The sequence below is a fragment of the Bacteroides sp. AF25-38AC genome (assembly GCF_003602995.1).
GTDB classification, from domain to species: Bacteria; Bacteroidota; Bacteroidia; order Bacteroidales; family Bacteroidaceae; genus Bacteroides; species Bacteroides uniformis.
This window is the reverse complement of the sequence record NZ_QTMD01000002.1, coordinates 230,686-288,356: the sequence shown is the minus strand read 5'-3', so window position 1 is coordinate 288,356 and position 57,671 is coordinate 230,686. Positions and strand designations below refer to the sequence as shown.

The 57,671-nt window shown below is 47.4% G+C and carries 45 protein-coding genes, 3 pseudogenes and 1 riboswitch (1 of these 49 running past the window's edge); of the genes and pseudogenes, 26 read left to right on the top strand and 22 right to left on the bottom strand.

The features are described 5' to 3' along the window. Positions 1-2: 2 nt before the first annotated feature. The 9 genes from DWY55_RS02725 (at position 3) to rodA (ending at position 13,340) form a co-directional block, all read left to right on the top strand. Positions 3-1,496 carry an ATP-binding protein gene (locus DWY55_RS02725; RefSeq protein WP_005828554.1) on the top strand — a complete coding sequence of 498 codons (1,494 nt, stop codon included), beginning with the start codon at positions 3-5 and terminating at the stop codon, positions 1,494-1,496. A 104-nt stretch (positions 1,497-1,600) separates the two neighbouring features. Next, a complete protein-coding gene (abc-f, locus tag DWY55_RS02720; protein WP_008665967.1) occupies positions 1,601-3,562 on the top strand; it encodes a ribosomal protection-like ABC-F family protein in 1,962 nt (653 codons plus the stop codon). A 20-nt stretch (positions 3,563-3,582) separates the two neighbouring features. Further along, entirely contained in the window at positions 3,583-5,619 is a 2,037-nt protein-coding gene (locus DWY55_RS02715) for a M13 family metallopeptidase (protein WP_009037259.1), read from the top strand. 160 nt (positions 5,620-5,779) lie between these two features. Then, complete coding sequence (gene purH, locus DWY55_RS02710; RefSeq protein WP_005828546.1) at positions 5,780-7,303, top strand: bifunctional phosphoribosylaminoimidazolecarboxamide formyltransferase/IMP cyclohydrolase; 1,524 nt, start codon at positions 5,780-5,782, stop codon at positions 7,301-7,303. 122 nt (positions 7,304-7,425) lie between these two features. Then, positions 7,426-8,448, top strand: a complete 1,023-nt coding sequence (locus tag DWY55_RS02705; RefSeq protein WP_005828544.1) for a rod shape-determining protein — start codon at positions 7,426-7,428, stop codon at positions 8,446-8,448. Beyond that, complete coding sequence (mreC, locus tag DWY55_RS02700; protein ID WP_005828542.1) at positions 8,448-9,293, top strand: rod shape-determining protein MreC; 846 nt, start codon at positions 8,448-8,450, stop codon at positions 9,291-9,293. Before DWY55_RS02705 ends, mreC begins: the two co-directional genes overlap by 1 nt. A 106-nt stretch (positions 9,294-9,399) precedes the next feature. Continuing rightward, positions 9,400-9,903 carry a rod shape-determining protein MreD gene (gene mreD, locus DWY55_RS02695; protein ID WP_005828540.1) on the top strand — a complete coding sequence of 168 codons (504 nt, stop codon included), beginning with the start codon at positions 9,400-9,402 and terminating at the stop codon, positions 9,901-9,903. Between the two features lie 19 nt (positions 9,904-9,922). Continuing rightward, entirely contained in the window at positions 9,923-11,791 is a 1,869-nt protein-coding gene (mrdA, locus tag DWY55_RS02690; RefSeq protein WP_034525656.1) for a penicillin-binding protein 2, read from the top strand. A 91-nt stretch (positions 11,792-11,882) separates the two neighbouring features. Next, positions 11,883-13,340, top strand: coding sequence for a rod shape-determining protein RodA (gene rodA, locus DWY55_RS02685; protein ID WP_009037257.1), 1,458 nt, complete (start codon positions 11,883-11,885; stop codon positions 13,338-13,340). Between the two features lie 317 nt (positions 13,341-13,657). Here rodA and DWY55_RS02680 read toward each other — a convergent pair whose 3' ends face one another. The 5 genes from DWY55_RS02680 to DWY55_RS02660 all read right to left on the bottom strand — a co-directional run bounded on the left by DWY55_RS02680 (position 13,658) and on the right by DWY55_RS02660 (position 19,715). Continuing rightward, positions 13,658-14,143 carry a gliding motility lipoprotein GldH gene (locus DWY55_RS02680; protein WP_009037256.1) on the bottom strand — a complete coding sequence of 162 codons (486 nt, stop codon included), beginning with the start codon at positions 14,141-14,143 and terminating at the stop codon, positions 13,658-13,660. After that, positions 14,121-15,497 carry a regulatory iron-sulfur-containing complex subunit RicT gene (ricT, locus tag DWY55_RS02675; protein WP_181981456.1) on the bottom strand — a complete coding sequence of 459 codons (1,377 nt, stop codon included), beginning with the start codon at positions 15,495-15,497 and terminating at the stop codon, positions 14,121-14,123. Before ricT ends, DWY55_RS02680 begins: the two co-directional genes overlap by 23 nt. A 65-nt stretch (positions 15,498-15,562) precedes the next feature. Next, positions 15,563-16,690 carry a DNA polymerase III subunit delta' gene (gene holB, locus DWY55_RS02670; RefSeq protein ID WP_117589691.1) on the bottom strand — a complete coding sequence of 376 codons (1,128 nt, stop codon included), beginning with the start codon at positions 16,688-16,690 and terminating at the stop codon, positions 15,563-15,565. Positions 16,691-16,762: 72 nt separating this feature from the next. After that, positions 16,763-17,716: a methylenetetrahydrofolate reductase [NAD(P)H] gene (metF, locus tag DWY55_RS02665; RefSeq protein WP_005834956.1), complete on the bottom strand. Its 954-nt coding sequence runs from the start codon at positions 17,714-17,716 to the stop codon at positions 16,763-16,765. A 91-nt stretch (positions 17,717-17,807) separates the two neighbouring features. Beyond that, on the bottom strand, positions 17,808-19,715 hold the full coding sequence (locus DWY55_RS02660; protein WP_035450273.1) for a fimbrillin family protein: 1,908 nt from the start codon (positions 19,713-19,715) through the stop codon (positions 17,808-17,810). Positions 19,716-20,054: 339 nt separating this feature from the next. On the opposite strand from DWY55_RS02660, the gene metA reads away from it, so the two are divergent. From metA to DWY55_RS02645, 3 genes are read left to right on the top strand one after another with little or no spacing between them, the layout of a single operon-like run. Next, on the top strand, positions 20,055-20,972 hold the full coding sequence (gene metA / locus DWY55_RS02655; protein WP_005828529.1) for a homoserine O-succinyltransferase: 918 nt from the start codon (positions 20,055-20,057) through the stop codon (positions 20,970-20,972). 18 nt (positions 20,973-20,990) lie between these two features. Then, complete coding sequence (locus DWY55_RS02650; protein ID WP_120178007.1) at positions 20,991-22,856, top strand: peptidase U32 family protein; 1,866 nt, start codon at positions 20,991-20,993, stop codon at positions 22,854-22,856. Positions 22,857-22,897: 41 nt separating this feature from the next. Next, the gene (locus DWY55_RS02645) at positions 22,898-23,953 is read left to right on the top strand and encodes a hypothetical protein (protein WP_005828525.1); all 1,056 of its coding nucleotides are present in this window, start codon (positions 22,898-22,900) and stop codon (positions 23,951-23,953) included. 5 nt (positions 23,954-23,958) lie between these two features. On the opposite strand, the gene DWY55_RS02640 is transcribed toward DWY55_RS02645, so the two are convergent. The 5 genes from DWY55_RS02640 to radA form a co-directional block, all read right to left on the bottom strand. Next, the gene (locus DWY55_RS02640; protein ID WP_117878727.1) at positions 23,959-26,415 is read right to left on the bottom strand and encodes a TonB-dependent receptor; all 2,457 of its coding nucleotides are present in this window, start codon (positions 26,413-26,415) and stop codon (positions 23,959-23,961) included. Between the two features lie 264 nt (positions 26,416-26,679). After that, positions 26,680-27,291, bottom strand: coding sequence for a helix-turn-helix transcriptional regulator (locus DWY55_RS02635; protein WP_005828517.1), 612 nt, complete (start codon positions 27,289-27,291; stop codon positions 26,680-26,682). A gap of 89 nt (positions 27,292-27,380) precedes the next feature. Beyond that, a complete protein-coding gene (locus DWY55_RS02630) occupies positions 27,381-31,376 on the bottom strand; it encodes a two-component regulator propeller domain-containing protein (protein WP_120178006.1) in 3,996 nt (1,331 codons plus the stop codon). 106 nt (positions 31,377-31,482) lie between these two features. After that, positions 31,483-33,105: an NAD(P)/FAD-dependent oxidoreductase gene (locus DWY55_RS02625; RefSeq protein WP_005828513.1), complete on the bottom strand. Its 1,623-nt coding sequence runs from the start codon at positions 33,103-33,105 to the stop codon at positions 31,483-31,485. A gap of 5 nt (positions 33,106-33,110) precedes the next feature. Further along, a complete protein-coding gene (gene radA / locus DWY55_RS02620) occupies positions 33,111-34,478 on the bottom strand; it encodes a DNA repair protein RadA (protein WP_044467715.1) in 1,368 nt (455 codons plus the stop codon). A 121-nt stretch (positions 34,479-34,599) separates the two neighbouring features. Here radA and DWY55_RS02615 point away from each other — a divergent pair, with 121 nt between their 5' ends. Next, positions 34,600-35,142 carry a beta-class carbonic anhydrase gene (locus tag DWY55_RS02615; protein ID WP_005834976.1) on the top strand — a complete coding sequence of 181 codons (543 nt, stop codon included), beginning with the start codon at positions 34,600-34,602 and terminating at the stop codon, positions 35,140-35,142. Between the two features lie 10 nt (positions 35,143-35,152). Here the strand turns inward: DWY55_RS02615 and DWY55_RS02610 are convergent, their stop codons facing one another. Next, a complete protein-coding gene (locus DWY55_RS02610; protein ID WP_005834979.1) occupies positions 35,153-36,190 on the bottom strand; it encodes an asparaginase in 1,038 nt (345 codons plus the stop codon). Positions 36,191-36,638: 448 nt separating this feature from the next. Between DWY55_RS02610 and thrA the strand changes: the two genes are divergently transcribed. The 3 genes from thrA (at position 36,639) to thrC (ending at position 41,724) form a co-directional block, all read left to right on the top strand. After that, a complete protein-coding gene (thrA, locus tag DWY55_RS02600; protein WP_117681354.1) occupies positions 36,639-39,071 on the top strand; it encodes a bifunctional aspartate kinase/homoserine dehydrogenase I in 2,433 nt (810 codons plus the stop codon). A gap of 21 nt (positions 39,072-39,092) precedes the next feature. After that, a complete protein-coding gene (locus tag DWY55_RS02595; RefSeq protein ID WP_120178005.1) occupies positions 39,093-40,352 on the top strand; it encodes a cofactor-independent phosphoglycerate mutase in 1,260 nt (419 codons plus the stop codon). Positions 40,353-40,422: 70 nt separating this feature from the next. After that, the gene (gene thrC, locus DWY55_RS02590; protein WP_016274204.1) at positions 40,423-41,724 is read left to right on the top strand and encodes a threonine synthase; all 1,302 of its coding nucleotides are present in this window, start codon (positions 40,423-40,425) and stop codon (positions 41,722-41,724) included. 485 nt (positions 41,725-42,209) lie between these two features. Here thrC and DWY55_RS02585 read toward each other — a convergent pair whose 3' ends face one another. Together DWY55_RS02585 and DWY55_RS02580 are read right to left on the bottom strand one after the other, a co-directional pair. Next, a complete protein-coding gene (locus DWY55_RS02585; protein ID WP_005834986.1) occupies positions 42,210-42,533 on the bottom strand; it encodes a type II toxin-antitoxin system RelE/ParE family toxin in 324 nt (107 codons plus the stop codon). Continuing rightward, positions 42,518-42,685 (bottom strand): hypothetical protein, encoded by a 168-nt coding sequence (locus DWY55_RS02580; RefSeq protein ID WP_016274202.1) that lies wholly within the window; start codon positions 42,683-42,685, stop codon positions 42,518-42,520. The genes DWY55_RS02585 and DWY55_RS02580 overlap by 16 nt, the downstream gene beginning before the upstream one ends. Before the next feature lie 69 nt (positions 42,686-42,754). Between DWY55_RS02580 and DWY55_RS02575 the strand changes: the two genes are divergently transcribed. Beyond that, positions 42,755-43,663 (top strand): DMT family transporter, encoded by a 909-nt coding sequence (locus tag DWY55_RS02575; RefSeq protein WP_120178011.1) that lies wholly within the window; start codon positions 42,755-42,757, stop codon positions 43,661-43,663. Here DWY55_RS02575 and DWY55_RS02570 read toward each other — a convergent pair. The 3 genes from DWY55_RS02570 to DWY55_RS02560 are packed head-to-tail and all read right to left on the bottom strand — an operon-like array spanning position 43,623 to position 47,270. Next, positions 43,623-44,300 carry a thiamine diphosphokinase gene (locus DWY55_RS02570; protein WP_120178004.1) on the bottom strand — a complete coding sequence of 226 codons (678 nt, stop codon included), beginning with the start codon at positions 44,298-44,300 and terminating at the stop codon, positions 43,623-43,625. The two genes, DWY55_RS02575 and DWY55_RS02570, sit on opposite strands and share 41 nt — an antisense overlap. A 7-nt stretch (positions 44,301-44,307) precedes the next feature. After that, positions 44,308-44,958 (bottom strand): nicotinamide riboside transporter PnuC, encoded by a 651-nt coding sequence (gene pnuC / locus DWY55_RS02565; RefSeq protein WP_120178003.1) that lies wholly within the window; start codon positions 44,956-44,958, stop codon positions 44,308-44,310. Then, positions 44,958-47,270, bottom strand: coding sequence for a TonB-dependent receptor (locus DWY55_RS02560; RefSeq protein WP_120178002.1), 2,313 nt, complete (start codon positions 47,268-47,270; stop codon positions 44,958-44,960). Before DWY55_RS02560 ends, pnuC begins: the two co-directional genes overlap by 1 nt. Before the next feature lie 33 nt (positions 47,271-47,303). After that, a riboswitch (TPP riboswitch) is annotated at positions 47,304-47,400 on the bottom strand. A gap of 100 nt (positions 47,401-47,500) precedes the next feature. Between DWY55_RS02560 and DWY55_RS02555 the strand changes: the two genes are divergently transcribed. Next, entirely contained in the window at positions 47,501-48,370 is an 870-nt protein-coding gene (locus tag DWY55_RS02555) for a mechanosensitive ion channel family protein (protein WP_016274197.1), read from the top strand. A gap of 126 nt (positions 48,371-48,496) precedes the next feature. Here DWY55_RS02555 and DWY55_RS02550 read toward each other — a convergent pair whose 3' ends face one another. Further along, complete coding sequence (locus tag DWY55_RS02550; protein WP_005828479.1) at positions 48,497-48,739, bottom strand: hypothetical protein; 243 nt, start codon at positions 48,737-48,739, stop codon at positions 48,497-48,499. A 128-nt stretch (positions 48,740-48,867) separates the two neighbouring features. Here DWY55_RS02550 and DWY55_RS02545 point away from each other — a divergent pair, with 128 nt between their 5' ends. Further along, entirely contained in the window at positions 48,868-49,410 is a 543-nt protein-coding gene (locus tag DWY55_RS02545; protein WP_005828477.1) for a hypothetical protein, read from the top strand. A gap of 48 nt (positions 49,411-49,458) precedes the next feature. On the opposite strand, the pseudogene DWY55_RS22255 reads toward DWY55_RS02545, so the two are convergent. Next, positions 49,459-49,750 (bottom strand): annotated as a pseudogene (locus tag DWY55_RS22255) (pyridoxamine 5'-phosphate oxidase family protein). A 103-nt stretch (positions 49,751-49,853) separates the two neighbouring features. On the opposite strand from DWY55_RS22255, the gene DWY55_RS02535 reads away from it, so the two are divergent. The 6 genes and pseudogenes from DWY55_RS02535 (at position 49,854) to DWY55_RS02505 (ending at position 55,116) form a co-directional block, all read left to right on the top strand. Next, a complete protein-coding gene (locus tag DWY55_RS02535) occupies positions 49,854-50,303 on the top strand; it encodes a hypothetical protein (RefSeq protein ID WP_117878733.1) in 450 nt (149 codons plus the stop codon). A 234-nt stretch (positions 50,304-50,537) separates the two neighbouring features. Then, positions 50,538-50,747, top strand: coding sequence for a winged helix-turn-helix domain-containing protein (locus DWY55_RS02530; RefSeq protein WP_005828467.1), 210 nt, complete (start codon positions 50,538-50,540; stop codon positions 50,745-50,747). A 636-nt stretch (positions 50,748-51,383) separates the two neighbouring features. Next, on the top strand, positions 51,384-52,760 hold the full coding sequence (locus DWY55_RS02520) for an MATE family efflux transporter (protein ID WP_005835018.1): 1,377 nt from the start codon (positions 51,384-51,386) through the stop codon (positions 52,758-52,760). A 139-nt stretch (positions 52,761-52,899) separates the two neighbouring features. After that, a complete protein-coding gene (locus tag DWY55_RS02515) occupies positions 52,900-53,739 on the top strand; it encodes a GyrI-like domain-containing protein (protein ID WP_005828457.1) in 840 nt (279 codons plus the stop codon). Between the two features lie 8 nt (positions 53,740-53,747). Further along, a complete protein-coding gene (locus DWY55_RS02510; protein ID WP_005828455.1) occupies positions 53,748-54,521 on the top strand; it encodes an N-acetyltransferase in 774 nt (257 codons plus the stop codon). 4 nt (positions 54,522-54,525) lie between these two features. Further along, positions 54,526-55,116 (top strand): annotated as a pseudogene (locus DWY55_RS02505) (RteC domain-containing protein). 75 nt (positions 55,117-55,191) lie between these two features. On the opposite strand, the pseudogene DWY55_RS02500 reads toward DWY55_RS02505, so the two are convergent. The 3 genes and pseudogenes from DWY55_RS02500 to DWY55_RS02490 all read right to left on the bottom strand — a co-directional run. Further along, positions 55,192-55,425, bottom strand: a pseudogene (locus tag DWY55_RS02500) (Arm DNA-binding domain-containing protein); the annotation flags it as partial. A 461-nt stretch (positions 55,426-55,886) separates the two neighbouring features. Then, positions 55,887-56,180 (bottom strand): helix-turn-helix domain-containing protein, encoded by a 294-nt coding sequence (locus DWY55_RS02495; protein ID WP_118419554.1) that lies wholly within the window; start codon positions 56,178-56,180, stop codon positions 55,887-55,889. After that, positions 56,155-56,454, bottom strand: coding sequence for a helix-turn-helix domain-containing protein (locus DWY55_RS02490; protein ID WP_040312769.1), 300 nt, complete (start codon positions 56,452-56,454; stop codon positions 56,155-56,157). The genes DWY55_RS02495 and DWY55_RS02490 overlap by 26 nt, the downstream gene beginning before the upstream one ends. A gap of 321 nt (positions 56,455-56,775) precedes the next feature. Between DWY55_RS02490 and DWY55_RS02485 the strand changes: the two genes are divergently transcribed. After that, positions 56,776-57,081: a helix-turn-helix transcriptional regulator gene (locus DWY55_RS02485; protein WP_007561006.1), complete on the top strand. Its 306-nt coding sequence runs from the start codon at positions 56,776-56,778 to the stop codon at positions 57,079-57,081. A gap of 58 nt (positions 57,082-57,139) precedes the next feature. On the opposite strand, the gene DWY55_RS02480 is transcribed toward DWY55_RS02485, so the two are convergent. Beyond that, positions 57,140-57,671, bottom strand: the 3' portion of a protein-coding gene (locus DWY55_RS02480; RefSeq protein WP_118419553.1) for a PRTRC system ThiF family protein. It continues 251 nt past the right edge of the window; 532 of the gene's 783 nt are visible here — the last part of the coding sequence; the start codon falls outside the window, past its right edge; the stop codon is at positions 57,140-57,142.

Sequence of the window (57,671 nt, the reverse complement as noted above, 5' to 3'; positions counted from 1 at the left end):
TGATGAATCCGAATGTTCCTCAAGAAGTACGTATAATAAATGCCATCTCCGAGCAGTTGTTCAACTCATGGCCCGTCAGCATTATTATGATTGATTTGGAAGATTGTATCTGGCGTCTGAATCAGCAGGTGATGAATGAACTCCATTTGAATGAGTATGTGATAGGGCGGCGTATCACTGACTTATTGGAAGTGGTATGTGATAAAAAGAATGTGTTAGAAGACCTTTTGCTGCAACTTCGGGAGAGGGATGTGCGGATTATTCCCTTAGATATCAATTGCTTTATACGTGAATTGAAGAGTGGTATCAGTTTTCTGATACAAGGTGCTATGGTGGGAATTCATGAAGATGGACAATTGGTGAGGATTGTACTCTATTTCAGGAATGTGTTGGAAGAACGGACACAGAAGCATTTGCTGAATATTGCGCTGAGCCGCACCCAGATATTTCAATGGTCTTTCGACATGGAACATAATCTGATGATTATAGAACCGCGTTATTTTGAATATTTGGGGATTCCTACGCGTGACTATACGCTGACGCCTGAGGAATTCGCATTTCTGATTCATCCGGACGACCGGAAGGGAGTGTTTGATGCTTTGGCTTTACAGTTGCATGGTAATTTGTACGAACGCCCAGTGGAATACCGTCTACGGAGGGGAGACGGCAAGTGGGAGTGGTTTGAGGCGCAATCTACCTATGTGGGGCAATTGACGGATTTGCCGTTCCGTATCATCGGTATTTGCATGAGTACGCAGAAATACAAGGATACGGAGAATAAATTGAACGAGGCTTTGCAGAAAGCGCAACGTAGCGATGAGTTGAAGAGCGTATTTCTTGCTAATATGAGCCACGAGATACGTACGCCACTAAATGCCATTGTGGGCTTCTCTACACTACTGGCTTGTGGGGATGCCGACTTGTCGCGGCAGGAGATTATGGAATTTACGTCTTTGATTGAAAAGAACAGCCAGTTGTTAATGGTGTTGATTTCAGATATTCTGGATTTGTCCAAGATAGAATCGAACACGATGGAATTCCATTTTGAGAAGGTTTCTTTAAATGGCATATTGGAAAGCATTTACAGTGCGCAGAAGATGAATCTTCGGAAAGGAGTGGAGTTACTGCTAGACCTTCCGGACCGGGCGGCAGTTATCTATACAGATCCTACGCGTTTGGGGCAAGTTGTCAACAATCTTATCAATAATGCGGTGAAGTTCACTGCTGAAGGACGCATAACCATAGGGTATAGGCTGAAGGACTTTGCTACATTGGAAGTCTTTGTGGAAGATACGGGAACTGGCATGTCGGAAGAAGTTCTGGCGCACATTTTTGAACGTTTCTATAAGGGAGATGCTTTTGTGCAGGGCACGGGATTGGGATTGGCCATTTGCAGGACTATCGTTGAAAGGTTTCATGGAAAAATAGAAGTGGCTTCAACTCTTGGCAAGGGGAGCCGCTTTGCAATTGTCCTTCCGCAGGAAATGCGGGAGTAGTGTTCTCTTTCTTGGATATTTGATGTAATTATGTGAGCGTATGATATTGTATAACGTTGAAAATCGCTACCTTTGCAGTCTTGAACGATAAATTCATTGACACTATGATATCTGTAGAAGGACTGAAGGTAGAATTTAATGCCACTCCTCTGTTCGAAGACGTCTCTTATGTTATCAATAAGAAAGACCGTATAGCTCTTGTCGGCAAGAATGGTGCCGGTAAGTCCACCATGCTCAAGATATTGGCTGGCATTCAGCAGCCCACTGCCGGCATTGTTGCCGTTCCTCGCGAATGTACTATCGGGTATTTGCCCCAAGTGATGATACTCAGTGACAAGCGCACCGTAATGCAGGAGGCTGAACTTGCCTTCGAGCATATTTTTGAGATGCAGGCGGGCATCGAACGCATGAATCGGCAACTTGCCGAACGTACCGATTACGACAGCGAGGATTACCAGAAACTGATTGACCGCTTCACTCACGAAAACGAACGTTTTCTGATGATGGGCGGCACCAACTACCGTGCCGAAATAGAGCGCACGCTCCAAGGGCTGGGCTTCAGCCGCGAGGACTTTGACCGCTCTACAAGCGAGTTTTCCGGTGGTTGGCGTATGCGTATAGAGCTTGCCAAGCTGTTGCTTCGCCGTCCGGATGTGTTGCTGCTCGACGAGCCTACCAACCACCTTGACATCGAGAGTATCCAGTGGTTGGAGAACTTCCTTTCCACCCGTGCCAATGCGGTGGTGCTTGTCAGCCACGACCGCGCCTTTTTGAACAATGTCACTACGCGTACCATCGAAATAACTTGTGGACGCATTTACGACTATAAAGTGAAATACGATGAGTTCGTGGTGCTTCGCAAGGAGCGCCGGGAGCAGCAACTACGTGCTTACGAGAATCAGCAGAAGCAGATACAAGATACGGAAGATTTCATCGAACGTTTCCGGTACAAAGCTACCAAGGCTGTGCAAGTGCAGAGCCGCATCAAGCAGCTCGAAAAGATAGAGCGCATCGAAGTGGATGAGGAAGACAACTCCTCTTTGCGCCTGAAGTTTGTTTGCAGTAGCCGTAGCGGTAATTATCCCGTTATCTGCGAGGATATGGAGAAATCCTACGGTGGGCACGTTGTTTTCCACGATGTGAATTTGACTATCAACCGAGGAGAGAAGGTTGCTTTTGTCGGTAAGAACGGCGAAGGTAAGTCTACGCTTGTAAAGTGTATTATGGGTGAGATTACGGATTATACCGGTAAGCTTACACTGGGACATAATGTGCAGATTGGATATTTTGCCCAGAACCAGGCACAGCTTTTGGATGAGAGCCTGACTGTATTCGATACGATTGACCGCGTGGCCGTAGGGGATATCCGCCTCAAAATCCGTGATATTCTAGGTGCTTTCATGTTCGGCGGTGAGGCTTCGGATAAAAAGGTGAAGGTGCTCAGCGGTGGAGAGCGTACCCGGCTTGCCATGATAAAACTGCTGTTGGAGCCGGTGAATTTCCTGATTCTCGACGAACCTACGAATCATCTTGACATGCGTTCCAAAGATGTGTTGAAGGAGGCTATCCGCGATTTTGACGGAACGGTGATAATAGTCAGCCATGACCGTGATTTTCTGGACGGACTTGCGACTAAAGTGTACGAGTTTGGTGGCGGACTGGTGAAGGAACATCTGGGAGGAATTTATGATTTCCTGCAAAAGAAGCAGATAGAGAGCCTGAATGAGTTACAGAAATCCCCTTCACTTTCCGCTTCGCCCACTGCCGGTAAGGCGGCATCGGGAAATGTTGGTGCAGAACCGGTTCAACCCTCGGCAGCCAAACTCTCTTATGAGGAGCAGAAGGAGCTTAATAAGAAGCTCAAGAAACTGGAACGTCGCGTTGCCGATTGTGAAGCGGAGATAGAGCAGACGGAGGCTGCCATTGCCATTCTTGAGGCCAGGATGGCCACACCGGAAGGTGCTTCGGACATGTCGCTTTATGAGCAGCACCAAAAACTGAAAGAGCAGCTTGACCGCGTGATGGAAGAGTGGGACGCGGCTACTGTAGAGTTGGAGAATCACTAACTATTATATTTTATATGTTTATGAAAGCAAATCATTTGTTACCCATTGCAGCATTCTGTCTGATGACGGCTTCCTGCAACACCGGCAAGCAGCAGGCTGAACTTACAGCAGGCATCCAGCTCGCCAATCTTGACACAACGGCTCTACCCGGAACTGACTTTTACCAATACGCATGTGGCGGTTGGATGAAGAACAATCCGATTCCTGCTGAATACTCACAGTACGGTTCTTTTACTATCCTTGCAGAAAACAACCGCAAGCAGATTCAAGGACTGATTGAAGAACTTGCCGCCACCCAGCACGAAGCCGGCAGCGTGGCACAAAAAATCGGTGACTTGTACAAAATCGTAATGGACAGCGTGAAGCTGAACAAAGATGGTGTAGCTCCCATCAAGGCTGAACTCGACCAGCTGGCTGCTTTGAAGGACAAGAAAGAGCTTTATGCCTTGCTGGGCGATATGCAGAAGAAAGGCATCATCGCCTACAACGTGCTGTATGTTGGCGCTGACGAAATGAACAGTAGCATGAATGCTGTACAGACCTATCAGACCGGGCTGAGCATGGGCGAACGTGAATACTATCTGGAGAATGATGAGGCTACCGCCAAAATTCGTGATGCTTTCCGTACACATGTACAGAAGATGTATCAGTTGGCTGGTTTCGACGAGGCTACTGCCAAGAAAGGTATGGAGGTGGTGATGGATGTGGAAACACGTCTTGCCAAGGCTTTCCGCTCTCGTACGGAGTTGCGTGACCCGCATGCCAATTATAACAAGATGAGCATGGAAGAGTTGAAGAAGAATTATCCTACTTTCGATTGGGATGCTTATTTGTCTGCCATGGGCTTGAAGGATGTGAAGGAAATCATCGTAGGCCAGCCCGCTTCACTGAAAGCTGCTGCCGATATTCTGGATACGCTGCCCATTGAACAGCAGAGCCTTTATCTGCAATGGAAATTGATTGATTCTGCCGCAAGCTTGTTGAACGATGCTATGGCAGAACAGAACTTCGACTTCTACAGCCGCACCATGAGCGGTACACAAGAAATGCAGCCTCGCTGGAAGAGAGCGGTAAGCACTGTAAGCGGCGCGCTGGGCGAAGCTGTAGGTCAGATGTACGTGGAGAAATATTTCCCTGCTGCTGCCAAGGAGCGTATGGTGACTTTGGTGAAGAACTTGCAGGAAAGTCTGGGCGAACGTATCCAGAATCTTGCCTGGATGGGTGATTCCACTAAGGTGAAAGCTCTGGAGAAACTGGCTACCTTCCATGTGAAGATTGGTTATCCCGACACTTGGAAAGACTACTCCACACTGGAAATCAAAAACGACTCTTACTGGGCAAACATGGAACGTGCCAACGAGTGGAGCCATGCCGAAATGATAGCCAAGGCCGGCAAGCCGGTGGATAAGGACGAATGGCTGATGACTCCGCAGACCGTCAACGCTTACTATAACCCGACCACCAACGAAATCTGTTTCCCCGCCGGTATCCTGCAATATCCTTTCTTCGATATGAATGCGGATGATGCCTTCAACTATGGTGCCATCGGTGTGGTAATCGGTCATGAGATGACTCACGGATTCGACGACCAGGGTCGCCAGTACGACAAGGACGGTAACCTGAAAGACTGGTGGACTGCTGAAGATGCCAAGAACTTTGACGAGCGTGCTCAGGTGATGGTGAACTTCTTCGATAGCATCGAGGTTGCTCCGGGCGTATATGCCAACGGACGCATGACATTGGGTGAGAATATTGCCGACCACGGTGGTCTGCAGGTTTCTTATCAGGCATTCAAGAAAGCTACGGCTGCCAATCCGCTGCCGGTGCTGGATGGTCTTACTCCCGAACAACGTTTCTTCCTGGCATACGCAGGTGTATGGGCCAATGATATCCGTCCCGAAGAAGTGCTGAACCGCACGAAGAGTGATGTGCACTCATTGGGCGAATGGCGCGTAAACGGTGCATTGCCGCAAATCGGTGCTTGGTATGAGGCATTCAACGTGACAGAAAAAGACCCGATGTTCTTGCCGGTAGAAAAACGTGTATCTATTTGGTAAACCAACAAAATAGCCCTTAAAAAAAGGCGGCAGACTGGAAACAGATGCCGCCTTTTTTAATTATACCTAATTTATTGTGTATGAATGTATGTATGAATAAACAAAATTTGTAACTTTGCGCATCAAATACTAATATACGCATACTTTAATACGCAAATCCATGTCTGAAACAAAAAGAATCAAAACAGCTCTGGTATCTGTTTACCATAAGGAAGGTTTGGACGAAATCATTACCAAACTGCATGAAGAAGGTGTAGAGTTCCTCTCAACCGGTGGAACCCGTCAGTTTATAGAATCCCTGGGTTATCCCTGCAAGGCAGTGGAAGACCTCACTACATACCCTTCCATCCTGGGCGGACGCGTGAAGACTTTGCATCCGAAGGTTTTTGGAGGTATTCTTTGCCGCCGCGGATTGGAGCAAGACATGCAACAGATTGAAAAATATGAAATCCCCGAAATAGACCTCGTCATTGTTGACCTCTATCCGTTTGAGGCTACCGTTGCCAGTGGTGCCGAAGAACCTGCCATCATCGAAAAGATTGACATAGGCGGTATCTCCCTAATTCGTGCCGCAGCCAAGAACTATAACGACGTGGTTATCATCGCTTCGCAAGCACAATATCAGCCGTTCCGCGACATGCTGATGGAACACGGAGCCACTACTACCATCGAAGAACGCCGTTGGTTTGCCAAAGAGGCTTTCGGAGTGTCTTCACACTATGATTCTGCCATCTTCAACTATTTCGATGGCGAGGAAGGTTCCGCTTTCCGTTGCTCTGCCAACAGCCAGAAGACTTTACGCTATGGCGAGAATCCGCATCAGAAAGGTTATTTCTATGGCAATCTGGATGCTATGTTCGACCAGATTCACGGTAAGGAAATCTCTTATAACAACCTGCTCGACATCAATGCTGCCGTTGACTTGATTGACGAATTCAAGGATACGACTTTCGCTATCCTGAAGCATAATAATGCTTGTGGACTGGCTTCACGTCCCACTGTGCTCGAAGCATGGAACGATGCGCTTGCCGGTGACCCGGTATCCGCTTTTGGTGGTGTGCTCATCACTAATGCCGTGATTGACAAGGCTGCTGCCGAAGAAATCAATAAAATTTTCTTTGAGGTGATTATCGCTCCCGATTATGATGTGGATGCGTTGGAAATCCTCGGTCAGAAGAAGAACCGTATTATCCTGGTCCGCAAGCCGGCAGCTCTGCCTAAGAAGCAGTTCCGTTCTTTGCTGAATGGCGTATTGGTTCAGGACCGCGACCTTAAGGTGGAAACTCCTGAAGAATTGAAGACTGTAACTACGAAGGCTCCCACTGCACAGGAAATTGAGGATATGCTCTTTGCAAACAAGATTGTGAAGAACAGTAAGTCGAATGCCATTGTGCTGGCAAAAGGAAAGCAGTTGTTGGCAAGTGGTGTAGGTCAGACCAGCCGTGTGGATGCTTTGAAGCAGGCTATCGAGAAAGCCAAAAACTTCGGTTTCGACTTGAATGGCGCTGTAATGGCAAGTGACGCATTCTTCCCTTTCCCCGACTGCGTGGAAATTGCCGGCAATGAAGGCGTAACAGCCGTCATCCAGCCGGGTGGAAGCATCAAGGATGAACTCTCGTTTGAATATTGCAACGAGCATGGCATCGCCATGGTGACTACGGGATTCCGTCACTTTAAACACTAATTCGGATTTACGATTTGACGATTTACGATTTACGATTGAAGTTACATCGTAAGTCTGAATCTCAAATTGTAAACAAGAGGAATATCAATCGTAAATCGTAAATAGTTAAATCGTAAATATTAATGGGATTATTCTCCTTTACACAAGAAATAGCGATGGACCTTGGCACAGCCAATACCATCATCACCACGAATGGCAAGATTGTGGTGGATGAGCCTTCGGTGGTGGCTTTGGACCGTCGTACCGATAAGATGATTGCCGTGGGTGACAAGGCAAAGATGATGCACGAAAAGACCCACGAAAACATACGTACCATCCGTCCGTTGCGCGATGGTGTGATTGCCGACTTCTATGCCTGCGAGCAGATGATACGTGGACTTATCAAGATGGTGAACAACCGTAACCGTCTTTTCTCTCCGTCACTCCGCATGGTGATTGGTGTTCCTTCGGGCAGTACCGAAGTGGAGCTGCGTGCCGTGCGCGACTCTGCCGAGCATGCCGGCGGGCGCGACGTTTATTTGATTTTCGAGCCGATGGCTGCTGCCATCGGTATCGGTATCGATGTAGAGGCTCCCGAAGGCAACATGATTGTTGACATAGGTGGTGGTTCTACGGAAATTGCCGTTATCTCTTTGGGAGGTATCGTAAGTAACAACTCCATCCGCATTGCCGGTGACGACTTGACTGCCGATATTCAGGAATACATGAGCCGCCAGCACAACGTGAAGGTCAGCGAGCGTATGGCTGAGCGTATTAAGATTAATGTGGGTGCTGCCTTGACGGAACTCGGTGAGGATGCTCCTGAAGACTATATCGTTCATGGTCCGAACCGCATCACGGCATTGCCCATGGAAGTGCCGGTATGCTATCAGGAAGTGGCGCATTGCTTGGAGAAGTCTATCTCTAAGATTGAGACAGCCATCTTGAGCGCATTGGAAAATACGCCTCCCGAATTGTATGCCGACATCGTTCACAACGGTATCTATCTTGCCGGTGGCGGTGCATTGCTTCGTGGACTGGATAAGCGTCTGACTGATAAAATAAACATACCGTTCCACATTGCGGAAGACCCCTTGCATGCCGTTGCCAAAGGTACGGGCGTGGCATTGAAGAACGTTGACCGCTTCTCATTCTTGATGCGGTAATGCGAAATTTATTAAACTTTCTCATTAAATATAATTACTGGTTCCTCTTTCTTCTGTTAGAGGTTGCCAGTTTTATTTTATTATTTCGCTTTAATCATTACCAGCAGAGTGTGTATTTCACCTCTGCCAATGGCGTGGCGGGGAAGGTTTATGAAATATCGGGTGGCATCACTTCCTATTTCCACTTGAAGACGGCCAACGAAGACCTGCTCGACCGCAACATGTGGCTGGAGCAGCGGCTTTCGTTTCTGGAAAATGTCTTGAAGGAGAAAGGATTGGACTCCGCCAGGTTGTACAGCATGGAACGGCTTGCTCCTACGGAGTATCAGATATTCAAGGCGAATGTCATAAAGAACAGCTTGAACAAGGCTGACAATTATATCACTTTAGACCGTGGAACAACAGAAGGTATCCGTCCTGAGATGGGAGTTGTAGATGCCAATGGCGTGGTGGGTATTGTGTATAAGACCTCTCCCCATTACTCGTTGGTCATTCCGTTGCTGAACAGCAAGTCAAGCATCAGCTGTAAGATTGTGGGCAGTGATTATTTCGGTTATTTGAAGTGGGAGGGAGGTAATTCCCGTTTTGCCTATCTGAAGGATTTGCCCCGGCATGCCGAATTCAATCTGGGAGATACAGTAGTGACCAGCGGCTATTCCACCGTGTTTCCAGAAGGTGTCATGGTGGGGACGGTGGATGACATGTCTGACTCGCACGACGGGCTTTCGTATCTGTTGAAGATAAAGCTGGCTACGGACTTTGGAAAGGTGAGCAATGTGCGCGTCATTTCCCGCAACGGGCAGGATGAACAAAAGGCATTGGAGTCGAGGGCAGACGAGAAGTGACTAAGAAATTAGGGATTAGGGGTTAAGGATTAGGGATTAATCATCTTTATATCTTATAACTTATACACTCAATAACTTGTAACTCGTAACTTATAACTCATTAGCGTTGTTAATTAATTATCTGCATAAAATAGGATGGTTCATAGGCTTGGTACTGTTGCAGGTGCTGATATTGAACAATGTGCATATTGCAGGATATGCCACTCCATTTCTGTATATCTACTTGATACTGAAGTTTGAGTCGGACACTCCCCGCAATGCGTTGATGTTGTGGGCATTCTTTTTAGGGCTGGCTGTCGACGTCTTTTCCGACACACCGGGGATGAACGCTGCCGCTACGGTGTTGCTGGCTTTCTTGCGCCCCACTTTCCTGCGGCTGTTCGTGCCTCGTGACACGCTGGATACACTGGTTCCGGCCATCCGTACAATGGGGATTCTTCCTTTCCTGAAATATCTGGTTGTGAGTGTGCTGATACATCACGGCTTGTTGCTTACCCTCGAATTCTTCTCTTTTGCCCATATTGGTACGCTGTTGTTGAGAATTGCGGCAAGTACCCTGCTTACTGTGACCTGCATTATGGCTGTTGAGGGAATAAGAAAGAAAGGATAAAGGGATTAAGGATTAGGAATTGATGAAAGACTATACACTGGAAAAGCGGAAATATGTAATTGGAGCGGCGGCTATTGTCATCGTTCTTATTTACGTGTTCCGGCTGTTCGACCTGCAAATCATGACTGATGACTACAAGAAGAACGCGGACAGCAACGCTTTTCTGAACAAGATACAATATCCATCACGGGGGGCTATCTACGACCGTAACGGTAAGTTGCTCGTGTTTAACCAGCCTGCCTATGATATTACGTTTGTGCCTCGGGAGGTGACGCAGCTGGATACACTCGACCTTTGCAGTGCCTTGAACATTACCCGTGAGCAGTTTGACAAACGGATGAAGGACGTCAAGAACCGCTGGATGAACCCCGGTTATTCCAAATACACCCATCAGGTGTTCATGACGCAGCTTTCTGCCGAAGAGTGCGGTGTGTTTCAGGAGAAGCTGTTCAAATTTCCAGGTTTCTATATTCAGCGGCGTACTATCCGTCAATATACCTATAACTCTGCCGGCCATTTGCTGGGAGACATCGGCGAAGTGTCCAAGAAAGACATTGAGAACGATGACTATTATATTCGCGGAGACTATATAGGCAAGCAAGGCATCGAGAAATCCTATGAAAAGTATCTGCGTGGAGAGAAGGGGGTGGAGATTCTGCTTCGTGACGCTCACGGGCGCATCCAGGGACACTACATGGACGGACAGTTGGACCGTTCCTCCGTACCCGGCAAGAACCTGACGTTGGGCATCGACATTGACCTTCAGATGTTGGGAGAACGACTGCTTCAACACAAAATCGGTGCCATTGTGGCCATCGAACCGGCTACGGGTGAGATACTATGTATGGTTTCCTCGCCTACCTTTGACCCTCATCTGATGATAGGGCGCCAGCGGGGAAAGAACCACCGCCTGCTGCAGATGGACAAGCGGAAGCCTTTGTTGAACCGTGCCATCATGGGAGCTTATCCGCCGGGCTCCACCTTCAAGACGGCGCAGGCGCTGACCTTCCTTCAGGAAGGGATTATCCACGAAGATTATCCGACTTTCCCTTGTGCGCATGGTTTCAATCATAAAGGCCTTCATGTGGGATGTCACGGACATGGTTCGCCTCTGTCGCTGATTCCTGCCATCGCTACCTCTTGTAATTCCTATTTCTGTTGGGGATTGTATCGCATGTTCGGTGATAAAAAATACGGTTCGCCGCAGAATGCCATTACCGTATGGAAAGACCACATGGTATCGCAGGGCTTCGGCTATCGGCTCGGTACCGACCTCCCCGGCGAACAGCGTGGACTGATACCGAATGCAAAGTTCTACGACAAGCCCTATCGGGGTTCGTGGAACGGTCTGACGGTGATTAGTATCTCCATCGGGCAGGGAGAGATTCTCGCCACCCCGTTGCAGATAGCCAATCTGGGTGCCACCATTGCCAACCGGGGGCATTTCATTACTCCGCACATCGTGAAGGAGATAGAAGACAATGAACTGGACAGCATCTATCGCAATCCCCGTTATCCCACCATCGACCGCGAATATTATGAAATGGTGGTGAAAGGCATGCGTGCCGCTGTAGACGGAAGTACGGGTAGCGCCACTTGCCGCATGGCGGGAGCCATCCTGCCGGGTGTGGAGGTCTGCGGAAAGACGGGCACGGCACAGAACCGCGGCAAGGACCATTCTGTCTTTATGGGCTTTGCCCCGATGGACAACCCTAAGATAGCCATTGCCGTCTATGTGGAGAACGGTGGTTTCGGTGCCACGTATGGCGTACCTATCGGTGCCATGATGATGGACCAGTATCTGCATGGAAAGCTGTCGCCCGAGAATGAGATACGGGCGGAAGAATTCAGTAACCGGGTGATACTTTACGGAGATGAGGAGAGATGATGATGAGGGGTTGGGGATTAAGGATTAGGGGGTAGGGATGAACGGTGAGTGACTTCAATAGTAAATAGTAAATCGTAAAATCGTAAATAAATTGGTGACAAGGAGAGATAGCATATGGAAATCATTGGACTGGGTGACGATTGTCGTTTACCTGCTGCTGATTGTATTCGGCTGGTTCAGTGTCTGTGGGGCGAGTTATGATTATGGTGACCGTGACTTTCTGGACTTCTCTACGCGTGCCGGCAAGCAGTTTGTCTGGATTATATGTTCCTTCGGGCTGGGGTTTGTGCTGCTGATGCTGGATGATTCCCTCTATGACATGTTCTCCTACCTTATATATATAGGGCTGATGCTGTTGCTGATTGTCACGATATTCATTGCGCCCGACACGAAAGGGTCGCGGTCGTGGCTCATCCTGGGGCCGGTCAGTTTGCAGCCGGCGGAGTTTGCCAAGTTTGCCACGGCGCTGGCGCTTGCCAAGTATATGAGTGCCTACTCGTTTACGATGAAGAATTGGAAAAGCTCCCTTATGTTGGCTTTCCTGATTCTCTTCCCCATGTTGCTGATTATCCTACAGCGGGAGACGGGTTCGGCATTGGTGTACTCTGCATTTTTCCTGATGCTTTATCGGGAGGGAATGCCGGGCGTGGTACTGTTCTCGGGTATATGTGCAGTGGCCTACTTTGTGGTGGGCATCCGTTTTGATGCGGTGATGATTGCCGATACACCGACGCCTATCGGAGAATTTGCCGTACTGCTGATGGTACTGCTCTTTGCCGGAGGTATGGTGTGGGTTTATAAAAAGCGCTGGGAACCCACACGGAATATTATCGGCGGTTCGCTGGGAGTGCTGCTCGTGGCTTATCTGATTTCGGAATATGTGGTACCCTTCAACTTGGTGTGGGTGCAGTGGGGGCTTTGTGCACTTGTTGTCGGGTATCTTGTCTTTCTTTCTTTAAGCGAGCGCCATTTATCTTATTTTCTGATTGGGCTGTTTGCTTTGGGTTCGATAGGTTTCCTCTACTCCAGCGACTACTTCTTCAATAAAGTGCTGGAGCCCCATCAACAGATACGTATCAAGGTGGTGCTCGGTATGGAAGAGGACCTTGCTGGTGCCGGCTATAACGTGAACCAGTCGAAGATAGCCATCGGCTCCGGGGGGCTGACCGGCAAAGGTTTCTTGAATGGTACGCAGACAAAGCTGAAGTATGTGCCGGAGCAAGATACAGACTTCATTTTTTGCACCGTGGGTGAGGAGGAAGGATTCGTAGGGTCTACGGCTGTACTGTTACTGTTCCTTATTCTTATTTTACGGCTGATTGTCGTGGCCGAGCGGCAGCAATCTCCCTTTGGCCGGGTGTATGGTTATTCTGTGCTTAGTATATTCTTGTTCCATCTATTCATCAATATAGGCATGGTGCTGGGGCTGACCCCCGTCATCGGTATCCCGTTGCCTTTCTTCAGTTACGGAGGTTCTTCTCTCTGGGGATTCACAATCCTGCTGTTTATCTTTCTGCGGATTGATGCGGGACGTAATCGCCGAATTTAGTTATGACCGTTTCCTTGTGGGACATACGAATGGACTTGATTATCATTACATTGCATTTACACATTGTTTACATCGTAATGTAACGGCCGTTACATCGCATTGTAACGTCCTTTACGCTGTATCGTAACGACTTTTACGCTATATTGTAATGCCCTTTACATGCTGGTGTAACGGTCGTTACATCCTGGCGTAAAAGACGTAACGCTACGAGGTAAGAGGGCAAGTTATGATACCCCGCCCGTTTCCGCTTCAAGGAGACGTGAGTGGGAGACTGAGGTGGTTGTTAGAAGAAGGTAATAAAGAACAATAGGGAGTTCCTATCTCTTCAGTTTGATGCCGATGTCATTGATTCCTTGCAGCCTTTCGTCCGGTAGCGTATAGGCCACTTTAAAGAGGTAGGTGCCGGGTTTGCCGATTCGAACGCTTCCTGCGGAGACGGCAGTCTGATAGAGACCTCCCCAGCCGTCACCTTTCCAGATTCCTTCTTTGTCCGCGAGGATTAGCTGTATGGTGTCCGTGGGTGACGGAATGGAATCTGCGGTGGTGTAGCAGATGGATAGAGGTAGATTCTGATAGGGGTAGTTGCTTCGGTTACGAACTTCCAAAGACAGTTTGTAGTAGGTCAGTGAGTCGGTGACCTTCACGTCGAAAGAGAGCGTGTCTTCGCGCAGCCAGCCTTCGGTGGGAAGGGATTGGAAGGAATGGTATACAGTCTGTTTGTCGCAAGCGCTCAGCAGGCTTGCGACAAACAGTAGTATGATACCTTTCAGGCAGAGATTCCTATTCTTGAGCCGGTTTGTCATTTTGGGCAGGTCTTTCACCTTGAGGTTTGGGCTTATTGTTACGGGGCGGACGACGGTTGTTATTGTTCCGTTGTTGACGTTCGCCTTGTTGCTGTTCACCTTGTTTGGGTGCTTGCCGGTCTTGTTTCTGTCTCGGTTGCCGGTCTTGCCTGGATTGTTCTCTCTGGTTGTTGGATTGCGGAGCACCCTGCTGCTCACCTCCTTGCGGACGACCGTTTCCACTCTTTTTCTTTCTCTTGTTACGGCTGTTGTTGCTGTTCTCGCCACCGTTGCCGTCACTGCCACTCTTGCCTTTCCGGCTGCGGTCAAAGCGGGTGAGGCTCTCTTGTTCCAGCAAGTCCACCGGTTTTTTGGGTTCGGAACGATGGGTTTCTTCTATCAGGCTGTCGGGCTTGATGCCACGTCTGTTCAAACCGATAATCTCGAAGGCGCGTCTGCCGCTGATGGTCACCAGGTTGGCGGGGATGTTCTTGTCGCTCGAGTAGGTTATCTGGTTGCTCAGAATGTCGGCTTTGAAGAAGAAGAACTCACCGTCTTTGGTCTCTAAGGTAATCTCGCGTGAGGGCAGGCGTTTCTGTGCTTCCACGTAGCAGTCTACTTCGTAGTTGAGGCAGCACTTCAGTTTGGCGCATTGTCCGGCAAGCTTCTGCGGATTCAGTGAAATGTCCTGGAAGCGCGCCGCGCTGGTGGATACCGATACGAAGGAGGTCATCCAGGTGGCGCAGCACAGCTCGCGTCCGCAGGGACCGATACCGCCGATGCGTCCGGCTTCCTGGCGGGCACCAATCTGTTTCATCTCGATACGCACGCGGAAAGCGTCGGCAAGTACCTTGATGAGCTGGCGGAAGTCCACCCGTTCGTCGGCTATGTAGTAGAAGATGGCCTTGTTGCCGTCTCCCTGATATTCCACGTCTCCAATCTTCATGTTGAGGTTGAGGTCCAGGGCTATCTGACGCGAGCGTATCATGGTGGAGTGTTCACGGGCTTTTGCCTCGTTGTACTTCTCCATATCCACAGGCTTCGCCTTGCGGTAGATGCGTTTGATGTCTGCCTCAGACTTGATATTGGCTTTCTTCATTTGCAGCGGCACGAGACGTCCGGTCAGGGTCACCACACCGATATCATGTCCGGGGGTGGCTTCTACGGCTACGATGTCGCCTTTCTCCAGAGGTATCTTGTTGCTGTTGCGGAAATATCCCTTGCGGGTATTCTTGAACTGAACCTCTACCAGCTCGCTCTCATCGGCATTGCCCGGAATGTCTGCCAGCCAGTCGTAGGTGTTCAGTTGCTTGTCCTGCCTGCCGCAACTCTTGCAGCAGAGACCTCCGCTTCCGTTATGTAGTTTAAATTCCATCATCTATTTATTTACTATTTACTATTTACGATTTGATACTTTGCATTTCATTATTTTGCCACTTTTCATTGTTTCAATAAAACAATCATTTTGAGAGAGAAGTCGAAAAACACCATGCGGGCGTTTACGTTCTGCTCGATGTGGCGTTGCGCTTCACTTAGTTCGTCCATGATACCCATGACGTTCCGTTCGTTGACAAAGGGGGCGAAACGGGTGGCGAAGTTCTGTTCGGGCAGCGTCATGTAGTTCATCTCCTTGCGGTGCAGGTTGTAGATGAAGTTCTCGCGGGTCATACGCTGGCAGTAGTCCAGGAAGTTCTTCTGCCGTTCGCGTCCCATGGCAGCAAGCTGCTCGCTCCATTGTTTCATTTCCCGTATCTTGCGCTGGTAGGAGAGTCGCATCAGGCTGACAAAGAGGTTGAAGAACAGTTCGTTCTCTTCGTTCAGATGGATGGTCTCCAATGCTTTGATGAAGTCTCCGTTTGCCAGATGGGCTATCGTCTCGCTGTCGCGGGGCTGCACTCCGTACTTCTGCTGCAGGGCTTCGGCTATGTCGGCTTCTTCAATCTTGGGAATGTTGAAGCGCTGCGTGCGGCTGAGGATGGTGGGCAGTATCATTTCCGGAGCTTCGGAGATGAGGAGGAATATCGTTTTCTCGGGTGGCTCTTCCAGCAGTTTCAGCAGCTTGTTGGCGCATACTTCATGCAGCTTTTCGGGTAGCCATACGATGGTGACTTTGTAACCTCCTTCACTGGATTTCAGACTCAGCTTGCGGGTTATCTCGTCGCTTTCCTTGGCATAGATGATGGCTTGTCCGTTTTCGGCATCCATCTCGTTCAGCCAATGGTTCAGTCCGAAGTAGGGGCTGTTCAGCAGCAGGTGCCGCCAGTTGGCGATATAGTCGTCGCAGACTTCCTTTTTCCCTTTGGCACTCTTGACGATAGGGTATACGAAGTGTACGTCCGGGTGCACCAACTTGTTCCATTTCACGCAGGAGGGACAAGTACCGCAGGCATCGGTTTTCGTCCGGTTGGGACAGCAGATGTAGCGGGCATAGGCAAGTGCCAATGGGAGTTTTCCTACTCCGGCAGGGCCACAGAAGAGTTGTGCGTGGGGGATACGTCCTTCCTGCACTTCTTGTATCAGCCTTTGTTTGGCTGCCTCTTGGCCTATTATGTCCTTGAAACTGAACACGGGTTAATTAGTTATAAGTTATTACTTGTGACACTGCCAGTTGTCAATTGTCAACTGTTGATTGTCCATTGTTTAGTAGATTTGTTTGGCTACTTCCCTGATGCTGTCTGTGGCTCCTACCGAGTAGAAGTGGAGGCTTGGGACGCCATGGGCTATCAGCTCTTTGCACTGCTGCACGCACCATTCGATACCCACTTGCTGAGCTTCCGCATCGGTGTTGCACTTCAGAACCTCTTGGGTCAGTTCCTCGGGCAAATCTACCTTGAACGTCTTGGGTATCATGCTGAGTTGTGACAGCTTCTTGAAGGGCTTGATGCCCGGGATAATCGGGATGGTGACACCGGCTTGGCGGGCGCGTTCCACGAAGTCGAAATATTTCCGGTTGTCGTAGAAGAGCTGGGTCACGGCATACTCTGCACCCATTTCCATTTTCTTCTTCAGCCAGTAGATGTCTGTATCCATGTTGGGGGCTTCTTCATGCTTTTCCGGATAGCACGCCACACCGTATGAAAACGGGGTATTGGTAACTTTCATCTCGGAGCCGTCCACAAAAATACCTTTATTGAAGTTGTTGATTTGCTCTTGTAGTTCGACGGCGTGGTGGTAACCGTTGCCCACGGGGATAAAAGAGGATTCGTGCTTTGCCTTGTCGCCACGAAGCACCAGCAGGTCGGTGATGCCGAGGAATTGCAGGTCGAGCAGCACGTACTCCGTCTCCTCGCGGGTGAAGCCGCTGCAAAGGATGTGCGGCACCATGGTGATGTTGTACTTGTTCTGGATGGCAGCAGCTACGGCTACGGTGCCGGGGCGGCGGCGCAGGCGGTTTCGCTGGAACAATCCGTTGCCGAGGTCTTTGTACACGTACTCGCTGCGGTGCGTGGTGATGTTGATGTATTTGGGGTCGAATTCCCGTAACGTATCTATGGTTTGATACAGCTTTTCGATGCCCGTACCTTTCAGTGGTGGCAATATTTCAAAGGAAAAAGCTGTTTTTTCGTTACTGTTTATCAGGTCGATTACTCTCATTTCTCTTTCGTTATCTTTGTCCGATTGGCAAAAATCTTGCACATTGGGAACAAAAATACAAAAAAGAAATGAGAAATGCCGAAATTGCCGGCTATTCTTTTATACAGCGGATGGAAAGAGCTTTATAGTAGGGCTTACCGGTGACATGGGCAGCGCTTGATACAAACTCGTCGCTTTCGCCGAGAAAATAAATGGTGCTTTCCGAAAGGGTATGCTTTGTATGATCCCAACTCCAAAAGGCGGTCATTTTATTGGGGCTGTTGTGTCCTTTGTTGTACCACATTCCTACCGGGAAAGCATTGAACCGGGTATGGTTGTTGACGGGGGCAACTTCACCGGATACCATTGCCTGCCATTCTCCTGCTTTTAGTATGGAGGCATCGTTGCCGGTGTAGTTTTTCAGCTGTTCCCAGTCTGCATCCGATGGAATTTTCCAGCCCTCGGGAGCCAGCTCTCCTGCCAGTATGGATTCTCCATTGTAAAAATAAATGTCATATTTGTCCGGCTTGTAATATCCGGCTTTGTCTGTTCCCAAGTCACTCTGTTTTTTCAAGGGAGCTCCGTCACGGTAGGTGGTGGCATGGAGCTCTTTACCCATCCAGTATTGGGCTCCAATCTTGACAATGGGGTATTCGGTAGACACTCCTTTTCTGATGTCTCGAAGGGTGTAGCATGCCACATTCACTTTGATGGCGTTTTCCGGTTTATCCAGAAGTAGCTTATGGTTATTGTCTATATAGAGCTTGTCTATGCCGGTATATTCCCCTTTAGTGTAGGTAAATCCATAGTCGTCTGTATTCCAGCTTATTCTTCCTCCGCAGATGGTGTCTTTACGGTCTGCAAGCTGTAGGATGACTCCATTGCTCAGGTCGGCCTTTTCATTTTCGCCTATGGGATAGGCTATAACGGCTCTGGAAGTCAATGACGCTGATTTGAGATATTCCTTGCAGACTTCTGCAATGGGTATCCCTTCGTGATAAATTCTGTACACATTTGAAAGAGAAAAGGAGAGAGCGGAGATATGTATGGCAGTGTAATCTTCCATATTGTCGGTGTCGATGGGAGGGAGGCTGCTCCATTCCTTGATTTTTCCGGCAAAACTGCTCAGTACGTTGCTGTTGCTCTGCATGGCTGATATGTTAATGATACATTGCGTGCTGCTACTCATTTCCACTTCGGGTATTGCACAACTGTATATACGTCCGCTCCACTCCATAATGAAGGATTGCTTGCCATCATTTATCGTTTGGGGTATGATGATGAATTCCTTGCCGGTAAGTTTGTTGTCTTTGACGCTCCATTCGCCGGAGGCTATGATGTCTTGTGTCCCCGTAAGATTACTGAAAGTCCCGTCTTCCAGATTATAATCGGCCGAGGTCTTGAGCCCGGTTGCGATGATACGCGGATTGGCTTTCAGCAAATCATTGGCAGAGTTGCTTGCGTCGGGTGTCAGAGAGATTGCCAGTTTGGACAGCTTGTGTTGGAACTCCAGGGTTACAGATTTGGTTTTACTGGTGATTCCTTGCGCTTTAGCTACCAAGAAGTCACTTTGTGCGCGGTTTTTCTCATTGCTCTGGTCTATCTGCACAGATACGGGAAGAACGGGTGTACCGGCAGCTACCCCTTCGGTTTGGTAAGGGTGGTAACTGATAAAGTCCAGTGACACATCTCCTTCCGGATAGAATACTGTCTTTTTGGGAACCAGTGTGGAGCCTTCCGTATATTCCAGGGCCAGATTGTCAATATACCGTTTTCCCTTGATGGAGCCGGAGGAAGTGGTTGCAAACAAGCCCATTCTGTCTCCTTTTTCAAAGGCGGTGTTTGTGACCTTGGTACTGGCCTTTTCCATTTTGATAGAGAACGTGATAGGTGTCGTCCCTTCCTCGATTTCCGCTTCTGATTCTTCGTCAATCCGGTTCACACAAGCTGTATTCCCTAAGGACATGCAGCAGAATAAAGAGGCAGCCAAGACTCCTCTTGCAAGAATAAGTTTCTTCATTATATTATTATTGTGGGGCAACGGTTTTTCCGCTTTCCCAATTATACTCAATGAACCTTGTCTTAAAAATATGGATTTAGCAGAGCTATAACCGGTATGGAAAAGTCTTTTACGCTTTTGGATGCTAATTATCAGTATCACGCTTGATGCCGCAGTGCTTTTTAATCTTATTTTTAATAACTTTTAATAGGTTTCGGGTACAAATGTAATTAAACGTGTTAAATGAAGAGGGATAAATCGATAAAACTTTTATAATTTATTTATCACACTCTGATTTTTTGCCTAACTTTACACGCTAAAATCGTAGACAGTAATAAGTTAAACCATAGATATAAACTCATGCCTTTAAATTTACCCGATAAACTACCCGCTATCGAGTTGCTGAAAGAGGAGAATATTTTTGTCATTGACAATTCCCGGGCAACCCAGCAGGATATCCGTCCGCTGCGTATCGTGATTCTGAACTTGATGCCGCTAAAGATTACAACGGAAACGGACCTGGTGCGTCTGCTTTCCAATACTCCGCTTCAGGTGGAAATCTCGTTCATGAAGATAAAAAGCCATACTTCCAAGAACACTCCGATAGAACACATGAAAACATTCTATACGGATTTCGACAAGATGCGCGGTGAAAAGTACGATGGCATGATTATCACCGGTGCTCCGGTAGAGCAGATGGATTTTGAGGAGGTGACTTATTGGGATGAGATTACTGAAATCTTCGACTGGGCGCGTACGCATGTCACCTCTACGCTCTACATCTGCTGGGCGGCGCAGGCAGGGCTCTATCATCATTATGGAGTGCCGAAGTATGCACTGGATAAGAAGATGTTCGGTATCTTTGAACATCGTACCTTGCAACCGTTGCATCCCATTTTCCGTGGATTTGATGATATGTTCTATGTGCCGCATAGCCGCCACACGGAAGTGCGCCGGGAAGATATACAGAAGGTTCCGGAATTGACGCTGCTTTCCGAGTCGGAGGATGCTGGTGTATATATGGCGGTGGCCCGTGGAGGGCGTGAGTTCTTCGTGACCGGCCATTCGGAATACTCCCCGCTGACATTGGATACAGAGTATCGCCGTGACTTGAATAAGGGCCTGCCCATTGAGATACCCCGTAACTACTATGTGGACGATGACCCGGACAAAGGAGTGCTGGTGCGTTGGCGTGCCCATGCCAATCTGTTGTTCTCCAATTGGCTGAATTATTTTGTATATCAGGAGACGCCGTATAATATTAATGAAATAGGGTGAGTTACTCGTAACTAAACGATGATAAAGCAACGTAAAATAGAGCTGCTGGCTCCTGCCAAGAATTTGGAGTGTGGCATAGAAGCTGTGAATCATGGGGCAGATGCGGTATACATCGGTGCACCCAAGTTCGGTGCGCGTGCGGCTGCTGTCAACTCTTTGGAGGATATTGCCGCTTTGGTGGAGCATGCCCATCTGTATAATGCCCGTATCTATGTGACGGTCAATACCATTCTGAAAGAAGAAGAGCTGAAAGAGACGGAGAGGATGATTTGGGAGCTGTACCGCATCGGTGTGGATGCACTGATTGTACAGGATATGGGGATTACGCGGTTGAATTTGCCGCCCATTCCGTTGCATGGCAGTACGCAGATGGATAACCGTACGCCGGAGAAAGTACGTTTCCTTGCCGATGCCGGTTTCCGTCAGGTGGTGTTGGCACGCGAACTTTCTTTGCAGGAGATACGCGGTATCCATGAGGCGTGTCCCGACGTGCCGCTCGAAGTCTTTGTACACGGGGCTCTTTGCGTCAGTTATAGCGGGCAGTGCTATGTCAGCCAGGCTTGTTTCGGACGGAGTGCCAACCGGGGGGAATGTGCGCAATTCTGCCGTTTACCCTTCAGTCTGGTAGATGCCGATGGCAAGACCATTGTGCGTAATAAGCATCTGCTTTCTTTGAAGGACCTCAACCAAAGCGAGGTGTTGGAAGAACTGCTGGATGCCGGAGCCACTTCGCTGAAGATAGAAGGCCGCTTGAAGGATGTGACCTATGTGAAGAATGTGACGGCGGCTTACCGTAGGAAGCTCGATGCCATTTTTGCCCGTCGCAAGGAATATGCCCGTGCTTCTTCGGGTACTTGCCATTTCGACTTCCAACCGCAGCTTGACAAGAGCTTCAGCCGTGGTTTCACGCATTACTTCCTACAAGGCAGGGGAGGGGAAATCACTTCATTCGATACGCCCAAATCTTTAGGAGAGGAGATGGGAACTTTAAAGGAACAGCGCGGTGGATATATTACGGTGGCAGGCGTGAAGCCTTTCCACAACGGAGACGGCGTCTGTTTTTTGGACGAGCAAGGACGTTTGCAGGGTTTCCGTATCAACTGGGTGGATGGTAACAAACTCTATCCGGCAGGGGAAGTGCCTCGCATCAAACCTCGTACACGGCTTTATCGCAATTTCGACCAGGAGTTTGAACGTATCCTTACCCGTAAATCCTCCGAACGCAAAATCGGTGTTTGTTGGGAGTTGGCAGATACTTCTTTCGGTTTCAGCTTGACGGCTGCGGACGAAGATGATAACCGCGTGACACTCTCTTTCCCTTATCCGAAAGAACCGGCACGCACGCCACAGGCGGATAATCTGCGCAGCCAACTGGCTAAGTTGGGGAATACCCCTTTCGAGGTAGCCGGGCATTTATCAGAAGAGGCGTCGGGTATCAGGCTCAATCTCTCTGAAAACTGGTTTCTTCCTGCTTCCGTGGTGGCAGACTGGCGTCGGCAGGTGATAGATAGGCTGATTGTGGCTCGGCGTGTTACTTATCGTCGTGAGTTGGCTGTCTGGAAACCGACAAGCCATGCTTTCCCTGCTACTTCACTGACCTATCTGGGCAATGTGATGAACAGTGCTGCCCGGAGTTTTTACCGTGAGCATGGACTTTCGTCTATAGCACCTGCCTACGAGGCGCAAGCGGTTCCGGATGCTGTACTCATGTTCTGCAAACATTGCCTGCGTTTCAGTATGGGATGGTGTCCCACCTATCAGAAAGGACATTCTCCTTATAGGGAACCTTATTATTTGGTTGGGACGGACGGCAAGCGTTTCCGCTTGTCTTTTGATTGCAAGAATTGCCAGATGAAAGTCATTGCTCATGAAGAGCCGCTTTAATGAAGGATGAAGAATGAGGAATTACTAATAAAGACTTGAAAATGAGGAGTGAGGAACGGGCACATAATGAAAGGCTGGCAAATGATCGGTACCGGGAAGCGGGCAGGGACAAACATCCTTTGCGTTCACTGCGTTCCCTCCTATTCTGCATTCTTTATTTTTCATGCTTCATTGCTTTAGTTTCCTGCCATTATTCCCGTCCTAATCTTGAAGATGAACATCTGTCTAAGGAGACGCGTGATTCGCTGGCCTATCTTTTTGAGCGGCATTATACTTGGAATACCAATCTGGAAGTGCTGGCAGATTCTGTGAATTTGGCTTGTCTGCCCGTGAAGGACTGCTATAATATGCTTTATCGGGGAGACCGCGTGGTGGTTGCCGAGTTCGCCATCCATCCTGCCGACAGTGTGGATAGTGTATGGGTGAAGCTTGCCCATTCGCAGGAAGTGCAGGGTTGGTTGCGGGAGTCCGAAATGATGCATGCCTTTGTTCCTACAGACAGCATTTCGCAGGCCATCTACTTGTTCAGTGATACCCATGCCTCTTATTTTATCATTATTTTTGCCTTGTTTGTGGCAGTCTGGCTGTTCCGGGCTTTTCGGCGCAAGCAGTTGAGGATGGTGTACTTTAATGATATAGACAGTCTCTATCCGTTGTTGCTATGTCTGCTGATGGCGTTCTGTGCCACTATTTACGAATCTATACAAGTGTTTGCGCCGGAGACGTGGCAACACTTCTATTTTAATCCTACCTTGTCGCCGTTCAAGGTACCGCTTGTGCTTTCTGCTTTTCTGATGGGTATCTGGCTGTTTATAGTGGTGTTGCTGGCGGTACTCGACGATTTGTTTCGCCAGTTAAGTCCGGCGGCGGCCGTATTCTATCTGTTGGGGCTGGCCTCCTGCTGCATCTTCTGTTATTTTTTCTTTATCCTGACTACATCTATCTACGTCGGATACTTGTTTTTGACCGCTTTTGTATGGGTATTCCTCAAAAGGCTTCGCATTTCGCTGCTGGCTTCACGCTATCGTTGCGGCAGATGCGGGCAGAAACTGAGGGAGAAGGGAGTCTGCCCGCATTGCGGAGCTATCAATGAATAAGGAAATTAGAATCTGCATCGCAGCTCTATCCCTGCCTGCACGGGACGTCCTTTCTGCATAAATCCGTTCCCCATACTCTCGAAGTAGAAGGAGGCGTAATCCTTGTTGAGGGCATTGCGCACCCAGAAATCAATCTGCCCATGTCCTTTCTGGAAACTGATGCGTCCGTTCAGCGTGTCGTAGAAGGCTTGACTCACGGTATTCTTCTCGGTCCAGTAGATGCGTCCGGCACCGGTGTAGTTGGCGTTCAGCTGGATGCGGTCCAGCCAGTGCCCCGGACGGATGCGGAAGATGTACTGACCGCCCACGTTCATGGTATGCTTGGGAACAAAGGGTACGTACTTGCCGTTGTAGCTGATTTCCTGAAGCTCCCCATTCACTTTCTCGTTGGTGATGTAATCCTTAAAGGTGGCATAGGTATAACCATAACTTGCATTCAGCGTGAAGTCCGTAGCAACGGCAGCCGTCAAGGCAACCTCTGCCCCCTGGCTGCGGCTTTTGCCGGCATTTGCCGTTTCGCGTCCCAGTCCGCTTGGGGCGAAGCGTGAAATCTGCTGGTCGCGGGTTTCCAGCCAGAAGATGGCGGCGTCGGCATGCAGACGTCCGTCCAGCAGATTCAAGTGTGTTCCTATTTCGTAGTTCCAGGTCTGTTCGGGCTTGTAGACGGTGGCGGATTTTGCATCCGGATTCTCTCCCGCATCGGGGAAGTATTTGCCCACCAGCTCTTTGTAGGCATCCGGCACGTTGGGCATAATCGCCTCTTTGCTTTGCCGCATCATGTCATTCTTCAAACTGGATTGCAGCAGGTCGGAGAACATCTGCACATTGTAACCTCCCGAACGGTAACCTTTGCTGACCGTTGCATACACATTTCCTCTGTTTCGCGCAAAGTCATACTGCAAAGCAAACTTGGGCAACAGCTGAAGATAATCCTTATCAATGTTTCCTTGGTAGCGCGACTCTACGGTCAGCGCCGTCTCCGGCATCATCTCTATTTCGCGGATGACGACGTCGCCCCGCTTCATTTCTCCCTTGATGCCCACCTTGTAGTCCAGGCTGGTGCCGGAGTTGTAATCCATCTTCATACGCTCATAATCCAGGCGTAACCCGGCAGTGAACGACACTCCTTTCAGCCCGAATAAATCTCTGAAGGTGGATTGATGAAAGAGTGCCCCATTCAGCAGCGGAGTGTCGAAACTGCCCCCGATGGGCATGGTCCGGCTGCTGATGCCCAGTGAGGGCAGGATATTCATGCTCATGGACGGTCCCATCTCTACTTGTATTTGCGATGGGATGACACTGCCCAACATCTGGTTCAGCATCCCCATTCCGGCTTCCCTGAAAGTGACGGGAGCTTCCGTATTCAGCCATTGGTAGAAGCCGAAGGCGCCGGTGGTCCATTGCCAGTGGCTGCCGCTTTTACTCTTCAAGATGATTTCCTCGCTCAGTGCGTGGGAGCGTTGTTTCTGTTGCAGGGTATAGATGTCGTTGGCGGTGAAGTCTTGGTCTATGTCCATGCAGTCCTTTAGAAACTGGTAGCCGGTGACCATGCTCAACGTGAAGTGCTGTGCCTGGTATTCCAGGTTCAGACCCGTGTTCAGCAGGTTGCGGTAGTAGTTGCTACGGGCGTTATTGGAGATTTTTCCGATGTAGGGCTTCAGCGGCTCGCTCTGTGCTTCGGGGGCCAGGCTGCCTTGGTAGAAATACGGGTAGCCACCCTGGTCGCTGTATTCGTAGTTGATGTTTAGGTCCACCTTCCAGTTGTCCGAGGGGAGGTAGATGGCGCGGATGCGTCCACCTGCCGATTGCCCCTTGTCCGCTTTCTCGTCCCTCACCGTGTTGCGGAAGAATCCTCCTTGATAATCGTAAAAACCTCCGGTGGAAAAGGCGAACCGTTCCGAAAGGCGGTGATAGTGGGTCAGCGAGGTATTATAGGCATTGTACGTACCTGCCCCCATGCGGAAGTCCGTCCCCTGGTAGGAGAAGGGCGATTTGGTGTGCACCTTAATCAATCCACCCATGGCATTGCGCCCGTAGAGCGTGCCCTGCGGACCGCGTAGCACGTCGATGCGCTCTACGTCGGCATAGCTGAAGTCGAAGGCTGACTTGTCTATATAAGGTATATTGTCTACATAAAGTCCTACGGAGGGAGTGTTGATGCGCGAGCCGATGCCGCGGATATAGACTGCCGAAGTCAGTCGCGAGCCGTAGTCGGGGATAAACATATTGGGCACTACGGATGTCAGATTCTTGATGGAGTTCACCTGTGCGTTCTGCATGTCCTGCTGCGAAAGCAGGGTGACGGCGGCGGGCTGCTCGCGCAGTTTCCGGTTTTCTTTGGGGGCGGCAATGACGGTTATTTCCTCTACATCCACCACTTTCAAGGTGTCTGCCTCTTCGGCAAGTACGTTGCCGGTTGCCAGGAGGCAGAAGATACCGGTCAAAATTCTATATCTATTCATAAACTGTTTTTTTAGCGCCTGCAAAGTAAAGGGATTCTTGCGGAAGGGACAATCCTCATTTATTAGGATTTCGTTCCTGGAGTGCTAATCTTAAATCGTTCCATCATGCGAAAAATATCGTTCCTCCGTGGGGTAAAAATCGTTCCACCATGGTGGAACGATTTTTACCCCACGGAGGAACGATTAGATGTTAGCACATTAGCACACTAATTGGGGCGAAGTTTTTCTGAAAAGACTTCGCTTCTGATGTATCCGGTTGTAGGATTATATTCTGTCCGCTTCCACATATCCGTGCATCACGGCATAGATAGTCAGCCCGGACACGGACTTGATACCCAGCTTCTCGGTGATATTCTTGCGGTGTGAGATGACGGTGGTCAGGCTGATGTTCAGTTTGTCGGCAATCTCCTTGTTGATGAGACCTTTGGTAATCAGCACCAGCACTTCTATTTCGCGGGCGGAAAGGTCGTGCCCGGCGGCTGTATTTATTGCCATATCCGAGTGTCTGGCGGGTGCCGGCTTTCCGTGGTTTTGTCTGTATTGGTTTCCGTATTGGCGCAGCTGCAGAATGTTTTTTGCCAGATTTTGTTCGTCCTGATAGATGTTTAGCGTCGGCATGCCCGACAGTTGGGGGACGGTTTCACCATTGACCAGCACAATGGTTTTGGGCTTGCGCTCCAGAAAGAAAGCGGTATGCTCGAAGTAAATCTGTGAAGAGATGAAATAATGCACATACATGTCAGGCGTATCATCCATCAGTTCGCCAAAGGAACGGAAAGAGCGGATGATGGCTGTCGGGATGATTTCCTCCAGCAAGTTCTGCAGTCCCAGACAGGAGAGGGTGTTGGAGTCGACGATTGCTATTTCAGGAGTCATTCTCGTTTTTTTGTTTCTGCAAAAATACGGATTATTTTTTAGGGTTTGTCTGTGCGGGGCTGCAAAATGAAAAATTCTCCTATGCAGAACTATTCTCCCTCTCCTTTTGGGGAACGGGGAGTGTCTCCTTTCGCATATTGGCTGGGGCTGACATTGAAATATTTCTTAAAGACTTCCCGGAAGTATTTCCCATCGCAGAAACCGGTTCTTTCTGCTACTTCAGTCACGGAATATTTCCCTTCTTTCAACAGCTCAGCAGCATGTTTCAAACGGATATTCCGTACGAAATCTGCCGGTGCCTGGCCGGTCAGCGCTTTCAGTTTACTGTAGAAGCTGGTACGGCTCATGTTCAGGAGCGAGCACAATACGTCTACTGTGAAATCGGGATTATCCATGTTCTCCTCGATATGTCTCTTTACATTCGACATGAATTTCCAGTCGAGACTGTTGGAGCAAGTGGTAGTTGTGGAGGGCTCTTCTTCTGTATTGATTTCCAAATCCGCATATCTCTTGCGCAGCAATGCGCGGTTGGCAAGCAGGTTGGCAATGCTGGCTTTCAGTATGTTTATGCTGAAAGGTTTTACAATATATTCGTCCGCACCGATATGGAGTCCTTCGAGAATGTTCTTTTCATCTCCTAGTGCCGTCAGCAGTACTACCGGGATGTGGGATGTTTCAATATCGTTCTTGATGGCGATGCATAATTCGTCGCCTCGCATTTCCGGCATCATGATGTCGGAAAGAATCAGTTCCGGCCAGAATTGTTTTACAATGGTCAGCGCTTCCTTGCCGTTGTTGCATACTTGTACATTGTAAATCGGGGAGAAGGACTGAAAGAGGTAGCTGCGCAGCTCGTCATTGTCTTCCACAATCAGGATGCGCTGCAGTTTGTCATTGTCTTCTTCAGTACGGAGTTCCCCGGCTAGTTTCAAGGGAGCGGTGGGGACATCCGGTTCGTGGATGCTCTTCTTATCCTTGACGGACAACGTGAAGCTCTTGAACTGTTCTTTCTCTTTGGGAAGGGTGATTCTGACAGTAGTCCCTTGATGTTCAGTGCTCTCGATATAGATTTTTCCGTTGTGCAGGCTTACCAGCTTCCGTACCAGCATCAGGCCGATGCCGCTTCCCGTTATCTTGGAGTTGATGGCATTTGTTCCACGGAAGTGCATCTTGAACAGTTTTCTTTGTTCTTTGGCGGGAATTCCTATTCCATTGTCCTTGACTTCCAGCCTCCAGGAGCTTTTCATGTCATAAACAGAAATGAGTATATCGCCATTTTGGGGAGTATACTTCAGAGCATTGGATATGACATTTTCCAGGATAGAGTCCATCTTCTCTTTGTCGAACCATACATTCATGTAGCTGAAATTGCTTTCGTATCTGAAAGTGATATGTTTTATGGTGGCATAGGTCTGGAAATTGTTGTATATCTCCTTGATGTAAGTATTCAATTCATATTCTGCTATGTACAGATGAGGGGAATATACTTCTGCCCGTTCAAAGTTTATCAGATTGGTAGTCATGCGCAGGAGGGAGTTGACATTTCTCAGTGCCATGTGCATATTGTTGGTCTCGGCTTCGTTCAGTGTCTTGTTTTCAAGCATTTCTTCCAGAGGTGCCTTTATCAGTGTCAATGGCGTGCGGATATCATGCGCGGTATTGACAAAGAAACGGGTTTTCTCATCGGATATCTTTTTCTGTTTTCTCAGTGCCATGACACGGAAACCGACAACGGACATCAGTACTGTCAGCAGGACATAGCAGGCTATGGCCCAAAAACTGAACCAGACGGGGCGCGCAATGCTGATGTCGATGCTTCGCTCTTCAAAGTATAGATACGGCTCTTCCTTGGATACCGCCCGTATGTAAAGTTTGTAATCGCCCGAGGCAAGGTTGGTGAAGCGGAGATGCCCTTCTTCACCCAGGCGGTTCCAGTCATCGTAAAAGCCTTCCAGCTTCCAGTAGAAAGCGACATTGTCCGGCGCGTCATAATTGATGGATGAAATGCTGAGGGAAAAAGTGTTCTGGTTATATTTCAGCTTTAACCGGTCTGTCTGGTTGATGTTTTCCTTCAAGGGGGAATTCGGACTGCCGGGAAAGACAGTCTGATAGAGTATCTGAAAATCGCTGAGTATCATAGGAGAGTAGATGTACTTGGGCAAACGGGTTCCTTCGGGGAACTCGATGGCTCCGTCTGTGCTGCCAAAGACAAAACCCTTGTTCTTGCGTAGCGTTCCGGAAGAGGCACTGAAGCAGGAGGACATCAGCCCTTGCTCTTTGGTCCAGTTGTGGAATGTCTTCTCCGTAGGGTGGAAACTGCTGATTCCGTTTTCGGTACTCATCAGGATATGCCCGTCCGACTCGGGGAGTATGGTGTAGATGTTGTTTGAAATCAAGGCACAATTGTCCTTGTGATAATGCTTGAACGTATTGTCCTTTGCGTTGTAGACAACCACTCCGGAGCCGTTTGTTCCTATATATAAAGAGAGGTCTTCCGCTTGGTAAAGTGTGTTGATGTAGGTCGTCTCTTCCTGCAAGGCGACATATTGGAATCTACCCGACTCTTTGTCCAGCAGATACAGTCCGGCACTTGTCCCAATCCACATGTGTCCGTCGTCCTTTTCTGTAATGGCGGTGACGGAATTTATTCCGGGATACAGACGGACGGAATTCAGGGACAAATCGAAGCACTTCAGATTATAGAACCCTCCGGACCAGATATATCCTTTGGAGTCTTTTACAATGTCGCGGATATACTTGTCAGGACGAATGTTGTCCGGATTGAGCAGGTAAGGGGAGAAATATTCTACCGAGAGTGTCCTTTTATTTATTTTGTATACTCCCGAAGTATATCCTCCTGCCCAAATAATGCCGGGTGATACCTCGCATAGCGTAATGAAGATGTGATTCTTGTTTTTCAGTTGATGGTCGAAGGAGCTCAGGAATGAATGCCACTGCCCGGTTTTCGATTGATAAAGGCTGATTCCGTTGCTTGTTCCGAACCATAGGTCTCCGTCACTGTCTTCAATGACAGAGTGTACCTGATCGTTGACCAGCGATTGTCTGTTTCCGATGGAATGCTTTATCCAGTTATAGTTTTTGTACCGGTTGTCTATAATGGTAATCCCTTCCGGGTAGTTGGCTATCCATATCCGCTTTTCTTCATCAATATAAATGTCATTGATGTTATTGCTGTTCATCTCATTGTAACTTTTGTAGCTGGAGGTGATGTACGGTTCCGAGATGCACGAGTTCACATTGATTTTGTGTATGCCCATACCTTCTGTCGCTATCAATAGCTCTGTCCGGTTCAGAGGTCTGATTCGGGCAATGTTTACATCGCTCAAATCCGTATTGGAGTGTATAATCCGTTGTTGCCGTATGTCGTAGGCAAAAACTCCTTTTTCAAAAGTACCGATGAAAAGTCTTTGTGATTCTTGATGGAAATGGAGTGCACTGATTTGTGCCTGGATTTTGTCAAGAGGTTCAAGAGGGACAATCTGCAATGCTTCGTTTTCGAGTTTGACGTATCGCACTCCCTTGTTGGTGGCCATGAAGAAGTGGTCGTTGTCCACTTGTTCGATACTTGTAATGCTACTTTTCAGTTCATTGGGCATTTGATGGGTCTCTCCGGTTTGTGTGTCGTAAAGAGCGATACTGTATCTGCTGCACAGCCAAATCCTATGATTGTGGTCCATATAGCCGTAGCTGATATTGACCGGTGTCTTGGGCAGTTTATATACTTTATTGAACACATCGTGTTCTTGGTTGTATTGAAAAATGCGGCCGGCTTTACCTATGACCCATAACTTCCCCTTCTCTTCAAAATACAACCAGCCGAGATGGATGGGGGAACTCGATTCTTTGTTTTCTCCTATTAATTTATAATGTTTGATGTCTTTTCCATTGTACCGGTCTATGCCTTCGTTGGTGAGGAACCACATGTAACCTATCGAATCCTTTTGAATGTCGAAGATTCTGCGGTTACTCAATCCGTTTTCTACTCCTATGTATTTATAAGTTTGCGCCGTGGCAATGAGGGGTAAAAGGAATAGAAAGCATACAATGTTTATGATGAATCTCATATAAATATTTATCTATAAATACAATATAACAACATGCGTGTGATAATAGTTTACAAATTAAACGAGAAAAAGTGAGATTTCAAAATTTAAATGTCAATATTGCAGCTTAACCAAGGAATGCCTTTGCAGCTTCTGCACACCGTTCGCCGTCAATCCCGGCAGAAACGATGCCTCCGGCATATCCGGCGCCTTCTCCGCAAGGGAACAATCCTTTTATACGTACATGTTGCAGTGTTTCCTTGTCTCTTGTTATGCGTACCGGTGCCGATGTGCGGGTTTCCACTCCAATCATTGTCGCCTCGTTCGTCAATAACCCCCGGCTGTATTTCCCGAATAGCTGGAAACCTTTGCTCAGGCGTTCTGCAATGAAAGAGGGCATCCAGAAGTGGAGAGGTGAGGATACCAAGCCTGGTGCGTATGAGGTTTCCGGCAGGTCGTAGCTTAGTTTCTTCTTGGTGAAGTCCACCATTCTCTGTGCCGGTGCTGTCTGCTTCATATTGCCTTGTTGCCAGCAGAGGTACTCTAGATACTCTTGAAAATGCATCATACTCAATGGAGAATTGGCAGTTGACAATTGACAATTGGCTGCGCTGTCGTGCTGCATAGCAATTGTAAATTGTAAATTGTCAATAGTAAATTGCTCCAAGTCTTCCGGGCGTAGCTCTACCACCATTCCCGAATTGCTCCAACGGGAACCGCGGTTGCTGGGACTCATCCCGTTGACTACAATCTGCTCGGGACCGCTGGCGGCGGGCACAACGAAGCCGCCGGGACACATGCAAAAGCTATATACTCCTCGTCCGTCCACCTGGTTTACAAAGCTATATTCGGCGGCAGGCAGATATTTTCCCCGTCCGTTCCGGTTGTGATATTGTATTTGGTCTATCAAGGTGGCGGGGTGTTCCAGTCGTACGCCTACGGCAATGCCTTTAGCTTCAATCTCTACATTGTTGGCGGCAAGCCAGCGGTATACGTCCCGGGCAGAGTGACCGGTGGCAAGTATCACCGGGCCAAGGAAAGTCTTGCCGGTATTTGTTTCAATGCCTTTGATTTCATCCTTCTCTATGAGTAGGGCGTCCATGCGTGTTTCAAAGTGGACTTCGCCACCGCACTGGATGATAGTGTTCCGCATGTTTTCAATAACACGCGGCAGTTTGTCCGTACCTATGTGCGGATGTGCATCTACCAGTATGGAAGTGGAGGCTCCATGTTGACAGAAGACATTCAGAATCTTGTCTACATTGCCGCGCTTTTTGCTGCGTGTGTACAGCTTGCCATCCGAGTAGGCTCCGGCACCTCCCTCTCCGAAGCTGTAATTGGACTCCGGGTTGACGAGTTGCTGGCGGCTGATTTGCGCCAAGTCTTTCTTGCGTTCCCGTACGTCCTTTCCACGCTCCACAATGACGGGGCGCAGACCGAGCTCTATCAGTCGCAGGGCGGCGAAGAGTCCTCCGGGACCGGCGCCTACCACTACTACTTGGGGCTTTCCTTCTACATTATTATATAAGGTATGTTGATATTCGTCCTCTTTCGGCATTTCGTTCAGATATGCCCGTACGTTGAGGTTGATATAGATTGTCCGTTGGCGGGCATCGATACTGCGCTTCAAGATACGCGCTGCGGTTATCTCCCGTGCATTCAGTCCTTTTTCGTGTATTAAGTACTCTTTCAGGCGTTGCTCGTTTGCCGCTACTTCGGGCAATACGCGTAGTTGGTATTCTTGTATCATAACGATTATCCGAATAAGGCACGGAATGCCTCTTCTACCTTCCGTACCGGTATTAATTCTATTTTTATCTTTTGGGTATTGAGTCCCTGCATATTATACTTGGGAAGTATAAAACGCTTGAAGCCAAGTTTCTCTGCTTCTCCGATGCGCTGCTCAATGCGGTTTACCGGGCGTATCTCTCCCGACAGACCTATTTCTCCTGCCATGCACACCTCTGGCTCTATGGCCGTGTCCATGTTGCTGGAGAGGATGGCGCTGATGACGGCAAGGTCTATTGCCGGGTCGTTCACTTTCAATCCGCCGGCAATATTGAGAAATACATCTTTCTGTGCCAGTTTGAAGCCTACACGTTTTTCCAATACGGCCAGCAGCATATTCATGCGGCGGATGTCGAACCCTGTGGCAGAGCGTTGTGGGTTACCATATACGGCACTGCTGACCAATGCCTGCGTCTCGATGAGGAACGGTCTGATGCCTTCTATCGCGGAGGCGATGGCTATGCCGCTCATACCTTCATGGTCCTGGCTCAGCAGTAGTTCGGATGGGTTGCTCACCTGCCGTAATCCATCTTGCCGCATTTCGTAAATACCCAGTTCGGCAGTGCTTCCGAAGCGGTTCTTGATGCTACGCAGGATGCGGTACATGTAGTGCTGGTCGCCCTCGAACTGGAGTACGGTATCCACGATATGTTCCAGTACCTTGGGGCCGGCTATGCTTCCTTCCTTATTAATATGCCCGATGAGGATAACCGCCGTATGCGTTTCCTTGGCAAAGCGCAGGATGGAGGCGGAACATTCCCGTACTTGGGCGATGCTTCCCGGCGACGATTCAAGGGTTTCGGTAGAAATCGTCTGTATGGAGTCGATGATGACGATGTCCGGGCGGATGTTCTTGATATGGACGTAAATCTGTTCCAGGGAAGTTTCGCATACGATGAGGCAATCACTGGAAGCACTTGTCAAGCGGTCGGCACGCAGTTTCAATTGGCGGGTACTTTCTTCGCCGGAGACGTAGAGGATGCGTTTTTCCGGTATGCGGAGTACGGTTTGTAGCACCAGGGTGGATTTCCCGATGCCCGGTTCGCCGCCAATCAAAACAAGAGATCCTTGTACAAGGCCACCACCTAGTACCCGGTTCAGTTCGGCATCATGGAGGTCGATGCGCGGTTCGTCATCGGCTACAATTTCATGGAGGGTTATGGGTTTGGCTTTGGCGGTCTCTATGCCCGATACGGGACGCTTGTTCACCACTTCTTTCCGTACCACCTCTTCCACATACGTGTTCCACATTCCGCACGACGGACACTTGCCTACCCATTTGGGAGAGTCTTGTCCGCAGTTGCTGCATACATAAACCGTCTTCTCTTTAGCCATAGTTGTGCATTCTCTTCTAAAATGATTGCCCAAAGGTACAATTTTTCGATGCAGGGCTTGCAGACTCCCATAGAGTTTTTTTATTTTTGTGAGTAGAAAACAATAACATGTTATAAAAGCCATGATAGAAGATATTCTTGCATACAACAAGCGTTTTGTAGCCGAGAAGGGGTATGAGAAATACATCACGAATAAATACCCGGATAAGAAGATTGCCATCCTCTCTTGTATGGATACCCGTTTGACCGCTTTACTGCCGGCAGCCTTGGGCATCAAGAACGGCGATGTGAAGATGATAAAGAATGCGGGTGGAATCATTTCACATCCGTTCGGTAGTGTCATTCGTAGCCTGATGGTGGCCATTTACGAGTTGGGCGTGACGGAAGTGATGGTTATTGCCCACTCCGATTGCGGTGCGTGCCACATGAGCAGCGCCCAGATGATAGAGCATATGAAGGCCCGGGGCATCAAGCAGGAGACGATTGATATGATTCGTTTCTGCGGAGTGGATTTCGAGTCTTGGCTGTATGGATTCGAAGATACGGAGAAATCGGTAAAGGGTACGGTGGAAGCTATTATCAATCATCCGCTGATACCGAATGATATCAATGTCAGCGGTTTCATAATAGATTCTGTGACGGGAGAATTGACCCCGGTGCAGTGATAGTTGTGCTTCACACGGTAATTTCCCCTGCCAGCGGTCGTCCCATCAGTTCGCGTATTTCGGCAGGCGGATAATCGTGCCCCAGAAGGAACATCAGCTTGGTTACGGCAGATTCCGTTGTGCTGTCATATCCGCAGACAACTCCTGCCTGCATCAGTTGGTAACCGGTTTCATAGCGCTCCATTTCAACAGTGCCGGCACTGCATTGGGTGACGTTGACAATGATGATGCCTTGTTCGCAGGCATCATGCAGGCGGCGTAGAAACCATTCCTTTCGGGGAGCGTTGCCGGAACCGTAGGTTTCGAGGACTACGGCCTTCAGTCCTTTAGTGGCAAGTATGGCTGCCACGACATTTTCCTGAATACCTGGAAAAAGCTTCAGTATGGCGATGTTGGTATCAAGCAGATAATGAGGCTCCAGTTCGTGGGGAGTGCCGTGCGTATGAATTTGCACATTATTATATTTAATATGTATACCGGCGGAAGCGAGTACCGGATAATTGAAGGAACGGAAAGCATTGAAGTTCTCCGCGTTCATTTTGGTGGTACGGTTGCCGCGCATCAGGTGGTTTTCGAAGAAGATGCAGACTTCGGGTACGATGGGCTGTCCGTTGGAGTGGCGGTCGGTGGCTATTTCGATGCTGGTCAGCAGGTTTTCCTTGCCGTCTGTGCGGAGCACGCCAATGGGCAGTTGCGAGCCGGTTAGGATGACGGGCTTGTTCAGCCCTTCAAGCATGAAGCTGAGTGCAGAAGCTGTGTAGGCCATGGTGTCTGTGCCATGCAGGATGACGAAGCCTGTATATTGGTTGTAGTTGTTGCTGATGATGCGTACCAGTTTGCGCCAGGCATCGGGGTCCATGTCCGAGGAATCCATGGGCGGGTCGAATTGATAAGTGTCGATACGGAACGCAAATCTCTGAAGTTCGGGAACATGTTTCTGCAACTGCTCGAAGTTGAAGCTTTCCAGGGCGCCGGTTTCTGCATTCTCTATCATTCCGATAGTTCCACCGGTGTATATTAGCAAAACGGAAGTATTTTCTGGGTTCATGCGCACTTTTCTTTCATGTTTTCCATGCAAATATAATGATATATATTGAGAGTGATAGCAAAATGTTAGAAAAGAATAAACGGATATACAGAAAAAAGGTATGGAAAGTGTGAAAGTGTAAGCCGTAAGTTGTGCATATTTCTTGCCTTTTTAGAGGCTTTCTGTATTTTTATCGCAAAAAAGTCGCAAAAAGTGATAGATTGAATGTTTTTATTGTTACTTTTGCAACACTTATCATAAATGATAGAAACAAGAGACTATGAACAAGTACTATCAACATACAGTCACATCCATGTGGACCATGACCCTTAGGGGTTAGGGATAGTATTTTGTGTTTCTACGTGTTACACCATTTTCAAGCAGTTTTTCCATTTAATTAAAGTCAATGCAAGCCGTAGCAGCTTGTTTCCGACACATTGTATCAACCATCTCAACAATATAAAGAGAAATGAAAGTAATGAAATTCGGCGGAACGTCCGTAGGTTCCGTGAACAGTATTTTGAGCGTCAAGAGAATTGTAGAAGCAGTCGATGAACCGGTTATCGTGGTGGTGTCCGCATTGGGCGGCATCACGGACAAGTTGATAAACACCTCTAGAATGGCGGCAGCCGGTGATGCTTCTTACGAGAATGAGTTCCGGGAGATTGTCTACCGTCATGTGGAAATGATTAAGGAAGTGATTCCGGCAGGCGAGGTGCAGGTTGCCTTGCAACGCCAGATTGGTGAGCTGCTCAACGAGCTGAAGGACATCTTTCAGGGCATTTATCTGATAAAGGACCTTTCGCAGAAGACGTCCGATACGATTGTGAGCTATGGCGAACGTCTTTCATCTATCATCGTTGCCCAGTTGACGGGAGCGGAGTGGTTTGACTCACGCAAGTTTATCAAGACGGAAAAGAAGCATTCCAAGCATGTGCTGGATACGGAGCTGACAAATTCGTTGGTGCGCGAGACATTCAGCAGCCTGCCCAAACGCGTATTGGTTCCGGGTTTTATCTCCACAGACAAAATGACGGGAGAGGTAACGAACCTGGGTAGAGGTGGCTCTGACTATACGGCGGCAATCATTGCTGCTGCACTGGATGCCGACAGTCTGGAAATCTGGACGGATGTAGACGGATTCATGACAGCTGACCCGCGTGTGATTTCCAGGGCATACACTATCAATGAATTGAGCTATGTGGAAGCTACGGAGCTTTGTAACTTCGGTGCGAAAGTGGTCTATCCGCCTACAATCTATCCGGTTTGCCACAAGAATATCCCCATTCTGGTGAAGAATACCTTCAATCCGGAGGGTGTGGGAACTGTCATCAAGCGAGAGGTTTCCGACCCGCAAAGCAAGGCCATCAAGGGTATTTCATCCATCAATGATACGAGCCTGATTACAGTGCAAGGCCTTGGTATGGTAGGTGTCATCGGTGTGAACTACCGTATCTTCAAGGCGCTGGCAAAAAATGGCATCAGTGTATTCCTTGTGTCCCAGGCTTCTTCGGAGAATTCAACGTCTATCGGTGTGCGCAATGCGGATGCCGACCTGGCTTGCGAGGTGCTGAACGAGGAGTTTGCCAAAGAGATAGAGATGGGAGAGATTTCTCCTATTCAGGCAGAAAAGAACCTGGCTACCGTGGCCATCGTAGGCGAGAACATGAAGCATACACCGGGTATTGCCGGAAAGCTGTTCGGTACGTTGGGGCGTAACGGTATCAATGTGATTGCTTGTGCGCAGGGTGCTTCGGAAACCAACATCTCGTTTGTAGTGGACAGCAAATCATTGCGCAAATCGCTGAATGTCATCCATGATTCTTTCTTCTTGTCGGAATATCAGGTACTGAATCTTTTTATCTGCGGCATAGGAACCGTAGGCGGCAGCTTGATAGAGCAAATCCACAGCCAGCGCCAGAAGCTGATGCAGGAGAACGGCCTGCAGCTGAATGTAGTGGGCATTGCCGATGCAAACAAAGCCATGTTCAGCCGCGAAGGTTTCGATTTGGGACGTTTTCGTGAAGAACTGCAGGAGAAGGGAAAGGACAGCTCTCTGGAAACGCTGCGTAATGAGATTATCGGTATGAACATCTTTAACTCTGTCTTTGTGGACTGTACGGCAAGTGCAGGCGTGGCTTCCCTTTACAAGGACTTGCTGCTGCACAATGTTTCGGTAGTGGCTGCTAACAAGATTGCTGCTTCTTCCGAATACGAGAACTACCGTGAACTGAAACAGATTGCCCGCCAACGCGGTGTGAAGTACTTGTTTGAAACCAATGTAGGCGCCGGACTCCCCATCATCAATACCATTAACGACCTTATCCATAGCGGTGATAAGATATTGAAGATTGAAGCCGTGCTGAGCGGTACGTTGAACTATATCTTCAATAAAATCAGTGCCGACATTCCTTTCAGCAAGACCATTAAGATGGCGCAGGAGGAACGTTACTCCGAGCCCGATCCGCGTATCGACCTCAGCGGAAAGGATGTTATCCGCAAACTGGTGATTCTGGCACGCGAGGCCGGTTACTGTTTGGAACAGAGCGATGTTGAGAAGAACCTCTTTGTGCCCGATGACTTCTTTGAAGGCTCCCTGGATGACTTCTGGAAGAAAGTGCCGAGCCTCGATGCCGATTTCGAAGCCCGCCGCAAGGTGTTGGAAGCCGAGAACAAGCATTGGCGTTTCGTAGCCAAACTGGAAAATGGCAAAGCATCTGTCGGTTTGCAGGAAGTCGGCGCCAACCATCCGTTCTACGGGCTGGAAGGCAGCAATAACATCATCCTGCTGACCACGGCACGTTATAAGGAATATCCGATGATGATACAAGGCTACGGAGCCGGTGCGGGTGTAACGGCTGCGGGGGTATTTGCGGATATTATGAGCATTGCAAACGTTTAATCCAAATCGTAATATAGAAAGATGAAACACATCATTATATTGGGTGATGGTATGGCCGACTGGCCCGTGAAGGCTCTGGGAGGCAAAACCTTGCTGCAGGCGGCTACAACTCCCTATATGGACAAGCTGGCACGCATGGGACGTGTGGGAAGGCTGGTGACGGTGGCCGAGGGATTTCATCCCGGCAGTGAGGTGGCGAATATGTCCGTTCTGGGCTATAACCTGCCGAAGGTGTACGAAGGCCGCGGTCCATTGGAGGCGGCGAGTATCGGTGTGGACTTGCAGCCGGGTGAGATGGCGATGCGCTGCAACATTATCTGCATCGAGGGAGACAATATCAAGAATCATTCTGCCGGGCACATTACTACAGAGGAAGCGGATGTGCTGGTAAAATACCTTCAGGAGCATTTGAGTGATGACCGCGTGCATTTCCATACGGGCGTGCAATACCGCCATCTGCTGGTAATAAAAGGAGGGGACAAGCGCATTGACTGTATGCCGCCCCACGATGTCCCTTTGAGGCCTTTCCGTCCGTTGATGGTGAAGCCGATGGAGGGTACGGAGAATATTTCGGTCCCCGAAGGCGGTGCAGAGCTTACTCCGAAGCAGACTGCCGATTTGATTAATGATTTGATTTTCCGTTCGCAAGTGTTGCTGGAAAACCATCCGGTCAACATGAAGCGGAAGGCCGAGGGTAAGGACCCTGCCAATAGCATCTGGCCGTGGAGTCCCGGTTATCGTCCGCAGATGGAGCGCCTTTCAGACAAGTTCCCGCAGGTGAAGCGTGGTGCTGTGATTTCTGCCGTGGATTTGATTAACGGCATCGGCTACTATGCCGGATTGCGGCGCATCACCGTAGAAGGTGCGACGGGGCTTTATGATACCAACTATGAGAATAAGGTGGCTGCCGCCCTTGATGCATTGCGGACGGATGATTTTGTCTACCTGCATATCGAGGCCAGTGATGAGGCCGGTCACGAAGGAAATGTCCCCTTGAAGATTATGACGATTGAGAATCTGGACAGCCGTGCCGTAGGTCCTATCTACGAGGCTGTGAAGGATTGGGAGGAACCCGTTGCTATCTCCGTATTGCCCGACCATCCCACTCCCTGCGAACTCCGTACGCATACGGCCGAACCTATCCCGTTCCTCATTTGGCATCCGGGTATCGAGGCTGACGAAGTACGGACATTTGATGAAGTGGCAGCCTGCGAAGGCAGTTACGGACTGATGAAAGAAGACGAGTTTATTAATGAATTTATGAGTTCCACCACAGAGTAACACAGAGTTTCACGGGGTTTTATTTATAGAGAATTCTGTGAGACTCTGTGGTGAATAAAAAAATACCGCAATGAAATATTATAGCACCAACAAACAAGCCCCCGAAGCCACTCTTGAAGAGGCCGTGGTAAAGGGGCTTGCCGCAGACAAGGGGCTTTTCATGCCCTTTACAATCAAAACTCTGCCACAAGAGTTTTACGATAGCATCGATACACTCAGCTTTCAGGAGATAGCCTATCGCGTGGCAGATGCTTTCTTTGGCGAGGATGTTCCTGCCGATACGCTGAAACAGATTGTTTATGACACACTCAGTTTCGATGTCCCTCTGGTCCGGGTGACGGAGAATATTTATTCGCTTGAGCTGTTCCATGGTCCGACGCTTGCCTTTAAGGATGTAGGCGGTCGCTTCATGGCGCGTTTGCTGGGATACTTTATCAAGAAAGAGGGCAAGAAGCAAGTCAATGTGCTTGTTGCTACCTCCGGTGATACGGGCAGTGCCGTTGCCAATGGCTTCCTCGGTGTGGAAGGCATACACGTCTATGTGCTCTACCCGAAGGGAAAAGTCAGTGAAATCCAGGAGAAACAGTTCACTACCTTAGGGCAGAATATCACGGCTATTGAGGTCGATGGTACGTTCGACGATTGCCAGGCTTTGGTTAAATCCGCTTTTATGGACCGCGAGCTCAACGAACATCTGCAACTGACCAGTGCCAATTCCATCAACGTGGCGCGTTTCTTGCCGCAGGCATTCTATTACTTTTATGCCTATGCTCAACTGAAACGTGCCGGCAAGGGAGGCAATGCCGTCGTGTGTGTACCCAGCGGTAACTTCGGCAATATCACTGCCGGCCTCTTCGGCAAGCGTATGGGACTGCCCGTGGAACGCTTTATCGCTTCCAATAACCGCAATGATATCTTCTTCCAATATTTGCAGACGGGTGTTTATACGCCGCGTCCCAGTATTGCCACCATTGCCAACGCGATGGATGTGGGCGACCCGAGCAACTTTGCCCGTGTACTCGACCTTTACGGAGGCAGCCATGCCGCCATCTCTGCCGAAATCAGCGGTGCCACTTATACCGACGAGCAGATTGCCGAAACCATGCGGGAAGTGTGGAAGAAGGACCATTACCTGCTCGACCCGCACGGAGCCTGCGGCTTCCGGGCCCTGGCCGAAGGACTGAAACCCGGCGAAACGGGCGTATTCTTGGAAACGGCCCATCCGGCGAAGTTCAAGGATACAGTGGAGAAGATTATCGGTGAAGCCGTAGAAATACCTGCCAAGCTTCAGGCCTTTATGCGCGGCGAGAAGAAGAGCCTGCCAATGTCGAAGGATTTTGCAGACTTCAAGCAATATCTGATGCATGTATAAAGAATGGGACGTCCGTAAAGAAAAACACCGGATTGCTTGACATTGCCTTTCGGATGTTGTATCTTTGTAACTGCAATCTTAGTTCAGATTCAATTTTAAATTAGCATAAAAGGAGAGGCGTCGCTTCTCCTTTTTTGTTGTGTTCTTCCGTCACTTCATTAGCCAAAGCTTAGGGTTTACTCTCCTAAACCGGTGCTTTACAGATTTAATCCTCCACTTCAGCAAGCGGAATGGCAGGCATTTGCTTGGAAAATCCCGGCGGTTTTGACGAAAAGCTCGGATGTTTTTGACGAAAAGTCCGGATGTTTCGGATGAAAAGCTCCGAGCTTTCGGATGATATGTTCAGCGCTGACAGATGGTGTGTCGAGGATAAACGGATGATATGTTCGGGACGGATACATGGTTTGTTCCGGCTATATGAACGGACGATCATGCGTCTGTTCCGTTAATCTTCCATAAATCTGCTCTTGACAAGATTGGCTGCTTTATTCTGTATCGGGTTCTTCCCGGATGATGTTTATCATGCTGCCCAACTTATGATGGTTGTTCCATAGCACAAGCACTTCAATCTTCCGGAGACTGTGCCGGTAAAGAAGCGTATAGTCGGGATGCGGAATGATGTACCGTATGTTCTCTGCTTCGGTGGGCTGTCCGATAAACGGATTCAGCGTGACACGGTACAATGCATTTTGGAACAAGGTGTACAGAGTCCCGCCACACCGTTTGTTGCCATCTCTTTCTTGCGAGGAAATCAGCAGGTCCTTCAGAGCTTCTTTGGCGAGGGGCGACCAGATTATTTGTTTAGCCATGCCTTCACCTCCTTACTGATTGTGACGTCCTCTTGTCCTTCTCCCTCATCCAGTTGCCGGCAGGCTTTCTTAAGGTCATGGCGTAGCCGGGTGGAGAATGCGAGGACTTGCTTTGTTTGCTGGGACGATTGCTCTTCTTTAACTTTTGCCATAACGTTATCTCCTTTTCCCTTAAAACATTTCAAAGTAATGAATTGTTTGAGGGGAAAAATACGAAGCTGATGAAAGATAAGAAACTGGAAGCCAATCTCAGTATGGTTGCGTCGCGCGTCATGGCGGGGTTGAATATGAATGGATTGAAATTTCTGCTCCCTTTGTGGCTGGGTGCATTGACGGGTGTCACGGTGCGTTGTGTCTTTGCTGCCGTGGCATTTTGGATAACAAGCTGGTTTGTAAAGGAGGCACCGGCCACAAAGCGGCAACGGATAGGGCTGTTCTGTCTGGGAGCCTTCGGACTCTACGGATTCATGTTCTGCTATCTGCTGGGCATCAGCAAGACGACTCCGGTTTCCAGTGCCATCTTCAACTCTATGCAACCCATTTGGGTCTTTCTGATATCCGTCTTTTTCCTGCACGAAAAGGCTACGCTGATGAAGATTATCGGTATAGCGCTGGGTTTTGGCGGTGCGTTGCTGTGCATCCTTACGCAAGGCAGTGACGACTTGGCGCACGATGCATTTACGGGAAACATGTTCTGCATGGTAAGTTCGCTGGTCTTTGCCGTTTACCTGATTGTGAGCAAGAAATTGCTGGAAGAGGTCGGGGTAGTGACGATGATGAAGTACATCTTTGGCGGTGCGGCAGTAATGGGATTGATAGTGTCGTCCATTATAGGCTGGGATGCACCCTTGCTTACGGATGCCTTGCATGGGAAGTGGCACTGGGTGCCGTGGGCGGTGTTGGCGTTTGTGCTGGTTTTCCCTACTTACCTCAGTTACTTTCTGGTTCCGGTGGGCTTGAAGTATCTCAAGACGACGGTTGTAGCCATGTACAGCTATCTGATACTGGTGGTGACTACCGTTGTTTCCCTCACCTTGGGGCAAGACCGTTTCAGTTGGACGCAAGCCGCTGCCATTGCCATGATTTGTATCAGCGTGTACTTTGTTGAAGTGGCGGAAGCGAAGAAGTAGTGACGAATACCAGGTATTCCCCTTCCGCTTCGATGGTGAATTCTGTACTGGTGCATTCGTTGAGTGTGCCTTGCCACCAGTTGGTGAAATCGCTGAGGGGATAGACCAGTCCTTTGTCATGCAGACCGTGTGCAGTGAAGTTGATGATGGATACTTGCTGTCCGGGATGGCTTGGGAAGGTGCGGGTACCCCGGCAGGGGATGAAGATGCCGTAATCGGTATAGGTACGTACATCGGCTCCGGCGCGGAGATAGTCGATGAGCAGGCTGATATTTCCCAGGGTATGGTCTTCACGCTTTCCCGTGGCACCGATGATGGCGATGCGGCGTTTACCTTGCGCCAGCAGGAAATTGACGGCTTTGGTCTGGTCGTTGGTTTCCTGGTCGCTGATGCGGTGCAGGATATGTCCGAACTTCCGGCGGTTTTCATCACTGAGGGAGTCACCGTCGCCGATGATTACGTCGGGAGTATGGCCCCGGCGGATGTATTCGTCCGCTCCGCCGTCGCAACAGACCACGTAAGGCGCTTCTGCCAATATCTTTAAAGGTAGGGGACTTGCAGGATATTCCCCATTCGCCAAAACTACGGCATCAATAGTTAATAATTGCTCGTTGCTCGTTGATAGTTCGTTTTTCATATCTTTCTTAATCCCTAATCTCTAATCCTTCATCCTTGTTCATCATTTTCCTCCATTTGAAGTAGCCAAAGATAGCTATAATTGTATAAAGGCCGTATAGTCCGGCCGTAAAATCGAGTCCTTTGTAGATGTACAGCCCGGTGCTCACTACATCCACCGCAATCCATGCCCACCATTGCTCTACATATTTCCGTGCCAGCATCCACATGCCGGCTATGCTCAGTGCGGTGGTGAAGGAGTCCAGCCAGGGCACATTGCTGTCCGTGAAGTTTATCAATATCCAGGCAATGCCAAGCAGAGCGGCGATGAATACGGCAGTAAGTGGCAGCCGATAGCGCGCCGGCATATGGGTGATAGGAAGTTCCAGTTTTTGTTCTTCTGTTCTTGTGTCCTCTCCTTTCTGTCCTGCACCTTTCCGCCGCAAGATAGTCCGGCGCAGAAATGCTCCGTACTTCCACATCATCCAGCCGTAGATGGCAGCACCCAGATAATAGATGTTGATGCCGAAATCTGCATACAACCCCGCATCATAGTAGACAAAAATATAGACGGCAGGCATAATGATGCCCGCTATCCAAAGATAAATGCTTGCCCGGTACTCCAACCAGAGATAGAGAATCCCGACCACAGTGCCTATAATCTCAAGAGTATGTTCCATCAGAAATTGATTGCTATATGTCCCAATACATTCGTTCCCGCCTGGGCAGCGTAGCCGGCATAGTTGTAACGGACTTTTCCTCCGTTGTCGTCGTGATAGTATCCGCTGCCTGCGTATCCGTTGTTTTCGTATTCTTCATTGAACAGATTGTAGATGGTGCACCCTATGGTTACCGACTTTACTTTAGGCAACTTGAAGGTATAGGACAGATTCAGGTTGCTTACGAAATAAGCATCCAGCGTGCACTCCTCTTGCTTGGCGTTACTCATGTATTGCTTGCTGATATATTGTGACTGCAACGAGGCCTCGAATCCCTTGAACGTATAGCCCAGGCGGTTGTTCAGTATGAAGTCGGGAGAGAATGCGATGGGGGTATCCCCGTGTTTGATGACCCATGCCTCCGACCCGGCCTCCTCGTTTTCAAAAAGAGTTTCGGTAAAGTTCTGCACACGGTTCTTGCTGAGTGTGGCATTGATGTCCCATTGGAAACCGCAGTCCAGCCGGATGCCTGCCATCAGCTCGATACCCATGCGGTAGCTGTCGGGCACGTTGCTGGCCATGGCTTCGCCTATCTCGTTCAGCTCCCCCGTCAGTACCAGCTGGTCTTTATAGTCCATATAGTAGAAGTTGGCACCCGCATGGAGCCATGAGTTGGCGAAGGTATATCCCAGTTCGTAGTCGAACAAGCGCTCAGCCTTGGGATGTTCGGTGAAGTAGCCGTCGGTGTAGTTGTTGCGCGTAGGCTCTTTATGGGCTACGCTGAACGAACCGTATAGGCGGTGGTTGCGGTCGATTTGCCAGGACAGTCCGGCTTTCGGGTTGAAGAAGTCGAAGTCTTCGTCAATGTCCAATTTTTGCATTCCCGGAGTGGTGGCAGTCCAGTTGTACTTGTCGTTCAGTCCGTTTATCTTGTAGTTGATGTGGCGGTATTGCAGGTCGAGGTAGGCGCTGAGGCCGCTTACCAGTTCATAATTGGTTTTCAGATAAATATTTCCGTCATTCTTTGTGGCGTTGTTGCGGTAGTAGTCGTGGTCGGGATTCAGTTCGCCGATATAGTTCTTTACCCAAAGCACTTTTCCGAAGTGGTCGCCGTCATAGCGGTTCAGTGCACCGCCTAGCGAGGCATGCAGACGGTCGGCTTTGTAGCTTACGGAGAAGATTCCGCCGCCAAACCAGTTGTCCATTGCCTTCTTGCGGATAAGGTCGCTTACTTCTACCTTGCCGCCGTTGTATTCGAAAGGCGACATGCCGTACTCTGCCAACGAGCGTTCGCCTTTATATTCCTGGTAGTACCCGTCGCCTTTGGTGTAGTGCAGGCCGATATTCAGATTCCATTGCGAGGTGAAATTGTGGTTGAACAGCAACTGGTAATTCTTCTGCGTATAGTTGTCGGTCTGGTCGTCATAGAAATGCAGTGCACCTCCTTCGTCCGTGAGGTAATGCTTCTCGCCGTTGTCGTCTTTATAATATTCTTTGCTGTATACATGGCCGTCCCGGTCGGTGGCGTACATGAATCCGCAGGAATTGTAACGCCGTCCGTAACGTTCCATCTCCTCCTTGCTGGCATAGTTCCATGCGTGGTAAGTGCGCTCTTTGCCGGCAAAGGTTATCAGTTTGACGGAGGTATTGTCATTGTAGTATTCTCCTTGCAGATAATAGGAGTTCAGTCCCACAGACGCCCGGTCTATATACCCGTCCGTACTGATGTTGGAGAGCCGCGCATCGAACGACCAATGATTGTTGATGAGTCCCGTTCCCACTTTCACCGTCTCCTTGTGCGTATGGAAGGAGCCGTAGGAACCGTTGAATTCTGCATAGGGTTTCATGGAGAAATCACCCGTCTGCATGTTGATGCTGGCACCGAAAGCTCCTGCACCGTTCGTTGAGGTACCTGCTCCGCGCTGTACCTGCATATCCTTGACGGAGGAGGCGAAGTCCGGCAGGTTGACCCAGAATACCGTGTGACTCTCCGCGTCGTTGATGGGAATACCGTTGGCGGTGACGTTGATGCGTGTGCCGTCTGTTCCACGGACTCTCAGCGTGGTGTAACCCACCCCGGCACCGGCATCGCTGGTAGTAATGGCGGAGGGTGTCATACTCAACAGATATGGCAGGTCTTGTCCGAAATTCTGTTTTTTCAGTTGTTCTTTGCCTATATTGGTGAATGCCACCGGTGTGCTGCTTGTGGCACGTGTGGAGATGACTTCCACTTCCTGCAGGTTTATCACCCGCAGACTGTCTTGCTCTTGTGTCTGCGCACAGACACTCAGTGTTGCCGTCAGGAGGCAGGCCGCCATTGCATGTCTCTTCATTTGCAATTGTTTCGTTTAGATGAATACAGAAAAGGGGAACTTTTCTTCTTTTCCCTCCGCCGGCATTACCCGGATCAGGTTAATGGGTATGATCTCAGCCCGTCGTATTAGGGCACCCCTTAGTTGAAATCGGGAGCAAAAGTAGGAGTTTCCGTTGAAAAAGACAAGCTAAGTGAACGAAAATCAGAGTTATTTGTTAATTTTGTAGCGTTAATTTTAAAAATATAGTTATGTTATTATCCTTATTCATGGCAGCCTTTGCCGCCCAAACTGCTGACGATGGTTTCAGCAAGCTACAAATATTTCTTCAGCAATTGATAGATTGGAGTGTAAGTGCCGGTGGGCGTATCATTGGAGCCGTTCTAATCTTTGTGGTGGGGCGATTCTTAATATCCCTTCTTCGGAAAATGCTGGCGAGGTTATTGGCAAAAAGACATGTGGATGCCAGTATCCAGAGCTTTGTGAAAAGTTTGGTCAATATCTTGCTGACAATTCTGTTAATCATTGCCGTTATCGGCAAACTGGGAGTGGAAACCACTTCATTTGCCGCTCTGCTGGCATCTGCCGGTGTGGCTATCGGTATGGCACTTTCCGGAAACTTGCAGAACTTTGCGGGTGGACTGATTGTCTTGCTGTTCCGTCCTTTCAAGGTAGGTGACTGGATTGAAAGCCAGGGAGTGTCCGGAACGGTACGTGAAATTCAAATCTTCCATACGATTCTGACCACAGCCGACAATAAGGTAATCTATATCCCTAACGGTGCGTTGAGCAGTGGTACAGTAACTAATTACAGCCGTGAGGATACGCGTCGTGTAGATTGGGTAATCGGTGTGGAATACGGTGAAAATTATGATAAGGTGGAAGACACCGTGCGTCGTATCATCTCCGAAGACAGCCGTATCTTGAATACTCCCGAGCCGTTTGTGGCTCTTCATGCCCTGGATGCCAGCAGTGTGAATGTGGTGATTCGTGTTTGGGTGAAGAGCGGAGACTACTGGGGCGTTTATTTTGATATGAACAAGAAGATTTACTCCGTATTCAACGAGGAAGGTATCGACTTCCCATTCCCGCAGTTGACGGTGCATCAGGCGAAAGACTGAGTGGGCTACAAGTTTCAATTTACTAGCTATCAGCTACTATAAGTTACGGGCTACAAGTGTCCTGCATTATCATACTGCAGGACAACTTGTAGCCCGTAACTTAATAGTAGTCGGTAACTCCGTAGTTTATTTATAACTTAATTCTGCCTCTATTTCTTCGCAGACATCTTGTTCCAGGTTGAGCAGCTGATTGATTTCTTTTCGTTTTTCCAAATCCGTGAAATAGCTCTCCACTACTGCATAGATGTTGAAGCCGGTTGTGGAACCCGCAGCCAAATCCAATGACTCAACCATTTTCTCTACTGCTTGATGAATGCGTTTCTTACTGATAAAATGCAGTTCATTACTATGAATTAAGCTCTTTTCCATGATATTTTCTGTTTTAGTTATTGTAGTTATAACATTCTATCAAGCAAGTAAGTTCATGTAGATTGAACAGATTTGACAGTCGGTCGAATGATATTTTTCCTATATTTGCAAAAAATATAAACGCGGCAATGAAAGAACTGTTTATAAAAATACTCCGTTTTCTGATGTTTGTACTGGTCGTAGCTTTGGGCTGCATCGGATATAACATCTATGAAGATACGTTGGCTGCTGTGTGGATACCCGTAGGGGTAGGACTTGTGGTGGCAGTCGTTACACTTCCTCTATATAAAAAATGGATATGGCTGACAACGATGGAGCAAAAGGCAGTGAATATATTGTGCCATGTGGTGTGCGTGGGTGTCATCAGTTGTTCGCTTTTTCTGGTAGGGAATTATCGGATGGCGGCTCCTGCTTCGACAAAGGAGGTGACGGTTACCGTACTTGAGAAGCTGATAAAAGAACATGAAAAGAGACGTAAAGTAGGCAAGCATCGTTATGTGTCGGACGGAGTACGTAAGGAATATTACTTAAAGGTGGCTTTCGAGGATGGAGCGATAGAGACCTTGCATGTTTCCACAGCCACATACAACAAAGCACGAAAAGGCAAACCGAAAGTCCTGACTTTGCAGAAAGGAGGTTTCGGATTGCCGGTGATAACGAAGGGGCTATAGTTTTCATCCCCCCATGCAAGACATCAGATGAGGAACTGAATGCTCTTCTTAAAGATTTCTGCGTACAAAATGTCCGTCAATCCAAATGGTGGCATGGTGTCCTTTGAATTTCAGTAATACATAATTGGGAGCTGCCGGGCCTTTATCTCCACCTTACCGGTGAGCACTACGCTGTTTCCTTCTTCCTGAAAGCACAAACCTGCTTTCGGATTGGCTGCACCTTTGTTTTAAGACTGTCTTTGCCGGTTGCCAACCATACGGTGGTGGCCCCTTCCGACTTGATATTGCTCATTGGAACGGGGCTGGGATGATATTCTTTATAGGTTGTAAAGATACAGATAAACTGATAGGGAAATCCCTATGTATAAATAGAGAGAATCACGGAAAAGGAGGTTTTTATCATACTACATTTGCTGTATGGATAAATACTAAAACTTTCTATTATGAAAAAGATGTCAGTTGTTTTAGGCTTGTTACTCGCTGTCTTGGTGACGGGCTGTGGCATTTATGAGAGCTACGGGTTTGATTATAAGCAGTTGAGCAGCATTGAACGTGGTATGAGCTTTAAAGAGGTGTGTACCATTTTAGGAGAGCCTGCATTTCGAGATTTGAATAAGGAGGGAGAGGCTTGGACATTCCGTGCTTATACTCCTGCGGGGTGGTCGGCTGTCAAGGTGTGGTTCAAAGACGGAAAAGTGGACGAAATGAAGAGCTATCTGGAGGATACTTATCCGGTTACCACTTCGCGGGACAAGAGTTTCATGAATGAGAAAAAAGAATCTTCCGACAAGAGTAGCGAAACAAAGGTAATAGTTTCGCCGGAAGGGAAACATTACATCAAAATGGGCTCGGTAGTAGTCACTCCCGAAGGCAAGCATATAATAGTACCTTGATTATACCAACATAATCGTTTCCGGATATAGTATAATGTGAATATACCTTTCTATAAAGTGTTGATATTTATAAAGTTCTATATTTTTTGCAGATTTTAGGTATATGTAGTTCAAAGAATGTTATCTGAAATGAAAAGAATGGGCAATGTTTGTCATTGCTCTGTCTTTATCTTATATTTGAGTAGATAATATAGGATATCATTTTAAGAAAGGAACTAATAATAAGATAATAATATGAAGAGTATTGAGAAGGCGACCAATAATATGAAAATGGTATATTCCATTTTGTGCAATCTTAAGAAGTGTACAATCTTTGAATTGCAGAAACTGACGAAGTTCAGGGATGTGGATTTGTGTTTGGCCTTGGGGTATCTGCTGCAGAATAACCAGATTTATCAGAAGCGTATTGATAACATGGTTTACTATGGAGTCATCGCAAAATGAAAAGAGATACAATAGGTTTACCACACATTTTGCTTACATGCTTGCATGGTGCTTTCTAATTGTTTGTTATACCGCATTTTACAGTATGTAAGCAGATGCCATGCAAGTATGTAGGCAAACTTTGCTTGCATGCTGTTTTTTCTTGTGCAAATGGCTGGTCTTCTTTCCGCAAAGAACAGCTCTTTCTCCTACTAAAAGCTTATTAATGACTATTGTGCACGGTTGTGATGCAGTTTCTTCACTATTGTGGTACGGCTTCTTCATGCTTGTGGAGAAGTCGTACCACAATAGTGCGCATGCCTAACTATCATTTATTCAGTGTATTGACAGCCTATGTTAGAGCAATGAAAGACTGATAGACTGTCTTTCATTGGCTGTGTGTCTACCTTCAAAAGAGTGATATGGTAGTGGATAATGTTCATGTTTTGCTGCTTTTTCAGTGAAAGAAATCATGAATATTTGGATACTTGAAAAAGAAGTCCCACCTTTGCACGCGAATTAGAAAACCAAAAGAGTTTTGTAATCCTCATCGGAGGGCTGTAAAAATGCCGGATAAGATGACTGGGTAAAACCAATCATTTTATCCGGCATTTTTTTGCTTTTGGGCAAGACAATAACCTATAAATATAGTTGAACATGAAAAGAGATGCAATTGATTTGAGTACACTGAATGTGTTTACATTGTTTCGGAAATATTTTGTTCCTACGTTGCTGGGTATGCTCAGTATGTCGGCCGTAACAGCGATTGACGGGATATTTGTCGGGCATGGAGTAGGTAGCGACGGGATTGCGGCCGTAAATATCTGTGTCCCTTTACTGATGCTTTTTACGGGAATCGGGCTTATGGTTGGTGCCGGGTGTTCTGTGGTCGCTTCTATCCAATTGTCGAGAGGCAAAAGCAAGTCTGCTCGGTTGAATGTGACACAAGCATTACTGTTTGTAACGATTGTTGCTTTGATACCCTCTGCTTTGATGATGGCTTTTCCGGCAGAAACAGCCCGGATGCTCGGCTCTTCCGAACATCTGTTGCCTATGGTGACGGATTATCTGCTGTGGTTTGTTCCGTCATGGGTCTTTCAGATATGGATAACGGTGCCGCTGTTCGTCATTCGTCTGGACGGTGCTCCAAAGCTGGCTATGTTGTGCAGCCTGATTACGGCTGTAATCAATGTGGTGCTCGACTGGCTGTTTATCTTTCCTTTTGGCTGGGGAGTCATGGGAGCAGCATTTGCCACTTCCATCAGCATCATGGCCGGCGGACTGGTGGCGATGGTCTATCTACTGTTTTATGCTCGGCATTTGCGTTTACAACCACTCAAATGGAGTGTCAAGAGCCTGCGGCTTTCCGTGCGGAATATTGGTTACCAGTGCCGTATCGGTCCTTCTGCCTTATTGGGAGAGGCAACGCTTGCTGTTCTTATGTTCGTCGGGAACCAGGTATTTATGTCCTATCTGGGGGACGATGGCGTAGGGGCATTCGGTATAGCGTGCTATTATATTCCTTTTGTTTTCATGGTAGGTAATGCTATTGCACAATCTGCCCAGCCTATTATCAGCTATAATTTCGGACTGGGCTACAAGGAAAGAGTGATGACGGCGGAACGTATTGCGTTGCTGACGGCTGTGGTCTGCGGTGTGGTTGCAACGGTGGCATTCACTGTTTATCCTTATCTGCTGGTTGGCCTTTTCATCAGTCTTGACAGTGAAGCGGCGAAGATAGCGATACACGGTTTCCCCTATTTTGCAAGCGGCTTTGTCTTTTTCATTGTGAATATTGCTGTGGTAGGTTATTTTCAGAGTGTTGAAAGAATAAAGCCAGCTACGATTTTTGCTTTGTTGCGTGGCTTTGTTTTCCTTATTCCGAGTTTTATTTTGTTGCCGAAGTTCTTGGGTGTGTCGGGAATCTGGTTGGCAATGCCACTCTCGGAGGCTTTGACAATCATTGTGATTCTGCTTTTTGTTCTGAAGCATCGGTATGCTTATAAAGTTTCCAGCCAACTCATTACGTCGTAGATGCCTTTAAAAAAACGAGGTTGTGCCAACGTTTTGACATAACCTCCTAAAACCGTAACCTAAGATTTCTAAAATTGGCGAGATTGGACAATCATACATTTGTATGAACTCTATATATTTGCAAATTATATCGTTATAGATGAAAAGTAGCACTGAAAATATATACAAACAGAAAGTCAATCAAGTAATTGATTACATAAATTTTAATCTGCATCAGCCATTGCAATTGAATGTAATAGCCGACATAGTAAATATGTCTCAACGGCAATTGCTCCGTATGATGAGTTCTGCTTTGGATGAACCATTATACTCTTATGTGGCGAGGCAACGAGTAGAACGAGCTGTACTATATATGCAAACTGAAGACATGAGTTTACAGAATTTGGCTGGGTTAGTCGGCTACGATAATCCGCAATCGTTCTCCAAAGCATTTAAGAAACAATTTGGTATCTCTCCCAAAACATATATCAGCAGATTAAGGATGCGATTAAAAGAGTGCGAACATGATGGAAAGGAGTGCGAATTGCATTCTGAAGTCTACAATTTCGAGGGATTAAATTTAGTATATATCCGTATATGGGGTAAGTACGGAGAGGAAGAACCTTATGAAACAGTATGGAGTAAATTGATACATTTCTTAAAGAGCAATGACTTACTTCTGCCCGATACACGTTTTATTGGGTTAAGTTTTGACGACCCTAATGTGACAAACCCTAATCAATGTCGTTTCTATGCTTGTGCATCGGTACAAAAGGAAATTATGCCTACTTGTGAATTTGGTACAATCCGGCTACCACAAGGTAAATATGCGGTCTATACGTTGCAGGGGTATTATACAGATTTGCAGGACTGGTATAACATCATTAACGTAAGCCAAGAATATTCACTTCGTCATGGGATGTCTTTTGAGGAGTATATCAATTATTCAAAAGAAAATAAAAAAGAGAGTATCACAAAAATCTACATACCGATAAAATAAATAAAAGCATGGAAAATAGTTTACCTAAATATATAACTCTAACAGAGGATAATATAGATAAAGAACATATCTGCTGCGCATTCTCTGACAAAAAATGCTTGGAAGGATATGAGTCCAAAAAGGAATGGCTAAAAAAGGAATTTGCTAATGGCTATGTTTTTAGGCGGCTTGATGCACGAGCCAAAGTTTTTATAGAATATGTTCCTGCTGAATATGCGTGGCTTCCGGTTACTGCCCCTAATTATTTAATGATTAATTGTTTTTGGGTTTCAGGGCAGTATAAAGGTCAAGGGCATGGATATAATTTGCTCCAATTTGTGATTGAAGATGCAAAAAAGCAACAAAAAAATGGATTGGTTACTGTTGTAGGTACAAAAAAGAACCATTTTATGAGTGATACGAAATGGTTGCTGCAACATGGCTTTAAGGAAATAGAAAAACTTCCAAATGGATTTTCATTGTTGGTAATGAGTTTTCATGAGAATAGTGCAGTTCCATATTTTAATGATTGCGTCAAAAGTGGAGAATGCCCCGACAAACTGGGAATAGTGGCTTATTATTCTAATCGTTGCCCATATACGGATTATTATGTAAATGGAGTGTTGCGTGTTCTTGCGCAAGAAATAAATATTCCTTTGAAAGTAATTAAATTGGAAACGAGAGAGCAAGCACAAAACTCTCCTACACCAGCTACTATATTTTCTCTTTTTTACAATGGGAAGTTTGTAACTACGGATTTAAGTATTTGTACTGAGTCTAAATTTACAAAACTATTAAAGTAGTAAAATGAAAGAACTGGTTAATAACATGTTAGCTGAAATAGAGGTCAATATATCTGAAATCGACCTCTACGGTTATGATATTGTTGAAACTTTTCTTTCAATAGTGCGTCGTTTGCAAGCGGTTCTCAATGATTTAAAAACAAAACTGCAAATTCATTCCTTCTATAAGATTTATCGGATAGAAACACAATGCCCCGATGGTAGTAATGATGTAATCAGAAACTATATTAAGTAAAGAACTGGATAACCTGACCTGCTTCTTTAACCGTAATCTGGACTTTTACCAATATTATCGTTTTCATTCGACCTTGTATGATGAATATTATGTTGTTCGTGGAAAGTTTGATTTACGCCTATGTACCGATAGCGCACAATTCGATAAAGACCTGAATTTCTCAACCTTGTTTCTTCGGGTGGCATTAACAATGGCAACGTGGGAATAAAAGAAATGATGAATTTTCTCAGTACGGTGCTCTAAATGGAGTTAGGCGATTATTATGCCGCTTATATTGCCATGAAAGAACGGAAGAAGGATTGGACGGCATATCTTAGCCGTTTGCAAGACAGCTTAGTCAAACGAATGGACGAAGGATAGTAAATGACAAACTTCTGTTTTTCTTTTCGCCAGTATTATATTGCTTCAATATTATAAATCAACCATTTAGTCTTGTTGGGGTACCGTGCTGTGGATGCTTTCCAGCATAGAATTGATATGTACGGCTTCTGCGGTTCTGCCGGAAGCCTTGCCTAACTTCACGCTCCAGTGAGCCGGATTTATTTCCAGTTTGGTGTTGAACTGGGCTACAACTTGGTCGATAGTGATACGTGCGATAATCGGTGCGTTGCCGTTCTTCTTTACTGCATTTCGTTTGACGAAATAGAGTAGCTTGAAAGTACTTCTCATAATCTCTTTTTTAGTTACAAAATTAAATTGATGAACTGAAAATGAGATATTTGCAGTACGGACAAATCAAGACAACAAACCGACAATTTCAGACATTCCGTGACCTAAAATCCGAAAGGTCGGACAGGTCACGAATTGGTCACGAAAGTATGTCTTTTTGTGACCATTTCGTGTCTTAGGTCACGGACTTTATACAAAGAAAAAACTCCTGCAATACCTTGATATTGTAGGAGTTGTCTTTTCTTTGTCTGGTTTTGTCCAGCTTCTTGGTGATCCGCCTGGGGGCGGAACCTTATATTTTTTATCGCTAATAATCAATTACTTATCTTGTAGCTTACCATTTAGTCCACCTATTTCACCTCGATTGAACTTCTTTGTTCTGCACTGAGATACAACTCTTTGTCAGTAATGCAAAGATACTGATTTTTCTTTTGAAAATCAACGAATACCACAAGAAATGTTTACTGGAATGCCTCTTGCCTGTTTTTTTCAAGAAGTTCTTTTATATCAGATTCACGATAAAGTATTTTACCTCCAATCTGATAATAGGATAAAATTCCATTATTCCTATATTCTTGTAAAGTGCGTCTTGATACTTTAAGGTAATTAGCCAGTTCCGAATCATTCATATATCTATGCCCATTGAGTGTTGGGGTATTGTCTTTCAGAATACTTTCAAGTCTCATAAGCGTTTCTTTGAGTCTATTGTATATCTGAAGAATTTGTTCATTATCTTGTGTGATTACTTTGCTCATGACTGTTATGCTTTTCTATAAATTTCTGAATATCTTCTTTTTTATAATAAATCTTTTTCCCAATTTGAGAATAAGAGATTTGGTCTGTATCTCTAAGATTCTGTAACGTTCGGGGAGCGATTTTAAGAATCAGGCAAACTTCTTGATTATCCAACCATTCTCCTATCGTTTTATGTGAAGAAGCAGTTATCAATTTATCAATAGTATCAAGGAAATTTTCGATTTCCTTTAATGTCTTTTCATATGTGGCCGTTTCAATTCCAATGATTTCCATATCCAAAAGATTTTTGAGTTTGTACAAATGTATTTTGAATATGTATAAAGTACAAAATGTTGTCATCAGATGTCTTCAGGTAGCATCAAATATCAAGACTTGTATTTGTGTTAACCTGTTTTCAATTTCGTATTACATAGTTTACACTTTTGGTTTACATCAACATAAAATAGTAAAATTTTATATACTTGATTATCATGGATTTATAAGCATATCGGTCTTTGTCTCAGATTTAGGCATACTATTTTCATTACTATAAGTATATACTCTTAGAGTGCGCACGAAGAGAGTATCGATTTATTCACTTATAATATTGGAATTATGTCATATATAGATAATGAGATACTCGAAAGACTGATAGGAACTATGATAGAGGGATTTGCCCGCATTGAAAAGAAACTGGATCAGATGAACCGTCTGAAAGAATGTATGAACGGAGACAGACTGCTTGATAATGTGGATCTGGCAGAACTCCTTGGTGTGTCACAAAGAACATTGGCACGTTACAGGCAAGAGGGCAAGATTAAATATTACTCGGTTGAAAAGAACGGGAAATCATTCTATCTCGCCTCGGAGATACAGAGTTTCCTTCTCCAGCGAGGTAAGAACATAGTAAATAATAAGTAGCAAATAGAATAAGTGACCGTATTCTGATGGAAAGATGATACATACGGTCACTTATGCATTATACCGGGATTGCGGTCACTTTCAATGTTTCCAGATTGACATAGGCACCGCGATATAGTGTTTTTCCTTCCTTAAACATTCTCCATAATATGTCACATCCGATATGTGCCAGTGTGGAGTTAATGAACAGATCCTGTTTTTCCAAAGCTTCCGCGAGAGAACAGCTTGGTCCCGATTCTTTTTCCTTGATTTTTGCATAGTCCACTTCCTCGGTGATGACATTCATTTTAGGCATGGGAATATATTCCTGTGAAGAAGGTTGGAGAACTTTCTCACGTACCGTTCCGATGATGACCTGTCCTTTTGTCTGGCTGTTTCCGAAATCCATCCAGTATATGGGAGCGGAATGGTCACTGAAGTTTTCTTTGCGGACTTTCTTCAGGAACTTCCAAAGTGTAAGACGTGAACGTATATTGTCCGTACAGGTAATGATGATATTTGCTGTGCTTTCTCCAGAAAAGTTCCTGGTGGGGAAGCATTGCGGTTCGGCAGTCCATGCGTATCCGAAGAAACAGTTGATGCGTGTGACT

Excerpts from the sequence above, each read along its gene's own strand:
- DWY55_RS02725 (WP_005828554.1), top strand. The coding sequence starts at position 3 with ATGAATCCGAATGTTCCTCAAGAAGTACGTATAATAAATGCCATCTCC.
- abc-f (WP_008665967.1), top strand. The coding sequence starts at position 1,601 with ATGATATCTGTAGAAGGACTGAAGGTAGAATTTAATGCCACTCCTCTG.
- DWY55_RS02715 (WP_009037259.1), top strand. The coding sequence starts at position 3,583 with ATGAAAGCAAATCATTTGTTACCCATTGCAGCATTCTGTCTGATGACG.
- purH (WP_005828546.1), top strand. The coding sequence starts at position 5,780 with ATGTCTGAAACAAAAAGAATCAAAACAGCTCTGGTATCTGTTTACCAT.
- DWY55_RS02705 (WP_005828544.1), top strand. The coding sequence starts at position 7,426 with ATGGGATTATTCTCCTTTACACAAGAAATAGCGATGGACCTTGGCACA.
- mreC (WP_005828542.1), top strand. The coding sequence starts at position 8,448 with ATGCGAAATTTATTAAACTTTCTCATTAAATATAATTACTGGTTCCTC.
- DWY55_RS02680 (WP_009037256.1), bottom strand. The coding sequence starts at position 14,143 with ATGACAAACCGGCTCAAGAATAGGAATCTCTGCCTGAAAGGTATCATA.
- ricT (WP_181981456.1), bottom strand. The coding sequence starts at position 15,497 with ATGGAATTTAAACTACATAACGGAAGCGGAGGTCTCTGCTGCAAGAGT.
- metF (WP_005834956.1), bottom strand. The coding sequence starts at position 17,716 with ATGAGAGTAATCGACCTGATAAACAGTAACGAAAAAACAGCTTTTTCC.
- DWY55_RS02660 (WP_035450273.1), bottom strand. The coding sequence starts at position 19,715 with ATGAAGAAACTTATTCTTGCAAGAGGAGTCTTGGCTGCCTCTTTATTC.
- metA (WP_005828529.1), top strand. The coding sequence starts at position 20,055 with ATGCCTTTAAATTTACCCGATAAACTACCCGCTATCGAGTTGCTGAAA.
- DWY55_RS02650 (WP_120178007.1), top strand. The coding sequence starts at position 20,991 with ATGATAAAGCAACGTAAAATAGAGCTGCTGGCTCCTGCCAAGAATTTG.
- DWY55_RS02645 (WP_005828525.1), top strand. The coding sequence starts at position 22,898 with ATGAGGAGTGAGGAACGGGCACATAATGAAAGGCTGGCAAATGATCGG.
- DWY55_RS02640 (WP_117878727.1), bottom strand. The coding sequence starts at position 26,415 with ATGAATAGATATAGAATTTTGACCGGTATCTTCTGCCTCCTGGCAACC.
- DWY55_RS02635 (WP_005828517.1), bottom strand. The coding sequence starts at position 27,291 with ATGACTCCTGAAATAGCAATCGTCGACTCCAACACCCTCTCCTGTCTG.
- DWY55_RS02630 (WP_120178006.1), bottom strand. The coding sequence starts at position 31,376 with ATGAGATTCATCATAAACATTGTATGCTTTCTATTCCTTTTACCCCTC.
- DWY55_RS02625 (WP_005828513.1), bottom strand. The coding sequence starts at position 33,105 with ATGATACAAGAATACCAACTACGCGTATTGCCCGAAGTAGCGGCAAAC.
- radA (WP_044467715.1), bottom strand. The coding sequence starts at position 34,478 with ATGGCTAAAGAGAAGACGGTTTATGTATGCAGCAACTGCGGACAAGAC.
- DWY55_RS02615 (WP_005834976.1), top strand. The coding sequence starts at position 34,600 with ATGATAGAAGATATTCTTGCATACAACAAGCGTTTTGTAGCCGAGAAG.
- DWY55_RS02610 (WP_005834979.1), bottom strand. The coding sequence starts at position 36,190 with ATGAACCCAGAAAATACTTCCGTTTTGCTAATATACACCGGTGGAACT.
- thrA (WP_117681354.1), top strand. The coding sequence starts at position 36,639 with ATGAAAGTAATGAAATTCGGCGGAACGTCCGTAGGTTCCGTGAACAGT.
- DWY55_RS02595 (WP_120178005.1), top strand. The coding sequence starts at position 39,093 with ATGAAACACATCATTATATTGGGTGATGGTATGGCCGACTGGCCCGTG.
- thrC (WP_016274204.1), top strand. The coding sequence starts at position 40,423 with ATGAAATATTATAGCACCAACAAACAAGCCCCCGAAGCCACTCTTGAA.
- DWY55_RS02585 (WP_005834986.1), bottom strand. The coding sequence starts at position 42,533 with ATGGCTAAACAAATAATCTGGTCGCCCCTCGCCAAAGAAGCTCTGAAG.
- DWY55_RS02580 (WP_016274202.1), bottom strand. The coding sequence starts at position 42,685 with ATGGCAAAAGTTAAAGAAGAGCAATCGTCCCAGCAAACAAAGCAAGTC.
- DWY55_RS02575 (WP_120178011.1), top strand. The coding sequence starts at position 42,755 with ATGAAAGATAAGAAACTGGAAGCCAATCTCAGTATGGTTGCGTCGCGC.
- DWY55_RS02570 (WP_120178004.1), bottom strand. The coding sequence starts at position 44,300 with ATGAAAAACGAACTATCAACGAGCAACGAGCAATTATTAACTATTGAT.
- pnuC (WP_120178003.1), bottom strand. The coding sequence starts at position 44,958 with ATGGAACATACTCTTGAGATTATAGGCACTGTGGTCGGGATTCTCTAT.
- DWY55_RS02560 (WP_120178002.1), bottom strand. The coding sequence starts at position 47,270 with ATGAAGAGACATGCAATGGCGGCCTGCCTCCTGACGGCAACACTGAGT.
- DWY55_RS02555 (WP_016274197.1), top strand. The coding sequence starts at position 47,501 with ATGTTATTATCCTTATTCATGGCAGCCTTTGCCGCCCAAACTGCTGAC.
- DWY55_RS02550 (WP_005828479.1), bottom strand. The coding sequence starts at position 48,739 with ATGGAAAAGAGCTTAATTCATAGTAATGAACTGCATTTTATCAGTAAG.
- DWY55_RS02545 (WP_005828477.1), top strand. The coding sequence starts at position 48,868 with ATGAAAGAACTGTTTATAAAAATACTCCGTTTTCTGATGTTTGTACTG.
- DWY55_RS02535 (WP_117878733.1), top strand. The coding sequence starts at position 49,854 with ATGAAAAAGATGTCAGTTGTTTTAGGCTTGTTACTCGCTGTCTTGGTG.
- DWY55_RS02530 (WP_005828467.1), top strand. The coding sequence starts at position 50,538 with ATGAAGAGTATTGAGAAGGCGACCAATAATATGAAAATGGTATATTCC.
- DWY55_RS02520 (WP_005835018.1), top strand. The coding sequence starts at position 51,384 with ATGAAAAGAGATGCAATTGATTTGAGTACACTGAATGTGTTTACATTG.
- DWY55_RS02515 (WP_005828457.1), top strand. The coding sequence starts at position 52,900 with ATGAAAAGTAGCACTGAAAATATATACAAACAGAAAGTCAATCAAGTA.
- DWY55_RS02510 (WP_005828455.1), top strand. The coding sequence starts at position 53,748 with ATGGAAAATAGTTTACCTAAATATATAACTCTAACAGAGGATAATATA.
- DWY55_RS02495 (WP_118419554.1), bottom strand. The coding sequence starts at position 56,180 with ATGAGCAAAGTAATCACACAAGATAATGAACAAATTCTTCAGATATAC.
- DWY55_RS02490 (WP_040312769.1), bottom strand. The coding sequence starts at position 56,454 with ATGGAAATCATTGGAATTGAAACGGCCACATATGAAAAGACATTAAAG.
- DWY55_RS02485 (WP_007561006.1), top strand. The coding sequence starts at position 56,776 with ATGTCATATATAGATAATGAGATACTCGAAAGACTGATAGGAACTATG.